Origin of the sequence: Phaeocystidibacter marisrubri, assembly GCF_008933165.1 — a bacterium.
Classification (GTDB): domain Bacteria; phylum Bacteroidota; class Bacteroidia; order Flavobacteriales; family Schleiferiaceae; genus Phaeocystidibacter; species Phaeocystidibacter marisrubri.
In genome coordinates this window covers 57,672-114,849 of the sequence record NZ_WBVQ01000002.1, presented here as the reverse complement: position 1 = coordinate 114,849, position 57,178 = coordinate 57,672, and the positions used below count along the sequence as shown (strand labels likewise).

57 protein-coding genes, 1 tRNA gene and 1 pseudogene (2 of these 59 only partly in view) are annotated in these 57,178 nt (G+C 43.2%); 16 read left to right on the top strand and 43 right to left on the bottom strand.

The features are described from left to right. Together F8C82_RS07875 and F8C82_RS07870 are read left to right on the top strand one after the other, a co-directional pair. On the top strand, positions 1-365 hold the 3' portion of the coding sequence (locus tag F8C82_RS07875; RefSeq protein ID WP_151693044.1) for an NAD(P)H-dependent oxidoreductase. It extends 214 nt beyond the left edge of the window; the window shows 365 of its 579 coding nt (coding positions 215-579); its start codon lies beyond the left edge, outside the window; the stop codon is at positions 363-365. Positions 366-613: 248 nt separating this feature from the next. Continuing rightward, entirely contained in the window at positions 614-1,264 is a 651-nt protein-coding gene (locus tag F8C82_RS07870) for a hypothetical protein (protein ID WP_151693043.1), read from the top strand. An 867-nt stretch (positions 1,265-2,131) separates the two neighbouring features. Here the strand turns inward: F8C82_RS07870 and F8C82_RS07865 are convergent. From F8C82_RS07865 to F8C82_RS07835, 7 genes and pseudogenes are all read right to left on the bottom strand, one after another. Continuing rightward, positions 2,132-3,046, bottom strand: a complete 915-nt coding sequence (locus F8C82_RS07865; RefSeq protein ID WP_170266192.1) for a restriction endonuclease — start codon at positions 3,044-3,046, stop codon at positions 2,132-2,134. A 156-nt stretch (positions 3,047-3,202) separates the two neighbouring features. Further along, positions 3,203-3,796, bottom strand: a complete 594-nt coding sequence (locus F8C82_RS07860; RefSeq protein ID WP_151693041.1) for a hypothetical protein — start codon at positions 3,794-3,796, stop codon at positions 3,203-3,205. 85 nt (positions 3,797-3,881) lie between these two features. Continuing rightward, a complete protein-coding gene (locus F8C82_RS07855) occupies positions 3,882-4,469 on the bottom strand; it encodes a hypothetical protein (RefSeq protein ID WP_151693040.1) in 588 nt (195 codons plus the stop codon). A gap of 12 nt (positions 4,470-4,481) precedes the next feature. After that, entirely contained in the window at positions 4,482-5,576 is a 1,095-nt protein-coding gene (locus F8C82_RS07850) for a PIN domain-containing protein (protein ID WP_151693039.1), read from the bottom strand. A 452-nt stretch (positions 5,577-6,028) separates the two neighbouring features. After that, positions 6,029-6,754, bottom strand: coding sequence for an HNH endonuclease (locus F8C82_RS07845; protein ID WP_151693038.1), 726 nt, complete (start codon positions 6,752-6,754; stop codon positions 6,029-6,031). Positions 6,755-6,757: 3 nt separating this feature from the next. Continuing rightward, positions 6,758-7,741, bottom strand: a complete 984-nt coding sequence (locus tag F8C82_RS07840; protein WP_151693037.1) for a hypothetical protein — start codon at positions 7,739-7,741, stop codon at positions 6,758-6,760. A 134-nt stretch (positions 7,742-7,875) separates the two neighbouring features. After that, positions 7,876-8,117 (bottom strand): annotated as a pseudogene (locus tag F8C82_RS07835) (tyrosine-type recombinase/integrase); the annotation flags it as partial. A 1,181-nt stretch (positions 8,118-9,298) separates the two neighbouring features. On the opposite strand from F8C82_RS07835, the gene F8C82_RS07830 reads away from it, so the two are divergent. The 4 genes from F8C82_RS07830 to F8C82_RS07820 are packed head-to-tail and all read left to right on the top strand — an operon-like array spanning position 9,299 to position 13,270. Beyond that, positions 9,299-9,601: a helix-turn-helix domain-containing protein gene (locus F8C82_RS07830; RefSeq protein ID WP_151693035.1), complete on the top strand. Its 303-nt coding sequence runs from the start codon at positions 9,299-9,301 to the stop codon at positions 9,599-9,601. Next, positions 9,594-10,463: a DNA adenine methylase gene (locus F8C82_RS14895; protein ID WP_223279518.1), complete on the top strand. Its 870-nt coding sequence runs from the start codon at positions 9,594-9,596 to the stop codon at positions 10,461-10,463. The genes F8C82_RS07830 and F8C82_RS14895 overlap by 8 nt, the downstream gene beginning before the upstream one ends. After that, the gene (locus tag F8C82_RS14890) at positions 10,456-11,508 is read left to right on the top strand and encodes a DNA adenine methylase (protein ID WP_223279516.1); all 1,053 of its coding nucleotides are present in this window, start codon (positions 10,456-10,458) and stop codon (positions 11,506-11,508) included. The genes F8C82_RS14895 and F8C82_RS14890 overlap by 8 nt, the downstream gene beginning before the upstream one ends. Before the next feature lie 10 nt (positions 11,509-11,518). Next, entirely contained in the window at positions 11,519-13,270 is a 1,752-nt protein-coding gene (locus F8C82_RS07820) for an AlwI family type II restriction endonuclease (RefSeq protein ID WP_151693034.1), read from the top strand. Positions 13,271-13,283: 13 nt separating this feature from the next. On the opposite strand, the gene F8C82_RS07815 is transcribed toward F8C82_RS07820, so the two are convergent. Genes F8C82_RS07815 through F8C82_RS07800 form a run of 4 tightly spaced genes read right to left on the bottom strand, consistent with a single transcriptional unit; the run spans position 13,284 to position 17,152 of the window. Next, complete coding sequence (locus tag F8C82_RS07815) at positions 13,284-13,745, bottom strand: Mov34/MPN/PAD-1 family protein (RefSeq protein ID WP_151693033.1); 462 nt, start codon at positions 13,743-13,745, stop codon at positions 13,284-13,286. Further along, on the bottom strand, positions 13,738-15,480 hold the full coding sequence (locus F8C82_RS07810; protein WP_151693032.1) for an E2/UBC family protein: 1,743 nt from the start codon (positions 15,478-15,480) through the stop codon (positions 13,738-13,740). Before F8C82_RS07810 ends, F8C82_RS07815 begins: the two co-directional genes overlap by 8 nt. Continuing rightward, positions 15,480-16,565, bottom strand: coding sequence for a cyclic GMP-AMP synthase DncV-like nucleotidyltransferase (locus tag F8C82_RS07805; RefSeq protein WP_151693031.1), 1,086 nt, complete (start codon positions 16,563-16,565; stop codon positions 15,480-15,482). Before F8C82_RS07805 ends, F8C82_RS07810 begins: the two co-directional genes overlap by 1 nt. Positions 16,566-16,567: 2 nt before the next feature. After that, a complete protein-coding gene (locus tag F8C82_RS07800; RefSeq protein ID WP_170266191.1) occupies positions 16,568-17,152 on the bottom strand; it encodes a Cap15 family cyclic dinucleotide receptor domain-containing protein in 585 nt (194 codons plus the stop codon). A gap of 702 nt (positions 17,153-17,854) precedes the next feature. Here F8C82_RS07800 and F8C82_RS07795 point away from each other — a divergent pair. The 3 genes from F8C82_RS07795 to F8C82_RS07785 all read left to right on the top strand — a co-directional run bounded on the left by F8C82_RS07795 (position 17,855) and on the right by F8C82_RS07785 (position 19,817). Further along, entirely contained in the window at positions 17,855-18,571 is a 717-nt protein-coding gene (locus F8C82_RS07795) for a hypothetical protein (RefSeq protein ID WP_151693029.1), read from the top strand. Positions 18,572-18,690: 119 nt separating this feature from the next. After that, positions 18,691-19,473 carry an RteC domain-containing protein gene (locus tag F8C82_RS07790; protein ID WP_151693028.1) on the top strand — a complete coding sequence of 261 codons (783 nt, stop codon included), beginning with the start codon at positions 18,691-18,693 and terminating at the stop codon, positions 19,471-19,473. 74 nt (positions 19,474-19,547) lie between these two features. Beyond that, positions 19,548-19,817: a helix-turn-helix domain-containing protein gene (locus F8C82_RS07785; protein ID WP_151693027.1), complete on the top strand. Its 270-nt coding sequence runs from the start codon at positions 19,548-19,550 to the stop codon at positions 19,815-19,817. Position 19,818: 1 nt separating this feature from the next. Here the strand turns inward: F8C82_RS07785 and F8C82_RS07780 are convergent, their stop codons facing one another. The 16 genes from F8C82_RS07780 to F8C82_RS07705 form a co-directional block, all read right to left on the bottom strand. Next, positions 19,819-22,050, bottom strand: coding sequence for a KAP family P-loop NTPase fold protein (locus tag F8C82_RS07780; RefSeq protein ID WP_151693026.1), 2,232 nt, complete (start codon positions 22,048-22,050; stop codon positions 19,819-19,821). A gap of 50 nt (positions 22,051-22,100) precedes the next feature. Beyond that, entirely contained in the window at positions 22,101-24,107 is a 2,007-nt protein-coding gene (locus F8C82_RS07775) for an ArdC family protein (protein ID WP_151693025.1), read from the bottom strand. A gap of 16 nt (positions 24,108-24,123) precedes the next feature. After that, positions 24,124-24,372, bottom strand: a complete 249-nt coding sequence (locus F8C82_RS07770; RefSeq protein WP_151693024.1) for a hypothetical protein — start codon at positions 24,370-24,372, stop codon at positions 24,124-24,126. A 10-nt stretch (positions 24,373-24,382) separates the two neighbouring features. Beyond that, on the bottom strand, positions 24,383-24,823 hold the full coding sequence (locus tag F8C82_RS07765) for a hypothetical protein (RefSeq protein ID WP_151693023.1): 441 nt from the start codon (positions 24,821-24,823) through the stop codon (positions 24,383-24,385). Then, on the bottom strand, positions 24,820-25,401 hold the full coding sequence (locus F8C82_RS07760; protein WP_151693022.1) for a hypothetical protein: 582 nt from the start codon (positions 25,399-25,401) through the stop codon (positions 24,820-24,822). The genes F8C82_RS07765 and F8C82_RS07760 overlap by 4 nt, the downstream gene beginning before the upstream one ends. Further along, a complete protein-coding gene (locus F8C82_RS07755) occupies positions 25,394-26,026 on the bottom strand; it encodes a glycoside hydrolase family 108 protein (RefSeq protein WP_151693021.1) in 633 nt (210 codons plus the stop codon). The genes F8C82_RS07760 and F8C82_RS07755 overlap by 8 nt, the downstream gene beginning before the upstream one ends. Further along, a complete protein-coding gene (locus F8C82_RS07750) occupies positions 26,026-26,559 on the bottom strand; it encodes a hypothetical protein (RefSeq protein ID WP_151693020.1) in 534 nt (177 codons plus the stop codon). Before F8C82_RS07750 ends, F8C82_RS07755 begins: the two co-directional genes overlap by 1 nt. 2 nt (positions 26,560-26,561) lie before the next feature. Then, entirely contained in the window at positions 26,562-26,765 is a 204-nt protein-coding gene (locus F8C82_RS07745; protein WP_151693019.1) for a hypothetical protein, read from the bottom strand. Positions 26,766-26,774: 9 nt separating this feature from the next. Next, positions 26,775-27,386 carry a hypothetical protein gene (locus tag F8C82_RS07740; RefSeq protein WP_151693018.1) on the bottom strand — a complete coding sequence of 204 codons (612 nt, stop codon included), beginning with the start codon at positions 27,384-27,386 and terminating at the stop codon, positions 26,775-26,777. 308 nt (positions 27,387-27,694) lie between these two features. Then, complete coding sequence (locus F8C82_RS07735) at positions 27,695-29,335, bottom strand: hypothetical protein (protein WP_151693017.1); 1,641 nt, start codon at positions 29,333-29,335, stop codon at positions 27,695-27,697. After that, positions 29,332-29,577 carry a hypothetical protein gene (locus F8C82_RS07730; protein WP_151693016.1) on the bottom strand — a complete coding sequence of 82 codons (246 nt, stop codon included), beginning with the start codon at positions 29,575-29,577 and terminating at the stop codon, positions 29,332-29,334. The genes F8C82_RS07735 and F8C82_RS07730 overlap by 4 nt, the downstream gene beginning before the upstream one ends. Then, positions 29,577-29,888 carry a hypothetical protein gene (locus F8C82_RS07725; protein WP_151693015.1) on the bottom strand — a complete coding sequence of 104 codons (312 nt, stop codon included), beginning with the start codon at positions 29,886-29,888 and terminating at the stop codon, positions 29,577-29,579. Before F8C82_RS07725 ends, F8C82_RS07730 begins: the two co-directional genes overlap by 1 nt. Then, positions 29,882-30,253 (bottom strand): hypothetical protein, encoded by a 372-nt coding sequence (locus tag F8C82_RS07720; protein ID WP_151693014.1) that lies wholly within the window; start codon positions 30,251-30,253, stop codon positions 29,882-29,884. The genes F8C82_RS07725 and F8C82_RS07720 overlap by 7 nt, the downstream gene beginning before the upstream one ends. Positions 30,254-30,339: 86 nt before the next feature. Beyond that, positions 30,340-30,951, bottom strand: coding sequence for a hypothetical protein (locus F8C82_RS07715; RefSeq protein WP_151693013.1), 612 nt, complete (start codon positions 30,949-30,951; stop codon positions 30,340-30,342). A 26-nt stretch (positions 30,952-30,977) separates the two neighbouring features. After that, entirely contained in the window at positions 30,978-31,499 is a 522-nt protein-coding gene (locus F8C82_RS07710; protein WP_151693012.1) for a hypothetical protein, read from the bottom strand. A gap of 26 nt (positions 31,500-31,525) precedes the next feature. Beyond that, on the bottom strand, positions 31,526-33,199 hold the full coding sequence (locus F8C82_RS07705) for a hypothetical protein (protein WP_151693011.1): 1,674 nt from the start codon (positions 33,197-33,199) through the stop codon (positions 31,526-31,528). Between the two features lie 183 nt (positions 33,200-33,382). On the opposite strand from F8C82_RS07705, the gene F8C82_RS07700 reads away from it, so the two are divergent. After that, a complete protein-coding gene (locus F8C82_RS07700; protein WP_151693010.1) occupies positions 33,383-33,607 on the top strand; it encodes a hypothetical protein in 225 nt (74 codons plus the stop codon). 93 nt (positions 33,608-33,700) lie between these two features. Here F8C82_RS07700 and F8C82_RS07695 read toward each other — a convergent pair whose 3' ends face one another. The 6 genes from F8C82_RS07695 to F8C82_RS07670 all read right to left on the bottom strand — a co-directional run bounded on the left by F8C82_RS07695 (position 33,701) and on the right by F8C82_RS07670 (position 39,271). After that, entirely contained in the window at positions 33,701-34,030 is a 330-nt protein-coding gene (locus F8C82_RS07695) for a hypothetical protein (protein ID WP_151693009.1), read from the bottom strand. Further along, on the bottom strand, positions 34,027-35,415 hold the full coding sequence (locus tag F8C82_RS07690) for a hypothetical protein (RefSeq protein ID WP_151693008.1): 1,389 nt from the start codon (positions 35,413-35,415) through the stop codon (positions 34,027-34,029). The genes F8C82_RS07695 and F8C82_RS07690 overlap by 4 nt, the downstream gene beginning before the upstream one ends. A 707-nt stretch (positions 35,416-36,122) precedes the next feature. Then, entirely contained in the window at positions 36,123-36,635 is a 513-nt protein-coding gene (locus tag F8C82_RS07685) for a GNAT family N-acetyltransferase (RefSeq protein WP_151693007.1), read from the bottom strand. Between the two features lie 152 nt (positions 36,636-36,787). Further along, the gene (locus F8C82_RS07680) at positions 36,788-38,017 is read right to left on the bottom strand and encodes a site-specific integrase (protein ID WP_151693006.1); all 1,230 of its coding nucleotides are present in this window, start codon (positions 38,015-38,017) and stop codon (positions 36,788-36,790) included. 299 nt (positions 38,018-38,316) lie between these two features. Continuing rightward, positions 38,317-38,401: transfer RNA gene (locus tag F8C82_RS07675), tRNA-Ser, on the bottom strand. Positions 38,402-38,479: 78 nt separating this feature from the next. Beyond that, a complete protein-coding gene (locus F8C82_RS07670) occupies positions 38,480-39,271 on the bottom strand; it encodes a hypothetical protein (protein ID WP_151693005.1) in 792 nt (263 codons plus the stop codon). A gap of 204 nt (positions 39,272-39,475) precedes the next feature. On the opposite strand from F8C82_RS07670, the gene F8C82_RS07665 reads away from it, so the two are divergent. Beyond that, positions 39,476-40,126, top strand: coding sequence for an HD domain-containing protein (locus F8C82_RS07665; RefSeq protein WP_151693004.1), 651 nt, complete (start codon positions 39,476-39,478; stop codon positions 40,124-40,126). On the opposite strand, the gene F8C82_RS07660 is transcribed toward F8C82_RS07665, so the two are convergent. From F8C82_RS07660 to mnmH, 4 genes are all read right to left on the bottom strand, one after another. Then, complete coding sequence (locus F8C82_RS07660) at positions 40,123-41,046, bottom strand: DUF4249 domain-containing protein (protein WP_151693003.1); 924 nt, start codon at positions 41,044-41,046, stop codon at positions 40,123-40,125. The two genes, F8C82_RS07665 and F8C82_RS07660, sit on opposite strands and share 4 nt — an antisense overlap. Before the next feature lie 2 nt (positions 41,047-41,048). Then, entirely contained in the window at positions 41,049-43,394 is a 2,346-nt protein-coding gene (locus F8C82_RS07655) for a TonB-dependent receptor (RefSeq protein ID WP_151693002.1), read from the bottom strand. 394 nt (positions 43,395-43,788) lie between these two features. Beyond that, complete coding sequence (selD, locus tag F8C82_RS07650) at positions 43,789-44,838, bottom strand: selenide, water dikinase SelD (RefSeq protein WP_151693001.1); 1,050 nt, start codon at positions 44,836-44,838, stop codon at positions 43,789-43,791. Between the two features lie 6 nt (positions 44,839-44,844). Then, a complete protein-coding gene (gene mnmH, locus F8C82_RS07645; protein ID WP_151693000.1) occupies positions 44,845-45,885 on the bottom strand; it encodes a tRNA 2-selenouridine(34) synthase MnmH in 1,041 nt (346 codons plus the stop codon). An 89-nt stretch (positions 45,886-45,974) separates the two neighbouring features. On the opposite strand from mnmH, the gene F8C82_RS07640 reads away from it, so the two are divergent. Continuing rightward, a complete protein-coding gene (locus F8C82_RS07640; protein WP_151692999.1) occupies positions 45,975-46,868 on the top strand; it encodes a hypothetical protein in 894 nt (297 codons plus the stop codon). Next, a complete protein-coding gene (locus tag F8C82_RS07635) occupies positions 46,865-47,722 on the top strand; it encodes an OmpA family protein (RefSeq protein ID WP_151692998.1) in 858 nt (285 codons plus the stop codon). Before F8C82_RS07640 ends, F8C82_RS07635 begins: the two co-directional genes overlap by 4 nt. A gap of 37 nt (positions 47,723-47,759) precedes the next feature. Here F8C82_RS07635 and F8C82_RS07630 read toward each other — a convergent pair whose 3' ends face one another. Continuing rightward, the gene (locus F8C82_RS07630) at positions 47,760-48,536 is read right to left on the bottom strand and encodes a C40 family peptidase (RefSeq protein WP_151692997.1); all 777 of its coding nucleotides are present in this window, start codon (positions 48,534-48,536) and stop codon (positions 47,760-47,762) included. A 59-nt stretch (positions 48,537-48,595) separates the two neighbouring features. Then, positions 48,596-49,774, bottom strand: a complete 1,179-nt coding sequence (locus F8C82_RS07625; protein ID WP_151692996.1) for an acetyl-CoA C-acyltransferase — start codon at positions 49,772-49,774, stop codon at positions 48,596-48,598. A 286-nt stretch (positions 49,775-50,060) separates the two neighbouring features. Here F8C82_RS07625 and F8C82_RS07620 point away from each other — a divergent pair, with 286 nt between their 5' ends. Continuing rightward, entirely contained in the window at positions 50,061-50,534 is a 474-nt protein-coding gene (locus tag F8C82_RS07620) for a hypothetical protein (protein ID WP_151692995.1), read from the top strand. Positions 50,535-50,577: 43 nt separating this feature from the next. Here F8C82_RS07620 and F8C82_RS07615 read toward each other — a convergent pair whose 3' ends face one another. Further along, positions 50,578-51,747, bottom strand: coding sequence for a T9SS type A sorting domain-containing protein (locus F8C82_RS07615; RefSeq protein ID WP_151692994.1), 1,170 nt, complete (start codon positions 51,745-51,747; stop codon positions 50,578-50,580). A gap of 993 nt (positions 51,748-52,740) precedes the next feature. On the opposite strand from F8C82_RS07615, the gene F8C82_RS07610 reads away from it, so the two are divergent. Together F8C82_RS07610 and F8C82_RS07605 are read left to right on the top strand one after the other, a co-directional pair. Next, positions 52,741-53,067: an ArsR/SmtB family transcription factor gene (locus F8C82_RS07610; RefSeq protein WP_151692993.1), complete on the top strand. Its 327-nt coding sequence runs from the start codon at positions 52,741-52,743 to the stop codon at positions 53,065-53,067. Between the two features lie 2 nt (positions 53,068-53,069). Beyond that, a complete protein-coding gene (locus F8C82_RS07605) occupies positions 53,070-53,960 on the top strand; it encodes an arsenite methyltransferase (RefSeq protein ID WP_151692992.1) in 891 nt (296 codons plus the stop codon). A gap of 48 nt (positions 53,961-54,008) precedes the next feature. On the opposite strand, the gene F8C82_RS07600 is transcribed toward F8C82_RS07605, so the two are convergent. The 3 genes from F8C82_RS07600 to F8C82_RS07590 all read right to left on the bottom strand — a co-directional run. Further along, positions 54,009-54,647, bottom strand: coding sequence for a DUF4386 domain-containing protein (locus tag F8C82_RS07600; RefSeq protein ID WP_151692991.1), 639 nt, complete (start codon positions 54,645-54,647; stop codon positions 54,009-54,011). Then, the gene (locus F8C82_RS07595; RefSeq protein WP_223279515.1) at positions 54,644-55,639 is read right to left on the bottom strand and encodes an NAD(P)-dependent alcohol dehydrogenase; all 996 of its coding nucleotides are present in this window, start codon (positions 55,637-55,639) and stop codon (positions 54,644-54,646) included. The genes F8C82_RS07600 and F8C82_RS07595 overlap by 4 nt, the downstream gene beginning before the upstream one ends. 101 nt (positions 55,640-55,740) lie before the next feature. Continuing rightward, positions 55,741-57,178, bottom strand: partial view of a helix-turn-helix domain-containing protein gene (locus F8C82_RS07590; RefSeq protein ID WP_151692990.1) — the 3' portion only. 344 nt of this gene lie beyond the right edge of the window; only the last 1,438 of its 1,782 coding nucleotides appear in the window; the start codon falls outside the window, past its right edge; it ends in the stop codon at positions 55,741-55,743.

The following is a 57,178-nucleotide window of genomic DNA, read 5'->3' as shown; positions in this document are numbered from 1 at the left end:
AGGCCGATCACATTGTGTGGATTTACCCCATGTGGTGGTACGGTTCTCCTGCATTGATGAAGGGGTTTATCGACCGGACCTTTCTTCCGGGGATTGCTTACAAGTATGTTGAAGGCAAGGCGTTTCCCAAAAAATTATTCAAGGGTAAGACTGCTCGTTTAATCATCACGGCAGATACTCCTAGGTGGTATGATTATCTCTTTATGAAGAGTCCTGCCATTAATCAACTCAAGAAAGGCACCTTACAATTCAGTGGAGTGAGTCCAGTCAAGGTCTCTTTTATCGCACCTATTATTAAATCGAAGGAAACGTTTCGAACCCAATGGCTGCAAAAAGTGACAGCATTGGGACGAGACTTGAAGTGAGAAAGGGGGGAGCTATCCATGTCATTTAGTGGGTAAGTATGGGACCTTTCAATTCACTTGAGAATACATGCAATAAAACCTTATTGCAGAGGGAATAATGTTTTTAAGATCTCCAACTTGGAAATTCGTATCTATGTAAAATCGAGCATTTTGCTACATCATTCTGAGTTGGAGTGCCTTTCTCATCTCTCAGTGAAATGAGACGAAATGAAGGTTGATGTGTTCCCTGCTTACTTATTTCTTCAGAGATGAAAACATGGTCTTATTTCTTGATTCTCAGTTTTCTGTATGCTTCCATTTCCTGCAAAACGGTCGTTCCAGAAGTCACGGCTCAGACCAATCTAGAAGTGAACTCCATGGTAAGTGGGAGTAGTGAGTTGGAGATTTGGATCAACAGAACCCTTGTGGTTGGAACCGTTATGCCCGGCATGGATAGCCTCTCTTGCCTCCTAGAAGAATTGGATTTGGAGGCAGATACCGATCGAGTAGTGCGCTATCGAATCGATGTACATCCTCAACCTTCCATAAGTTATTCGTTTTACAAAAGAAACGACCGTGCGCCTATCGACTCAAAGCATAGTCGGGCTCTTGCCGAACTAAGGTCCGCCTACTTCGATAATTTTGGTATGGGATTATACGACGAAAATGGAATTGCATATGGGGTCTTCTCCAACATCATCACCGTAGATTTTGCACCGAGAACACCGGTAGATAGGATTGATCAAATCCTAAATACGCATGAAGCCACCAGGTTCTTTCGATGGAGGGAGAACACCTATCACGTGGAATTTAGTAAGGGGATAGGATACGATATCCTAGAGGTTGCCAAGTCCCTGCTCAACTACGACGAGGTTACGGGTGTAAATCACCGAATTCGAGTGATTAATAGTCCAACGTAGGGTTGGGTGGAGGTAAACCTCACATGGGTTGTATTGATATCGCCAATTTCCTTATTTCATCTGCAATCTCGAGATCTACATTCCTGTAATAATGCTGAGTCGTTTTCAAATGGGTATGACTGAGTATTGTGATCATTGCTATGCTGGAATCATGATTCCTTCGGGTGGGCTACACTTTATGAAACCACAGCTGCTTTTGCAATATATCTTAGAGTTGTAGTACCCAAACCTACGTCAATCTCGCTGTAGTTGCTTAACTCACTTTGGAGCAGCAAAGAAAACCGAAGCGTCGTGCGTTCGGGGGTAGTAAAGCGGAGAGGTTTAATTCGCCATCCCTCGAGGCTATATTATCTTTCCATACTACTCACTCGTCAACATCAATTGACTAGAGCAATATTAGAATGGGAGGGGCTTAAAGCAAAGCGCAAAATCGTGCAGAAGTGAGCAAATACGGGAAGTTTAGGAGCGTATGCATCTTTTTAGGATCTTGGTGAGCAGGTGATGCAATTATGGAAACATGAATCAACTGTAACTTCGCAATTTTGCGAAGTGGAACCTCGGAATCGACAGAGGTGCGGGAGTTAGTTTTTTGGCAAATGGGTTGGCTTCAAGCTCTAAAAGTATCAGTTCTGCACTGTTGTTCCCAATGTGCTTTGAAAAGCTAATATTAGTTAAGTCAAACCGTTTTGTTGAGATATCAAGACAGAGTCTAGGCTGTGGCTGATTCAGTTGAACAACGGTCTCGTGTATGGATAGTTGCGGATTTCAACCCGCTAAACTGCTAGATAGCGCTGACCTTTGATTTATAGTCTTGTATGTCAACATAGTACAGAATGCACTATTTCTCATACACAATGTTGGTTGCCGTTATTTTTTTATAATTTCTCCGGTAGTCCCTTCAATTTCAAATCGTTCAATGTCCTGGTCAAAAATGATAACATCTTCATTTTGAAATCCTGTAACTATCAATTCTGCTACCTTATCTGAGACAATTTCTTGAATTTCAATGTCATGAATTACTTCAAATCGCAAAATCAAACCCAAAATAGGAACACCACCACGATTAGCTACTTCAATCGTTGTGTCTTCTAGTTTGTGCTTTAATACTACAGGACCTTCAGTATCTCTTGGGTATTCATTCCATATTTTCTCAACATATGCATTGAATTGAAACCTTCCATTAGGTGTGTTTAGATAGAGAGGTTGTTCTTTTCCAAGATATGTCATGCTCAATTGCTCAGCTTCTAAATCTTGTTTAATTTTTGGGTTATGAGTTTCTTCGATTGCGGTTTCAACATTCGGTGTTGTAGCATCAAGAATGTGAAAACGAAGATTGATCTTTTGGATTCTTCCTTCCATGTCTTCGTCCCGAAATTCTCTTAATATGGCTAATTTTATTCCTTTATGTTTCGCGAACTTATTTGCATCTCTAGTGAAGTCATTGCACGTAAAAACAAAAGCTTCATCGGGTTGAATATCGTCTACCACAGCACTAAAGTCTCTGATTATTCCAAGTCCAACAGAGTCTTCTGATATATCAAAATCTTTACATTCAATTAAAATGCGTCTGTTAGTGCCGTTGTCTTCAAAATATACATCAATTTGATGCTTCACAGTGCTCTCTCCGATAAGCTTAATATCGTGTATTACTTTTCCGGCATCGATGAGATGTTTGAGAACCATAGCTGCAAGAATCTCATATTTCGTTCCCGCTTTAATGATGTCTTTGTCAAAGTATTTATCAAAAAGCTTGTCGTATGTAGAAAGTCGTTTAGTACTCATGGTTATTTTTTTATGGCTGCCATCGGCCATGGCTAAGACAAGTGCGGGATTTTGAAACCGATTTATTGTTCGCTAGACCGATTGTCCTTTAGTTGTAAAATTTTCATTCTAAGGCAGTCAACCCGCATTTGCTATAGCCTATGTTGGCACCAGTTTTTACTTCATCCATGCAATCATGAAAGACAATACCGAAAATATTAGCACAACCATTTGATAGTAAAAGTATTTCCATGAAAGTCTCCCGAGCAATAAAGTTCTTTCCCGAAGTTCTTTGAATTTGCATTTTATGGTTTCGTCATCCTTGATCTCAGAGTCTTTAATGTAATAGTGTCGTGAAGATAATGTGTCAAAGAATGTTGAGTGCAATGGCATTCCTTCGATAGAGATGTAATCATCATCTAGTCTCTTGTAGCCATACTTTTCATCAAATGCTTTAATTCGGACAGTGTTGCTATGTCGAGTCAATCTGAGATCAAATAATCTTGATAGCATGGTGACAGTTCCGCAACAAATTGAAGCAAAGGCGAATAGTGCTGAAAGTCTTGATAATGTGATTTTCCAGTCGATATTCTGTAGTGTGAAATCAATTTGAGTGTCAGTTTCAATTTCTTTCAAAATGAAACCCAAGATTCCAATTGCCACAAGAAGAAAGAAATTATTAGCAAATCCAAATTGGGTCAAAGTCTTATCTGCCCAGAATCGATGCCGTTCACGGTACTCTTTCTCCGTATATTTTTGGTCTTCTGTCATTTTTTAAATTGGTGCCAACGGTTCGGCTATGAGCAGTAGCGTCCCGCAGGGCGCTATTGCTTATAGATTTTGTTGGCGGTAGTTTTTATTTACTGTACAGTTTTTTGATCATTTGAATTTGATTTATCTCATCCTCGGGCAATTCATACTCAATATTATACTCTTGAATTTTCCTAAATAGCGTGTCACCAACCCCGTGGATTAAGGCTATCCTTTCGTGTACAATTTTTCCGGTTTTTTGAATTAATTCATTGTCAATATTGTCTAATTGTTTTTGAACTTCCTGTTCATCATTTGTATCAGGATGCCTGATATTTCTTAAAACGTGAATTAGTTCACGAAATTTAGAATAGTCGTCTTTTCCACCTCCATTTCTCCATTCATTGAGTGCATAGTCTGAATCATAATTACCTTCGATATCCATTGCTTCTGCAATCACCCCTGCATAAAGGACTTGAACCCTTCGTTCCAGATAGTTTTCAATATCTTCGGTTGAATTAATAGAAGGTGTCCATGGCTCACATCCAGATGAACCAGAATGTCCTTGAGGAAAATTAAATTTAGCTGAAATTCCATGAGTTTTAAACTTCATTTCACGAGCAAGAATATAGTGACCTGCCTCATGGTTACAAACCTTTCTAATTCTAATTGAATCATGTTGATGAATTCTCATTCTTAATTTTAATTATGCGATTAAATCTTCCTTCAAATCGTAAACTAGTAAAAACGGGTCTTGATCGTGAATAATTTGTATTTGTGTTTGGCACTCTGGACAAGAAAGCTTTTCCGTTTCATCCTCAACACTAATCAATTCATCACAATCGGGGCAAAGAAGATGAGTTGTGGAACAAATGACACATTCACTAATTCCTATTTTCTTGCTTTCTTTTGGTTGCCTTGGCAATTCTGGAAATAAGTCTAATTGGTCTGGGTCAATAGTTTCATTTGATTCGTACTTTACTTCTAATTCTTTATCTAGATATCCCCATGGAGTGAAACTCTCCGAATGAACACAAAGGTTGGAGATGCAGCTAAAAGAAACGGATTCCAACCATGCTTCATGCTTTCTATGTTCTTCAATTTGGAGAAGAATTGTTTCGCTCAATTCTAAGGCAGATGGGAGTACTCTTTGATATTGTATGTTTTTATTTCCTAGTTCCTTTTGGATGTCGGGATGAAACTCATCCTTATTCTTTCCGTCTGTAAAGTCCTCGGTATTATTTGAGACGAAGATTACTTGGTTGTCTCCGGAATATGTGAGTCCTTCCAAATAATTGACTATTGAAAACAAAATTGAAGCATCTGCGATATTGTTCTTTTTATTGTGGAAAGGGGCTTTTCCAGAAATTGAGAGGTTGAAAACCTTAATTTTTAGTTCATCTCTGACTGGAATAATTTGACATTCCTCCTTTAAGAACGTTTCCACTTTAACTATGTGTTCTTCATTTAGCTCAATGTCCCTCACTAGCCCAGCAATAAATTCTTTTTCAATTTCATCAACGTTCCTGGAGACATACCTTTTTATTTCGGCAAAAGCCTGTTTGGGATTTTCTGCTTTCCGTTTAAGTTTCTCTATTCGATGTTTAGCATGTTCCTTATTTCTCTCCCACTCCGATATAATTACCTCATTAACGAGAATTGTAATTTCTGCTCGCTGAACAAAATCGCGTAGTCTGTCAATTAACTCGAAATGAAGGTTACCGTGATCCTTGTTTGAAATAGGGTCTAGTCCATTGGCTAAGTAGAGCCAAATATTCGTATCGAGAGCAAGATATATCAATGTCGTTCTTCTAGTTTTAAATTACCGCCAACGCCCAGGCTATGAAAACGGACTGCCACTAAGAACACATGGTTGGAGAGAGCAGAGTTGAAATAGCCGCAGCTTGAGTTTAAATACGCTTGAAGATACGAAAGCGGCGGCAAAAAGAGTACTGTACCGAAGCCATGTGGCCGTTTGTTTTATAGCCATTGTTAGGCAACGGCTTTAGAAAGCGCCCACCGGACTGATCCTAAAAACCCAAACCCACGAACGCTGCGTTTTCCCTACGAGGTACCATGGTTCCCAAATATCCAAACAGTGGTGGCGCTTATTGAAAGCCCAAACCTTTGGTGAAGACAATGACCTCCCTAAAAAACACAAAAGCCCGGCGAAATGCCTGGCTTAGATTACTTGCTGTTGCCTAACGTCTCGTATAAACATCTGTGCGAAGCATGGGGTTTATACATTGTTAGCTACCGCTTTATTTTATTTTTTAATTCTTCAACCGAGAGAGTATCTAAAACTCTATGCAACATTCGGTGGCAATTAGCACAGACTAAAGCCAAGTCCTTTAGAGATGTTTCGGTTTCTTCCTTTATTTCATGAAGTGGTCTTCGATGATGGCACTCCATAAACCCCATTCCTAGTTCACCATATTTTTCATAAAAGTCAAAACCGCAAACTTCGCAGTCGAGCTTTCCATGTTTCTTTAGATAACTTTCTTTTTTCTTTTTATTGATTTTCGGGTTACGCTCAATGTGTTTGTGAAGTTTATAAATGACTTTGCCTTCTTTGACTTTGAAAGATTCTTCATCTTCATCATCTTCAATCTTGTATAGTTTGATTCCAAGTTTTGAATTAATAGAGGTCTGTTTGATTTTTAATGCTATTGCATGCAGCTCATCTTTATCGTTTAAAAATTCTTCAAAAACTTCTTTATCCAACTTACTATAGGATTCCATTCCTTTTCCGTTATAGTCCGGATCAATTGCGAGAAAATTGCTCAGTTTTAGTCCAACACCATTTGGGTTTCTAAACTTAACTTGGTCAGGTCGTTCCTCATGAATTGGAAGTTTATTTAAAATTTCAGAAAGCTCAATTACTTCAGGATTTCTGGCATGGATTTGACCTGGTTCGGTTCTAAAATACAAGTCAAGGGCTAGAATTATTTCATCTCTATGCCATTTGGGATTTCTCATAGATTAGATGTAAAGGTTTAAAGTAGGACTGATAACAATTTTTTCACGTTCTTTTATTTTATTCAATTCTGAATCTTTTGTGACGGGATAAAAAGTATTTAGTCTGCGATAAGTGACATTACCAGTTCCTTTTACTTGTTTAGTCTTTGTGCCTGTCCAAATTGAATAATAGACTTCATTTAATTCGAATGTAATCCAATCTATACTTTTTACGTCATTACAAACCGTAGAATATTGATCGAATACTTCTTGAATTTTTAAGTCAAGCTGTCTTGGGTAAAAGTCTTCATTATGATATGATTTTCCCGTTTCGTATTGCTTAGTGATTTTCGAATAATGTCTATTTAGGATATGAATAATTGAGTATTCATTCATTTCAATATCTTGGTTACATAGAGTAAAGTTGACAAAACTAGAACCGCTCTTTTCTAATATTTCTTCCGCGATGTGAAAGAGGTGTTTAGATTGTAATAGAATCGCCCATTTTTTATATCTGTAGTAAAATCTACCTTTTGCAAAAAGGTCATTCTTTATTTCTGGAAGATCATCAAGACTTTGGATGTCTTCTCTGCATTGTTTTGAGCACTGCTGCAATAATTGGTTTGAATGGTTGGTTTTCTGAATTACTTCATACCATTTGTCAGCTTCTCTGATTAAATATGCCAAGTCTTTACGAGCCTCTTCTGGCGAAATTTGTACTACTTCTGTTTTATGAGGTTTATAATACTTAGAACCCCCTGTTATATCATGAAAGTAACTTAAGTAGTAGGATTTGAACTTAGCATCATTAAGAAAATCAAGCGTATCGGGATCTTCAGTGTGTACTAATGAAATCTTTAGGCAAGAATAAACATAGTTTCTCTCATGTGCGGAGATAGGTTTTCCTTCCTTGGCCATTTTAAATAAATCTTCAAATATGGCCCTAGTTCTGAATTGCTCCTCTTGGGAGTCATTTTTCATTTGTAGATCTTCAATTTGGTATTTCATGTAGATGGTAGCTAACTCCTTGATATGTTCAGGTTTGTGTTCCTTAATATCTGAAATGACTTTGATATGAATAGGTTTGAGAGATCAAGAATCAGGTTAAATCTAAAAAAAGAAAAGGGCCTCTCGGCCCTTCTTCACGCTAATTGAAACTTCCCTGACATGGTCAGCTGCCGCATATCATCTGCAATCTTCTGATCTACTATCCTAGCATAGTGCTGAGTGGTCTTCAAATTGGTATGTCCGAGCATCCTGCTTACCGACTCAATTGATACCCCGTTTTGTAGAGTTACTGTAGTAGCAAACGTGTGTCGTGCTACATGAAAAGTGATTTGCTTTTTAATCCCATAATCTCTTTGAGGTAGGCATTGAGTTTTTTTCTCTGAAAATCGAGAGTAGGAGGCTACACAGGATATTTTGCTTCTCATCCCTTTCCTTTCAAAGCAGAGCTAGACTCTCGGTCGGGATTACTCCTTTCGCTTTGCTTCAGTCGTGATCCTTGGGAGGGAGCCTTACAAAACTTGAAAACCACGGCTACTCCTGCGTCGCATCCTAGTTTTTTAATGCCCAAACCTTCACTCAAATTTGCTGCGGTCGCTTGGATACTGTTTAGTCTTGATTGGATAATTTCTGTCGGGATTCCGCTGCGCTTCCTATCGTCAGCTTGCGGCATCCTAGAGAAGAAGTCCTGCACTTAATTAAACCACGCCGCTTCGTTCCTCAGCGTCTCGTTTTTTAACACACAAACTTTCGCTCAAACTCCCTTCGGTCGCTTGGATACGGATGTCTCCTGTCCTCGTTTCTCTGTCCCCAAGGGATTACTCACTCCACTTCGCTTCGTTCGTGATCCCTTGGAGGGAGCCTACAAAACTTGAAAACCACGGCTGCTCCTGCGTCGCATCCTAGTTTTTTAATGCACAAACCTTTCCTCAATCTCCCTTCAGTCGCTTGGATTCGGCTGTCTCCTGTCCTCGTTTCTCTGTCCCCAAGGGATTACTCACTCCACTTCGCTTCGTTCGTGATCCCTGGGAGGGAGCCCTACAAAACTTGAAAACCACGGCTGCTCCTGCGTCGCATCCTAGTTTTTTAATGCACAAACCTTCACTCAAATTTGCTGCGGTCGCTTGGATACTGTTTAGTCTTGATTGGATAATTTCTGTCGGGATTCCGCTGCGCTTCCTATCGTCAGCTTGCGGCATCCTAGAGAAGAAGTCCTGCACTTAATTAAACCACGCCGCTTCGTTCCTCAGCGTCTCGTTTTTTAACACACAAACTTTCGCTCAAACTCCCTTCAGTCGCTTGGACTCAGTTATGTGTATTAAAAAACCCTGAGCGCTTGCGCGTCAGGGTTTAATTAAGTGCGGAGAGGGAGGGAACTGAACCTCTCGTATATCGTCCTGAAAATCAGTATTTCAGAGCCTTGCTTCTCAGAAGGGTTACGATTTGAAAACTTCTCAGTGCAGAGGGCTTCTCGCTCAGAAGTTCTCAGATTGCAACGTGTTAAATATAGAATGAATACTTATATTGGTCAAATATTGACAAGTCATAATTTAACAGGTCATGCAATTTGGTGAACGAATAAAAGAGCTGCGTGAGAGTAAAGAACTTTTGCAACGGCAACTAGCCGCCAGTCTTGAAATAGACACTCCGATGTTTAGTAAAATAGAACGGGGCGAAAGGCGTGCTAAACGTGAACAAGTCATTTTATTAGCTGAATTGCTTAATGCAGACGTTAATGAACTACTCACCATATGGCTAGCTGAAAGGGTCTATGACATTGTTAAAGATGAGGATATTGCAGAAGGAGCTTTGAAAGTAGCCAAGAGTACTTTAAAGTCCTCAAAAAACGTAAAGCATGTATAGGGATTATCAAAACATAGAAACGTTAGTCGAAGAGCCACTTGGCTTTTTTCCCAACGACGTAGGTATAAAACCGTTTCTCAAATGGGCAGGTGGTAAAACTCAGTTACTATCTCACTTACACCAATATGCTCCAAAAAATTTCAATAAATACATAGAGCCATTTATCGGGGGTGGTGCTATGTACTTTAGCCTGAACGCAGAGCGCTCATTAATTGCAGACTCTAATGAAGAACTAATTAACACGTATCTTCAACTAAAACATGATGTAGATTCTGTAATTGACCACCTAAGGAATTTCCAGCACAATGAAGATTTCTATTATAAGATTCGTGCCCAAAACCCAACGGAACTTGCAGATAGTTTTCGTGCAGCCAGGTTGATTTATCTTAATAAGACATGCTTTAATGGATTATACAGAGTAAATAAAAAGGGACAGTTCAATGTACCTTATGGTAAAGGCAACAATAATTTTCTTAATGAAGAGTCTTTGAGAAACTCGAGTGAGTTTCTTCAAAATGCAAGAATAGAGTTAGGTGATTATTTATCTATTCTGCAAGAACACGCTGAGCCAAATGATTTTATTTTCCTTGACCCACCTTACTACCCAGTAGGCAAACACTCTGACTTTAAAAGGTACACCAAAGAGTTCTTTTATCATGAAGATCAGATTAAACTCAAAGAAGAGTTTGATAGACTCGTTTCTTTAGGTTGTCATGTATTACTAACCAACTCTGATCATGAAGTAATACTTGATCTTTATTCAAATTATGAAATTAAAATCATTGAGACTAGGAGAATGATTAGCTCAAACGCAAAAACTAGAAAAGGTAAGGACATAATTGTACTAGGCTCTCATGGTTGAAAAGAGAACAGAAATAGAACTCATTAATGAACAATTCAAACTTTTCCCAGGGACAAGGTATATGGGGAGCAAGAATAAGATCATTGAAGCCATTGGTGGTCTATTGCTGGACTATGAGTTCAATTCAATTTATGATGCCTTTTCGGGAAGTAATGTGGTAGGCTACTTCTTTAAATCTCATGGTAAAAAAGTTATTTCCAATGACTTTATGGCTTTAAGCTATGTGATGTCAAAAGCTATTATTGAGAATTCAAAGGAAATATTAACAGAATCAGATTTAGAGATTTTATTAAAGAACCCCACGACACAAAACTTCATTTCTACACAATTTAAAGGCCTTTACTTTGATGATATTGATAATGAGTTCCTTGATCAGGTAAGGGCTAACGTGGAGTTGTTGAGTTCAGAATACAAAAAGGCCATTGCCCTTTCTGCGCTATCCAGATCTTGCATGAAAAAGAGAGCAAGAGGGATTTTTACGTTTGTTGGCCACAGGTATGATGATGGTCGGCAGGACATGAAATTATCCTTAAAAGAACACTTTCTTCTAAACGTTGAAATCTTTAACAATGCCGTTTTTGATAATGAGCAATCCAGTCATGCTTACAATGAAAAAACGGAAGTGCAAAAAGTAGAGGCTGACTTGATTTATCTCGATCCTCCTTATTTTACTCAAAACTCGGATAATGACTATGTAAGGAGATACCATTTTGTGGAAGGACTAGTGCGTAATTGGAAAGGTGTTGAGATTCAAAATCATACAAAAACTAAAAAATTTAAAAGTTACTACTCCCCATTCTCTAAAAAACAAGAAGCTTATGATGCTTTTGAAAAGCTAATCAAGAACTACAGAGAGTCAATAATAGCTATATCTTATAGTTCTAATTCACAGCCAACCAAAGAAGAATTAGTAGCACTTCTCTCAACTTACAAAAAGAATGTAGTAGTTCACGAAATTGATCACGTATACTCATTTGGCAACCAAAACCACAAAATCGGTAACAGCGCTAATAGAGTTAAGGAGTATTTATTTATCGCAAGTTAACAATCTGAATATGCCTAACGTTTGGAATATTGGAAACACCACGGTAAGGAATCCAAAAAGAATTGAAAATGCACTCAGGGTATTTGTTGATGAAGGGTTTTCAGGAAATGCCAAAGGTTCAGAAAGGGAAGCTAGATTACATTCAAAGCTAAAAGAAAGAGAAGTCTTAGAGTTTGATGGGGTTGCTTCTGATTGGAATGGAAGAAAATGGAGAGCTGCCTTTTATCAATTGGGATTTGTAAGCTATGAAAGGTATCGTATAGGCGAGGACAGGTTAACAACATCTGAACTTTTCACTCGCATTGGGTTACCTGCTATCTCTACAGGTTATGAACTAACTCCAGCCGGTCAAAAGCTAATTGAAGCGACAACCGTCCCAGAGATTGAGGAGATTTATACTAGGCAATTTGTTTGCTATGAGCTTCCAAATAGCTTGGAAGGTAGTTTTCCTGAAGGCAAAATGAAGCCTTTTATTCTATTACTTCAAGTACTTAATTTATTAAGTGCTGGTAGTCATGAAGGCTTGGACAAGTTTGAAACAGGGTTATTCCTTCAAAAATTCCAAGACCATACAGATGAACTTCCGCAGGAAATTGTAAACCAAGTTCTTAAATATAGACAAGAGCTTGCAGCCTGTACAAGTGCTAAGCAAACCCGAGAGTTAAAGAATAGGTATAAAGAAGCGTTAGGTGAAGACATTGGCATTAACCCAAATTCCGTAGTGAGCGATTATTCAGACACTACATTTAGGTATTTTTCACTTTCTGGCCTATTTACTCGCATAGGTCGAACTATAGTTATTCGACCAAACAAGCAAGGTTTTGTTAATCGTCTTTTAGAGTCCGAACCTTCATTTTTGTTTGAGGCTAATTCTCAAGCCTATTTAGAATCATTTTACAAAAACACATACTCTCTGCCAACAGACAACAGAGAATTTGCCTTGCAGGAGATCGATATTCTAAAAGCAGGAATTAGAGATCGCGGTAATGCTTTATTAGCGAAGGCCAATGCAATAAACGGAACAAGCACTATAGATGAAATTCAGGCTATAAGGTTTCAACTTATTGAATACAACAATTGGGAACGTGAAGAAGACTTTGCTAACGAGCAACAACAGCCGGAAGCAATCCGAGACATTATAAATTATTTGAGGGTATTAAATGGTGAGAATATTCCTGATGGTCCTGAAATAGACGATCGACCTGCTTATTTGGAATGGGCAGTATGGAGAAGTTTCCTAGCTATTGATGACCTTGTTTCCCCTGCTTACCAAACAAGACGTTTTCCCGTAGATCAGGATTTCCACCCGAGAAATACAGCACCAGGTGGTGGCGCTGATTTATTATTTGAGTTTGAAACCTATGTTCTTGTTGTTGAAGTGACACTTACAACTTCACATAGACAAATGGCTGTAGAGAGCGAACCCGTTAGAAGACACACCGTGCAGTACAAGGAGCAATTTCCTGATAAGGATGTTTATTGTTTGTTCATTGCACCAACAGTTGATAATAACGTTGCAGAGACATTCCGGATTGGTGTATGGTATAAGCAAGATGACGAAGAGTTTGTAAACATTGTTCCCATGAATCTTACTGACTTCATCAATGCTATGGAGGTCCTTTCTGCTGTTAAATATTCAAATGGGGACTTCAAGAATCTTATCGAAAGATGTTTAGTTTATAGAAATGTTAGGGCACCCCAATGGAAAACGTACATATCAAATGAAGTAAGTGTTTGGAGCAATAGGATAGTATCTCAATAAGGCTTTGTTTGATTTACTCATTTATCAACATACCTTTAATTTTTCCATTGCTTTTTAGGCCAATATAAATCCCTTTAGTGCCTTTTATTAAAAGAATGACAAAGTTTTCATTAAGACGATTTTTATCATATTGATCGGTTATCATACGCAAATCAACCTGAGATGGACATGGGTATGGCTCAGAGTGCGTGTGCCATTCTCCGAGATATATGGTTTGCCCTCCACTGCTTACATGTTCATAATCTATGATATACTGGGCCTTCTTTTTGCTTCTGACGAACCCTGTTCTTGAAGCCTGATCTGCACTACAGGGTGCGGAAGCTTTAAGGATGAAGATACCGTCCTCTGAGACTTGCCCGAGAAGGATACCACCAGCCTCATTGTCTTTCTTTCCTATTTGTTTATACCGTTCCAGAATTTCCAAAAGCCGATCGCTCAGTACTATTCGTTTTTTGCTTAGTTCAACCTCAACCATGGTTTTCTATTACTGTTCCGGCAGGAATGCCACGTACATGATCAGATAATTCAATTCTTTCGGCATTTGCGATTTGCTTATTTCCAACGAAGGTGTAGCTTACCATTTCTGAACTTGGATTCTTAATAAGATCGGAAATTTTTGTTAACATACAGCCTAAGAACCAGTGGATATCATGCACTGAGTATGGCGTGTATAAAGCTTGACATCCAGCCTCTTGTTTTGATATCACAGGACTTGTATAGCCCTTTTTATTTATGACGTTACCAATAAAAGAACCTTCCTCGTCAAAAAGGTTTGAGTATTTAACATCTTCTGGGGGTAGGTATATGAGATGGCCTCCAAGGAGGAACGGCTCAACCCAAAGAAACAACATTGGTTTTGTAATTTTCCCTTCTGCAAGTTTCTCGACTAACCAGCCTTCAATAGTAGGTTCTCCTATTGCTACTACGATCATATCCGCCTCATTGAGATACTTTGGATCATCCTGAACGACCTTAAATACAGAGGATTGTCTTATAGTAATGGGTTGCACTGGAGCAAGATCCTTTAGGTGATGCCTCAGAGCCTCAACTTTCGGGTGTCCCACATATTTTGCACCCAAAAGATGTCGTCCGATATTTTCAAGTGCTAAAATATCAGGATCTATCAACCTGAACTCCACGCTGTGCTTGTCATTTAGATAAGGTAAAAGGTGTGATCCAATACTACCCAAGCCAATGAAGGCATAGCGAGGACTCAATGCTCCCTCAATTCCTGCGGTTCGGTTTTGCAACCTTTTCAGTGCATAGGATTCCGGCCACAGGCGCATTACAGTTTTATTTGCCTGTACTGTCATTATTGACTGGAAAGGTTTGGTGACATGCCTTAAGGAACCTTTTAACCTTACATCGGTATTTGTATGCCTCCAGCCAAAGTACTTATGTTCTTGATTTATGGTTTTCTCAAATAACACATAAGAACTTTCCGCATTCCGGTTTATGAATCCTTCATACTTCTGAACCTCTTCAGGTTTCTCTTTCTCGAGCAATTTCAGCACCTCTCTATTGGTCATGTTAAAGGGAGGTTCCTTAAGACACTGGAGACTACCAATGCACATTCCATCAAACTCTTTAAATTTCAAATTGCGCTCGTGCAAAAAGCTCTTTAATTCCAGAGCTGAAGAATTATTATCGTGGAGAACTACTTTTCGTCCGGCCAAAAGGAAATCTTCTAGTTCAATTACTTTGAAGTCGCTGTCTAAGCGGGCTTGGAACAGCGTCAGAACCCTGAGAACTGAGTCTTTTGTTGAATATTGATTTGCCCAATAGGCTTCAAACTCCTCTTCAAAGTCAGAGAAATTCTCATTTTGAATTCCATCTTCAATAATTCGTTTAGCTCTACTGAGCACCTCTACTGCCATTTCAGCAGGACGCTCAGAGTTTGCATAGGACTTATTGTCGAAGGTGCAAATCAGTTGGTTTGTGTCTAAATGGGGAATGTATTTTATGGCTTCATAAGTCTTCTTACCGGCATAGGCAGTTGGAATAGATAAGGGAAAGTCTTCTGAAAATTTGAGATAGAGCCTTATGGGTAAAGGGTCAAAGTTTCGGTCGCAAATCTCCGTTTCTACCTTCAACACGGCATCCTCAGTACTAAACCCTGCATATTGTTTTTCGGAGGAACTGAGTACGTGAACCTGCTCTATTTCCCTCAACCGAGCCAGAGACTTTTCCAGTGCTTCCGTGAAATTCATTAAGCACTGCGTGAATTGTTGCTTCCAATTACAGCGGGCGCATCATAAGTTTTAGCACCTTCAACATAATCCTTTGCTAAATGACATGGAAATCGATCGCCCAAGTGTTTTCGCCATTTGGGGCAGGCGTCTTTTTGATTAGGTGTCGCCAAGGCTTGGTTGGCACTCTCAATAAACCTATCAAGCTCTTGTTTAAATGAAGCCTTACGCTCAGGTGAATAGCTTTTAAATAAATCCTCTCCGGCTGGTGTTGTTGGCCTAGGACACCTGAAACCATTGCTAATCAGCCAGTCTTTGATATTGACCAATGTGTCTCTTAACGCAACATCATCCCGCTCATTTACCGAGTAGTTATTGTCAGATGCCGCCAAAATAGTCATCACGACTCCTGGAGGCATCTCACCTCGGCAATGATCTCCCCAAGCCTTAAGGTACCTGACTATTCTCCTCAATTGATGATCTTTTTTTCTCACATCATTCAACCACTTGTCGTACTCATCAGAATACAAGCGACTTTCAAGAATGAACTCAGATTTGAAGCCGGACTGAATTTTTTCCTCAAACCACACTATAAATTCAACAGGGCTGCTTATGTGCCAACCTTCTTTTTTATCCGCTAGATCTGGCTCCCGGACATCAATAGCGTAGTAAATTGGAAGATCCACGTGATAATTAAAATCACCGTTTTGGCCTTTGTACTTTACTCTTACACACGTATCCTTATCCACAATCTCTTCGATTGTGTTGGGCGATTGGCCTTTCTCAATGGCTGCAATGATAAATTCATGAAAATCCGCAGGAGTTGGACGATCATGTCTGTCGTGCGTTCCTAAAAAGTATATTCCATCATCAAGATCGTATTCATCTTCCTTTCGGCTGGGATTGATTATGGTATCCATCACATATGAACCTTGGCTTTGAAATTCTATCTCCTCAACTACGTACTGATGCTCCTGAACCACGCCATACCCGCCTTCAATTCGCTTTCTCAATTCATTACGCTTCTCCCTTAAAAGGACTCTTCTGTCATCATCCAAGCGGATCTCTCGGTTGAACTCTTTGAATATAGGGTTACAGTTTGCCATGGTTAAAATTCACGTTTTAGTTCATTACCTTCAAATTCAGCTTCAATTTCACCTTTCGTCTGTGTTTGGCGATTGGTGAAATAATGACCCTTCAGCTTAGCGAGCCTGTTATGACGATTGTTAGCTGGAATAAATTTTAAAAAATTCGCCCCTTCGTGAGAATCAAGCTGATTACTTTCTTTTGTACCACCATTCTGATAGAAGAAGTATATTGAATAGAAATCGCTCTCGTCCTTTACTATACTCTCGGCAACACTAGTGGATTCGGTTACTGTTCCCAAGTGATTTTTTGTATACGTGCAAATTTTTATTTTGCTTGCTGTTTGAACAATCTCAATAGTACATTCAGGTGAACCGGGCTTGCCATTAAAAGTGTAATTGAGGTTCCCCTTGTATCGTCCATTCATGTTAGGTACATCTACCATATATTGGAAGAGTGGCAACTTCCATAAAAACCGATCGTACAAACCAAGAATAACTAGTAATAATGCTGTAGTCGCCGGAGGCGTGGCTGACACTGAGTTTTGTTCTAAAAAAGAAATTCCCCAGTCGACAAGCCAGCCTACAAGCCATGCTGTGAATATCACGAAGGCTATGAAAGGGCGCGTTTTGTAGTAACGAAAATTTATCATTAGAAGGGCTGGTTAAACTTGCAGTAAGAGAGTTATTTCTCTTTTCTAACTCCTTTAAAAGGTTTACTATCTTGTTTGACGTCCATAAACCTCCCGGTCTCAGCATCTCGCTTTACCCAGTTACCGGAACCTGTTTGTGTTTGTGATCGCTTTCTTACAGCTCCATGTCTCCGGTTATCACCGCTTTTTCCATTCGTTGCCATTGCTTAATCTCTTAGGTATTAATGAATTATCCCACTTGTCACGGAGTAGGGTTGTAACCGAAAAGATTTAGAAATTTCAGAAGAAGAGATTGCTCATGTTACATTCATGCGTTACATTCGCCAAAACTTTCAAACGCAGGCTTTGCCTGATAAAATCGCACCGCTCTTTTGGGCGGTAAATACAAAAAGAGTCTCCCATGAGTCAGATGGGATCCTTTCCTTTTACAAATATTGCAAGATTTCTAGGGCTAGGAAAGACGTGTTGATAACGATTGAAAACTTTTAGCCACCATTACCATCAAAAGTTTTCTTTTCCTGTGCTTTAGGTGTGTCTATTTAGGCCAAGCCATATGAGTGAACAATATAGTTAGTTCACCTTTTCATCAAGTTCATACCCATAATAGTCCGCCCTAGGTAGCTATACATCTGAGTTGGCAAGGTAAAAACTACTGGTATGGAGGAAGATAAAGTTTATGCAGAACTCAAGAAGCTACGCTCTTTATTGGCCAAAGTGGTAGGCACGCAAGATCTACCCAAACGTGCGCAATTCTCTAGGGAGGCTATTAAAAAGGCGGCATCAGAATTTCGGAAGCTTCAGACAGAAAGAGGCGAATGGATTTCAGAGTCTGACATTTCAAAGGTGATTCGATCAGCTGGTTACAGACCTGGGAAGTTTATCATTGAAAAGTTTGGGTTCACCAATTATTTCAAGCGAGGAAAGCAGTACTTCTTTAACCGGAAAGACTTGGTAGCACTGAACAAGGAGCTCAAGACACGGAAAATCAATTTGGAAACCTACATGAAACTGGAGGTAGACCAGGAGAAGTTTCAGAAATACTTGCGGGAGTTGAAACAAGGAAAAAAGAAGCGTCCAAGATTCAAGCTCCCCGAGAACCTAGAAAACATAGAAAGTCAGCCTTACAATCATTCACCAAAAGAGAAAATCCTACAACATATAGATGACCTGATGCGTGAATATGAGAAGGATAAGCTAGTCGAGTTTATCGATATTTTCAGGGGGTCTCACGCAATGATGAAGAGCATTTACTACTTCGATAGATACCTTGAACCTGCTAAAAGAAAGCAGTGCGACAAATGGTGCTTCGAATTCAATTATGCCCAGGAAGCACTCGCTGAGATCAAGAAAATTCGCAGTGAGATAATTTACTGAAATGACGAAATAGTGTATCCATGCTTGACTGTAGTTAAACCTCCGTTAAAACACTTTCCTCAAAACTATTTCAGTAGGAAATTCGCCTCACCTAAGAAAAACTACTGAAGAAACATCTAATGGAGAACAGCAACTTGAATGCAATATTCGAGGAGCTGCGTCGGTCAGAAGTCTCTTTTGTGGAAGATAGAGACTCGTTAGATTCTGGAGTTTACCAGTTGTTTGAGGCCGATACTCGAGGCGTTTCATTTAATGGATTCGACTCTCTCTCGGAGTACTTTCAGCACCTGTTGAACTTGTACTCTCAGTTTAAGGCAGCTCTCTCGGATGTGCTCGATTCTGGCGTGAAAAAAGCGAAGAATACGCTTCGCTATATCAAAGGTCTTATTGGTGAGATTCAAATCTTATTGAATCCTAGGAACGAAGATTTACTCTTGGCAAGGGTAGATATTAAATCAACATCGAAAATTGCCACCAGACCAAGAGGTTTACTGGCTGGAATTTTGAGGTTCATTGATGCTCAACGCGAAGCGCTCCGTTTGGTGAAGTCTTGTGTCAAATCTATCAAGGATACCAAGTGGCCATACGTTTCCGTGATGCCGCCAGATGGTCAGTATTCTGGCTTGAATGATTCATCTTTACTCAACTGGAAAGGGAAGCAATCCGAGCTTATCGAACTGATAGCTGCTCTTCATGAGCTTAGACTTTTTGGAGAGGATGTTTCTAGAAAACAGCTTTGGGAATTCTTTTCATCGGTCTTTGGTGTGGCCCTTCATAATGCGGAGAAGAGTCTACATCAGATGAAGTATCGAAAACTCGGAAATGCGAAGTTTCTGAGCAGATTGGTGCAGAAGTTCGATGAAATGATGGATCCCAACTCGGATTTGCATAAATCTGACTAGAGTCTATATAGAGTCCATAGTTCCGCCTTTTCAACCGGGATAATCTTGCGGTGTAAACCTAAAAACACAAAGCAATGGAAGTTATCACAATCGAAAAGGAAGCGTTTCAACGTCTACTCAAGAAACTAGACTCTATAGAAGAGGGCTTGGAGGAATTGAGAAACCCAGTTTCACGCATGCAAGCTGAATGGGTGGATACCTATGATGTGATGAAGATATTGAAGGTAAGTAGGAGGACCTTGACTCAATATGTGAGTGAGGGGAAGTTGAAATGTTCAAGGGTGAAGAATAAGAACTATTTCAAACTGTCCGATATCGAAGAATTCCTAAACACCTCTAGTTAAGTCAGTCAATATGCTCCACTAGTGAATCATACCAATAGACAAACTGGTTGATCATATTCTGCAAATCTTGATCCTTTGAATCATCTGTTTCAGTATTGAGGAACTTGACAACCTCGATCTTGAAATTTTCAGCTAAAGAATCTTTCCTGATTTGGCTCCAGAATAGTCGGATATCCAGGGTGCTTTGAATCCATAGAAAGACTTCTTTGGTCAAATCTCCTTTGAATTGGTGCGGCGCTTTTGTACTAAAAATGGTTGGCACTAGATGACTCAAAAGTATTAGGCTGTTTCCCTCTTTTTGCAAGAAAGATTTGATGAATTCATTGAAATCACTCCTGTTGCATTCAGACCATGCACCGAGTAGAAATCTAATTTTTTCTAATGAAGCTTTCGGTAATTCTAGGATGGCGTCGGTTCGATCTAGTCCGGCTTTCTTCCTCAGGTTATCGAATTGGCTCACTAGAAAGTTGTAAGAGTAAGGTGAGTCTTGTTCTTTCTTTTTCGCTTTAATGAATAAGTCAATATAATGAGCCAGAGTAAATTTCAAAGAAGTGGAATTCCTGAACAGTTCACTAAACAGTTTCTCACGTTTATCTACGTCGATAATCGCCATTAGTCGCATGATGAAACGAGATAACTGATCTTCTGGAGAATCTATGAAATAGTGATCTTTACTTTCAAAGAGCTCTGAAGCCCGATACAGTTTTTTGATCAGGACAATCGCTTTCTGTTCAGTAATATTCTTTTCAAAGGACCTGAATTTAAGAAGTACACTAAATGTGTCAGTCTTCTCTAGATATCCTTTTAACGTACTAATAAAATCATCGTCACCAATTGATTCGATGTTGTTCGTGAGATTAGCTACTTCATACTCTGAGATGTCAGATTCATCAACCTGATATGTGAAATAGCGGTCAAAATGCCGAGGCGAACTTATTCTCATCGAGCTAGCTCTTGAGTATAGTTCTTCATTTAAGGGAGATTGATGGTGTCTAGTGTCTGGGAACAACGAATGGATAATCTTAAGTGCATTTTCATGCTCCTGGCCATTATGGGACTTTGCTAGAATTTCCGTCTCCTTCCTGTAAAGTAAAATTTTGCCTTCATCTTTTCCGCCATGATTACTCCAACTTTCGTTGAAGAAAAAGCTGTGGTTTATAATGAATTGATAATAATTGGGGTGAAAAAAATGCAACGTCTGGAGTAAAATGAAATCTGAGATATAAACATGGTCCTTGACCATCGGAAGATGAAACCTAAGGCTATTCACGAATCTAAGAATAGACCTAGGAGTGGTATTTCCAGTGAAAACGGCCTCCCAAAACACATCGCTACGAACTCGAAATTGGCTCCATTCTTGCTCCAAGTCAAGATCGGTAATCGCTTTTTCCAGTTTAGCTTTTGTAAAGGCCCTCAATTGTGACTTGGTCAGAGTAGGCAACTCTAACGGAACTTGAATTATCTTTTCTAAGAAGCTCTCGCCCGAGTATTCTTCACTGCCGTATTTTTCACGAATAGCATCCGCAACGACTTGCTTATCAAACGAGAGTAAGTAAGTAATGCGATCTAACGAGATACTTTGCTTCACAAGCTTCAACAAAATGTGAATTTCGTCTTTATCAAGTCTATCTATGTCATCTATAATTATAACCAGTCGCTTATCGAGTTTCTGGAGCAATTTCTGTAGCCGGTCTTTTATTTGTTCAAGATTAGGAGATTCGCCAAACACATCGAATATCTTATCTGAAAGCGAACTATTCAAAACTCCTAAAAAAGGAGCTGTATACTTCTTCAGTTGTCTAATGTTTGCTTCGGATTGAGACTCTAATTGAGAGCTTCTCTTAAAGAAATTGTTCCACTTGTTCCTGGCTTTCGAGATTCTTGTTTCGACTTTCTCAGGCTCCTTTTCTGCTTTCTCACTATCTGATTCCAATACTTCAATCTCATTCGCAATAATTGAGAAAAATTGAAGCATTAAGCTGTTTTGATCGCCAATCTGCCAAGGGTTGTAGTCGAGTACGTGGGTATTCTCATGGTTTGTGTTCAACTCATTTCTTATGAGTTGAAGGATTGAACTCTTCCCTGTTCCCCAAGTGCCATAGAGGCCGAACGTTATACATTCGGTTCCCTGATTTCTGGAAATACTGGTGCAAATTCTTTTGGCAAATTCATGACGTTGAAAAAGATCTTCTTCAGCATCCTGAATTGAAGTATCGGGTGAGTAATCGTTCATTATCGAGAGATTTCGTGAAAAGATAAGAATCTCACCAGATACCTTGAGCTCTAATGAAGGCCGTATTGAATTCCTACTTTATTTCCTCTATTCTTCAACATCTCCGCATAGTTATTCTTGAAATCAGCATCAACTCGATGCACCTTAATGGCTACTGGAGCATCATAATCTGCTGTAACTCCTCCGCGAGTACCACCTTCACCATTCTGCTGGAAGATGACGATGAAAATGGTGTTTGGATACTCATTTCGAAGTTCATCAAATCGATGATTCGGAATGTCTAACTTCTGCCAGGAATCGATCGCCACAACATCAAAAGCCTTGGCCGCCTCTTTGACAGTTTCAAATCCATTTGGAGCCTCTCCCGTTACAAATAGACGGGAGAGGTTCTTCGTTTTGATATTCCGGCGGATGGAAGCTTCTGTGTCCTTGCTGGCCATACCGCCTTGCTCCAGATCAAAGAGGGCGCAAGTCCAATTCATTTCCAGGAATCCATCAATGAGCTGTTTGAGAAATTCACTTTTACCAGCATGAGGATCTCCTTTTAGAAGAATGGCCAGTTTGTAGCGTTGAAGGTCTTGCATGAACTCTCCAATCTTACCAGGCAATCTGAATGTATCTGGACGTTCAATCTTGTCAGCCCGATCTGCTGAAACAAAGAGATCTTTCAACTCGCCTGAGAGCTCTTTTATCAAGGAAATAGATTCTTTGACCTGTTTCGTATTATCGATTGTTTTTTGAACCAGGTTAGACTTCGGGCCAGAGAGCGCAAGTTCGAGTTGTTCCTCTTTGACCTTCTTTGTCATCTTCTTAAGGTACGCCGGAACACCATCCTTGTTTCGGTCGAGGATGAAGTCAGCGGCTTCTTGTGCTGAGCTACATGCTCTAAAGAAGAATCGATTGTCTTTGGACATCTCATCCTTAAGCTTCTTACTCCAGCCTTTTAGATAGGAAGCACTGTTCTTCATGGTGTAGTAAAGAATGCCTGCTTCTGCATTAAGGTAGTTGGCTCCCATTTCTGCTATGAGCTCTTCAAAGGCATACTCTTTTGTACCGAACTTGCCGGTCATGTTTCGTTCAAGACGAGTGTGATGACCTGTTGAGTGAATACACTCGTGGAAGAGCGTTGAATAATACTCTTGAGGTTTGTCGAAAGCTGCTTGCGGAGGCATCTGGATTCTATCCTGAGCAGGAGAGTAAAAAGCTCGATCTCCGCCGTGGCTAATCTGAGGACCTTTCGAGTAGGCCTTGATTATGGCCTCGGCTGTCTCAATCTTTTGAGCATCGTTCTTTGGCTCCACTTTTTGCAGTTCGAAGTCGATGCCTTCGATGTCATCTCCGTTAAAGACTTTGTAGTACTTCAGGAAAGGGATGCGCTCGAGATCTCTACATTTTTCAAACCACTCTTCAGTTCCTTGATTAGGAGCACTGTCACATTCCTTTCGTTTCTCCCAATATTCGCGCTCAGAGATTTTCTTTCCCTTGTATTTGTGAAGGATGGAGAAGTACACCACTAAGTACCCTTTGGAACCCTTCTTCAGTTTTCCTCCTTTCTCTTGAATCTGCTTAAAGGTTAGGAAGTACGGATTCTCCCAGTTTCGCTTTCTAAGGGCTGGAAGAATGAAGTTGAGTAGTACAGAATTGATACCTCGATAGGGTTTCTTGCTGATAAAGTTGGTCGCAGATAACCCATAGGTGTCAATGGATTTCCAACCTTGTCGCCAAGGGAGGTCGCCATACTTATCGATAGCCTCCAGAACGAGATCAGTCACCTTTTGGTAGATGTCTTCGGGCTTGATGGTTTTGCCTAGACCTATCTCTTCCTCATCAATAGGAGCATCGCTCTGTAAACCATACAATCCTTCCAATACCGGGTTTTCAATACGCAAGGTGAAGTCTTTGGCCTTTGGATGTGCTTTGAGCAATTGATCCAAGCGAACGGCTACATCTATGGCCATTGGATCCTTACTATTCCAGGCACTTTTTAAAAGGCTATGGAGATAAGCTCTCTGAACGGTTTCACCATGAAGGGCATTGAAAACACCGGTAACTGACATTGTGGAAGTACTTGGTTTATGGGTTTTGTAAGGCGTGAGCGCGTTTTAAGGCAGAAGACCAGCTTTCATCTTCTTTTCTAATTCGACTAGCCAAGAGGGATACTGGTAGCTTTGCAATGGAGTCAGCTGGTTCTCTTTTGACTCTCCATCCTTCTTGGCGTATACGTTTTTCTAGACGAGCTTTAGAACGAATGGTCTCGATTCGCTTGGTTCCAAGCCAGACTTCAATGTGAGGCGCTTCGCCTCGAAGGGATACTTGTTTCATGAGACTTGATTTATAATAGAGGTCCAGTGAATTCAGTTCGGATTCCTTCCACTTCTATCAGAGCACGGTAGGTTAGATTTCTGGCAACAGAAGGATCAAGGACTTTGTCAATACTGCTTGCCGGTACGTTCATGACGATGTTGTGAACTATCGTTCGCGAACCTGCTCCAACAGTGAATGGAATGATGCCTGGTTCGGAGTAAGCGATCTCTTCACCTTCGTGATAGATGCGAACAGAGATTACTGAGCCAGAAAAGGATTCATTTTCTGGATTGACGATGGGGAACTGCAATTTGAACTGAAGGTTCTGACCAAACAAGTTGAGATCACTTATCCGAGGCGATTCAATTTTGAGCAAGTTGGCCGTTGATTGCAATCGGTTCCATTTTCGAAGTGCCCAAGCCCCGCCAAGGCCAAGAGCTGCGAGAGATAAGATGGTTCTTGTTTTCATGGGAGATCAAAGAGTTTGAAGGCGGCATTGAGAGTAACAGAGCCTCCATTCGGCCAAGGCGCATAGCCCAACCCAAAGGAGTAGTCATTTCGGTATTTCACCTGGAGCATTGGAGCGACTTCAGTATGTTGAGGCGTCCATGTACTCGATAAGCCTCCGTAGACTTGCCACCGTGGAATGCGTCGCTGGTGTACTATTTGAGTTTGAAGCGGTCGAATTAGTTGATAGCGAACTCCAATAGAATCCAACACCCCAAGCTGCACAACAGGACGAAGTTCAAGGTTGATGGAACTGTCGCGATAGTTGGTGAGGTATTCATGCTTTTGGAGGTAACTATCAATGATAGCAGCCGTGTCAACGAGTGAGGTTGATTTTACATCGGCTACCTCGACCAAGCGAATGTGCTCTCTGGATATGCCGGTATCAACATAGACCGTGTCGAGCGTTACAGTCACAACCGTATCCACAACTTCTACTTCAGAGCTGATTTCCAATGGTCTACAACACCATTTGCAACCTATGAAGTAGCCAAGAAGCACAGAAACAAGAATTACCCATATGCTAGCTCCTCTACTCATCGAACTTTTGATCTTTTGATGAGCCAGAGGCTAAGTGCGGACAATGTGAGCAATACTCCTGTGGATCCGAGTGCAATTTTTTTTTGTGACGATCAGCGAAGTCCTGCAATCGGTTAAGCCATCCTTTAAGGAACCGCTCCTGCGAAGGGTCCATCTTGGCCAAGTCCCAGAAGAAACGTTCTCTTCGAGCAATCATTCGAGAGAGTAGTGTTGGAGGGTGAATCTGATTTGCTGCATTCACCGTTTTGGGACCAATGATTCCATCTACGGCTAAGTCTTCACCAAATTCATCGTTGAGAAGGCGTTGAAAGGTCATTAGGCCATACCTGCCAGAACCCCAATTCCATGAGGTAATAGCTTCAGCGATAGCTTGATCATGGATGCTATTATTATAGGTTGCCTTGTCCCAGTAATGCTTGATAAAGAGCTCGGCCTGAGCTTCGGTCATATTCTTAAAAGCCCAATCGGTAGGCTCGATGCCCAATACGGTATCAGCTAGCGCATTGAATGTGGCTCTGGTAATTCCTTTATTGGTTTCACCTCCACGATCAATAGGGTCATTTACATATCCACCTTCCCAGCGAAGGATGAACGGAACGAACAATCTATAATCTGGTCGCTTCATTAGATGAGTGCTTTAGCTACGGGTGAAACTTGGCCCAATTGTTCTCTGGATGGTTGCATTCCAGCCTTGGCCCAGATAGCAGACATCTGAGCGAGTTCCTCCTCGTCTAGTTCCATGCGGTACCATCCGAAGAGGTCCATGTTGTATCCTCCGGCCCAGCTCGGCCAGTATCCACCTCCCCAGCCAGGATGGAGTCCAAACTTTCGATACACCAATTGAAGCGCTTTACCATTTAGGCCTTGTAGAGTGTCGAAGAGCTCACTTTCATCGGTGCCAAATCCTTCCATGGCCATTAGCTGAGTTTGAGCAATACTGGAAGCCTCAGCTTCAGTAATGTTAGGCCTTGTTGAGCCGTCTGGAGCACTATTGTTCAGTACCTCGGCTACATCATTTTCATGCTCGAGTTCTTGCTCATCGGTGAATACTCTTTTGATGAGTCGATAAGCGGCATAGGTCACACCGGCTGCCGCGCCTATTCCTATGACATAGGGAAGTGCTGTCTTTACGGCTGCTGACTTTAGGAATGATGACATACTTAGAGAGATTTTAGCATTCCGCTGTACTTCTTAAGTAAGCTGTTGATGTTGGGCTTTTGGGCCAGCTCTGCTAGAATCTGAAGACTCTCTTCGTTGGCCTTGTTTCCGATTCTTTCAAGAGCAACAGCCTTAGACTTGGCGGCACCTAAGCTTGATGCGGAAATGCCTATTTCGATGTTATGTTTTGATTGTCCGAATCCCATGGTATTCGATTAATGCGTTGGTTGATTTTCTTGATATTGGGCAATGTGCTTTTGAATCACACCGCCTATTTCTTCGTTGAATGAAGCAGAATCGGAGTATTGGTCTCCAGCCAGGATCAGCACGTTCAGAATTCCTTGTGCTTCGTCTTCAGAGCATTCTTGGAGCCAGCCCTGTAAACGATTCTTAGCTTCGGATTGAAAACCACTGAGTCCTTTTGGGCTTCCATTGCCAGCGAGGAGTCCGAGGCCCATTTCTCTGATTTCTTTGTTCTTGAGGAGTTCACCAATTTCTTGAATGGTAGAACGCTTATTGGATTCATATTCTAGATCTCGTTTGTCTCGTTCGAGTTCTCGAACCTTATCTTGAAGTGAATCCCTTTCATCTCTGTATTTCTCTAATCGCTCATTCTCCTTTTTGAGTTGAGAGATTTGATGCTCGAGTATTCTTACTTCGGCTTTCTTACCAAATAGTTCACCTAGCGTATCTGGTGATTGAATCGATCCAAGTCCATTGGATTCTTCAGAAAGTCGACGACGCATATCGATGAAGCGTTCCTCGATGGCTTGAATCTGAGCATAGGCTTTTTGGTAGCCTTCTTCTTCAGGCTTCTTTCGAGCCATGACAGACCGGGCCGTGTTTAATGCACGAGCCAGAGCCATGGGATCATTTGATATGCGTATTTGTTCGACGTTCATGGATGAGGAAGAAGTCTAGAGCTTCTTTTTACTGATTAGGTTGAAGAAGAAATCTGTGATTCTTTGTGGGGCGATGACAAGGACGATTCCAAGGAGAAAGGCTATCCCAAGGATGTAGTCTTCTACCGGTCGTTTTAGTTCCACGAAGAAGCTGGCTGTCCAGATTATGACAGATAAGCTTGATAGAACGAGTCCTGGCCAAGTAGTGATTCGTTTATGTCTTTGCTCTGGTGTCATGGTGTTGGTGTAAGGGTGTCACGAGTTGTCCAACTTCCACTATTTCTCACCTGAACAATGAAGTTTCCAGTTCCACTTTCAATTCCCATTCTCCACGCTCCATCAGCATCTGGGTCACCGAAGTATTGCCAGGATCCTACGACACCGATTATGATATCTTGACTCACTTGAAACGGCCCAGCTACTTGCGTTTCCCCGATGAGATTGATAGCCTCAGCTTCAATATTGATTCGATTACCAGCTTCATTGATTTCGATGTAACTCTGATTTAAGTCTGAGTCAATGTCGGAGTAATCACCTAGGACGAAGCTGTTGTTTGTCTCGATGGCAATTGGATTGAGTATATAGGCGGAGCTTCCAGTATTTAGCGTTCGTTGAAGGTCGAGCGTATTGATTGTACTCCGAATAGCCGAAGCTGTGTCCCATAAAGCTGCATTGCTTGCCTTGAGAGCTAGGCTTGATGCTACAGCAAGTGTTGAAGGATATGTATTGGGACCAGGAGAGTTGAGATCATTCACTCTATTGGCAGTACTTTCAGCATTATTGATATCTCCCACATTCAAGGAGACTTCTCCGGTTTTACCTGCTACACTGGAGACAAAACCATTTTGTAGTTGATTGAATGCTGCATCCCATTGAGCTGATTTGTTTACTTCACCTAAGTAAAGCGACCAATCAGGGAAGTTGATGGTCTTTTCACCATTGGGTATGATGTTGTTACCGATAACAATGTTGCTATCTATGTTTTCGAGATCATCGGGTGGTACAATTGGATAGATGTAAGCCCCTTCTTCTCTGTCTGAAGTTCGGTGACCAATGTGAATGACATCGTTTCCTTGGAACCCTCCACTACCTGGTCTTCGGTACAGGGAATATGTGCCAATTCCGATGTTTCGATTACCAGTATTCGCCCATAGAGCGGACTCATAACCAATGGCGATTACGTTGCGTTGCTCGCCCTGAATTCCGTATCCAGAGTTTGACCCAAGGAGTACAGATGCAACGATAGATCGCGATGGATACCCACTACCAAAATTGGTTCCTGCATTTACACCAGCAATTACATTTCGATAAGAGTATGGAATTGCTCTTCCGGCACCTTCGCCAAGGAATAAGCTAGCATTCAACAACGGAATGTCCCTGCCTGCTGATCCGCCAAGAGCTGTAGAGCTACCACCTGCATCAGAAGCAGGTTGAGTTGGGTTGAAGAAACCAGCTTGGCCATTTGTATTACGCAATGAGCCTCCACCAAAAGCCGTAGAGTAAGTGCCTTGGAAGTCCTGCATCGCTGCATATCCAGCGCCTGTGTTTACAGAGTAAGTTGCATGCGATGCATCTTTGCCTGCATCTTGCCCCAGGTAAAAGCTGTAATCACCAGTATAGGTTCCTTCATCGTCTCCACCACCAGAATAGAAATTGGCCCCACCGAACAATAGGGTATCCCGGCGATTACCCCATGAAAGGGAGCGAATCACTTGAGAAGTAGAATCCCAAATGGCACTATTGCCCATTCCATCTACCTTGACGGTATCGCCGAAAATGGCACCCTTCTTCCAGTTGTAATACTGGGTGCTTGTGATCTGAGAGAGTCCTAGAAGCGGACTCAAAAGAATGAAGATGAATAATCGAGTTTTCATAGAATAAATCCTTTCAATCTTCCTGTTTGTGCGTCGCTAAAGGTGATTTGACCTTGACTAGAATTCAATTGTATGGCCCCAGGCAGAGAGGAGAAGATTTCAATGCCATTGAGAGTCAAGTGCAAGTCATCTTCTTCCTTTCCAACCAATCGAGGATCAGTGTAGGTCAATTGATTCTCTAGAAGGATGTCCACCTTCTGAGTGATGGTAGAAGCCGGGTGTTTTCCAAATGCGCCTCTCATCAGCAAATCTTTTCGCCGGATTCCTCTGTTTCGGGATGGAAGACTTCGAGGTATACGATCAAGTCTTTCGTTCCAACTTCTCCAAATCGAATGGCCTTGTGAATGGACTCGGTCAGGGTTGGATTTCCCAAGGTGAGCCCTTCGCGAGACTGAAGGTTAGTGAGCATTGGAGCTTGGTTCAAAGAGCCATCACCAATAAATACTTCAGCGGTTCCTTGATTGAAGAACTGGTACTGGAGAACAGCATCTAGCTTCAATTCGGAATCGGAAGTGATTCGGCGAGTAATGGTTCTTTTTCGACCCTTTAGCATTCTGCGTACTTGACAAGAATGAATACCACTTGATACTTCAAAGTTCCGGTTGGAGCCGAGCCAACTTGTGTGATGATGTCAGTCGAACTCTTTGGTGAAAAGTCCAAAGGCACAATACGGTCGTTCACACTTACACTGCGATCTATTTGAAGCGCTTTGGCATTGACAGGTTCCACAATGGTTCTACCTCCGGAGTCTAAGCCAATACTGTAATCCAAGACATCAGATCCATCAATCTCAGTGAAGATGGCTCCAATACAACGGTCGTAGCTCGTGTCAAGATTGACCTGATCCGTTGAGTTACCAGCACTGTCCTTGGAGACCGTGAAGGCTTGCATTTTTCTTTGTTGAATGGTCTTTTCCATTTGCTGTTGAGTGAGGTTGTCCCAGGGAAGGGCCGGTAATCAACGGACTACCGACCCCACGAGAAACACTGGGCACAATGGAAGAACTATGAACGAGTTCGCGTTTGGAATCCTTCGAATTCGATGCGGGCGAAGTTGTTGTTGGTCGCGCCTATCGCAGCACCCTCAGGCATCAATAGTTTGATGTCTGTTTCCGAGTCGCCAGCCAACAGGATCATTCCAGGCAATTGATACAAATCACCGCTTTGAGAATCGGCATTCACTTGAGTGAGCAAGCGAGATACAGGAATGCGAATTTTGCGCTTTCCGTCTTGATGAATCTCGAACATCGAATTCACCAATGCAGCTGGCAAGTTCTCGCGGTCACTGTCGTAGGCCACAGCGGCTGGATTGGTTCCCAAGGCATCAGCATAAGCAATACGGAGACCCGTCACAACAAATGCTTGATTGGCATCGAGCTTCTTGCCGTTGAAATCACTCTTTCCATTCGCACGATTGTTGGAAGAAATGAGGAGTTCAACGATGTTCCCCTCAGTAAATTGAGTGCAGTGGATGAGGCCTCCAGGCTGGAGCTCAATATTACCTTTCTGAAGATCAGAAATGATAGATGGAGCGAGGCCGCCATTGTTTCCTTTGGAAGCTTGAGCTGCTAGAAAATTCGCAGCTACCATGGCGGGCATGAAATTCTTTTGGTTCACTTGGTATTCAGTTTTGGGTATTGGACTTAGGCTACCAATTGGTCAGCCATTGAACTTTCAGGATAGGTGCCGAGCAATGTGCCGGAGTTCACTCCTGGCTCATCGTAATCAGCGATGGTGGATGACTCGAGGATGTTTCGAAGTGCGCTGCCGCCTTGAAGTCCTCTCATTGGGTGATGTTCACATAGGAAGGCTTTGGCTACTGCTGGAGCACGTAGACCATTTACACCACCAGATGTTGTAGTGCTTGGAATCTGCTGGCCAAACATATTGGCCAGCTTGCCTACGTTGTGAACAGCCACACCGGCGGATATGCCTTTAACGATGGTAGCTACATCGCTTGAACCTTTAACACTGGCATGAAGTGCTAATGATCCAAGGATTACGCCGGCTACAATAGCCTTATTGCGAACAGTAGGTGCACTGATATCCGGCAAGAAGTTGTGTCCGGCTCGAGAAATGAGGAAGCCTGCACCGGCAGATCCGCCAAAGATTCCGGTTTGTTTCAGGCTCGCTGCATTCGGTGCTTGGAGCTTCAATTTACTCATGACTTTGATTTTGGTATGGGTTTGGGTTATACGGTTGCCTTGACGGGCTTGTTATCGGGTTTGTCTGAGGAGCTGAGTGCTTTGTAAGCTCCAAAGGCGATACCTCCGACGGCTAACCATCCTAGAATGCTGGAGCCAAAGCTGGCCTTGACCGTTGTGGGAGTATTATTGGTTCCGACGTTGGGAAGGTTACCGCCACCTGGCAGCAAATTCGTTCCTACTTGAACTGAATCACCTCCGCTAGTGGTGCTCAATTGAGTGTCAAGATGGGTTGCAATCTCTCGCAAAGCTTCACTGTATACTAGGAGATAGCGATTCCACACTCGCTCTTCTCCACGAGAACTGTATTCACCTCGATCTATCCGTCCTTTCAGTCTTTCGATTCGAGCATTTGCCTCCGTCACGGCTGCCTGAAGGTCAGGGATGCCAGCTTGTCGAAAGTTCTTCCAACCGACTCCGTTGACATTTGGCCAGTTCTTGGAGTAAACCTGAGTTTTCAAACTCTCATAACGTTCTTGTTCACTTCCAGAGAATAGAGGTCCCAGCGCATTTGCAATTGCAGTAGTGGCTGCGATGATTGCGCTTACTGAAATAGGTTCACCTAAACCACTCAATTGACGAATAGCTTCTGGAGTGAAAGGGCAACCCAGCTGACAAACCTTTTGCAATTGCTTACCAGAGATCTCCGATTTCGAAATGACGTTTGAAGGTTGATCTTCTGAAGCAATCATGAGGACGAAACGGTCTTCTCCTGTTCTTTGAACTTCAGATATGATTGGTCGTTGAGGAAGGCTGCTTGTAGGAGTACTACATGCCAATCCCGAAGTAGGACCATTGAGAACGGCGTGCTTTAGCATAGGATAAAAGTTGATTTCGGTGTGAGGCGGGACGTGATCATAGGAAGGCACTCCATCAATCACCCAGTAGGAGTTGGGATTTGATTCCTCAATTGAGTTACCTCGCTTTGGGACTACCACAAACACATGCGACCATTGAGTGGCATAGTTTGGACCGTCAGAGGCCGCTCCTTGTTGTTTGATACGAGCGAAGTAGTGTGGGATGCCTAGTTCAAGCAGAATTTGAGAGGCAATGACAGAAAATGATTTACAATCAATTCCTTTCTCTCTGTCTGCCCAAGCTCTGGACAGCACACGGATCAATTGCCAGTCCGTGTCCGCCAGATACTGAAAGTGATTATAAAGGAAGTTCTTGATGTTCTTGACCGTCTCATAGCGGGTAGATCCTATGAGCTTCTTGGATAGCTCGGAGGCTTCGTGGGCATACTCTCGAGCTGCACGGTCCATGATCTTGAGGGTGGTATCCGTATTGCCGGTCTCCATCTGAATTCGGTTACCTTGAGGAGATGGAATCAATGGACTGTATTCAAGACCAACTGAGAGCGGACGATAGTGTGCACTAGAAATTGCAGTGCCTGGACCGTTTAGTTTCTCATTGTCGTTCTTCTTTTTGAACTTGAAGAAACGGTCGTAGAAGTCTTTTCCGAAGTTACCTAGAACACCGCCAGCGAAGGTGACCAGCACGAATACGAGAATACGGTAAGTCAGTGGCAATTGAGCGTCAAGAATGGACTCTGCTTCAACCGAAACGAAGTGAACAGCTCCGAAGAGACTTCCGCTGATAAAGCCAATGGCATTGAAACCGTGTTCGTGCATATTCCGCTTTGAAGTGGGGGTAAGCATGTACCGCCTGTTTGATGTTCACTTCAAAGAGAGTCAAGACTCAATTGAGTGGTCTCACATACCATCAAATAGCCTCGGATAAGATGTGATTCCCTTCGAAACCCTCAGATTTGCTCACTTCTGCGTGATTTTGCGCTGGCTTCTAAACGCTCATTTTGATATTCTTGAACAAATCAATTGAGCATGTCATTCATTCTACGACCATATGGAAAGCGAGAGCTCTACAATGAGCTCGTAAACCGGGGATACTCGATGAGTTATGGGTATTTCCGAGATCAATTGACAACGGCTTTGGAGTACAAAGGTGAGCGGCTGAAAGACCTGAAGCGAAGGAAGACGTTGAGTGCTTTCGAGGTGCAGCGGTATATCCAGGAATGTGGATTACCACGAGCGTTAAACGAGATGTAGAAAATCGAACTATATTTGAGTTCAACTGAAGGAGTTGAGAAGCCTTCTTTGAGAGATTTAGCAAGAGAAAGGAGAGAAAGAAAAAGGCACCCATTATGGGTGCCTTTTATCATTTTGAGGCTTCCAATGCCTTCTCACTTCTCTTCGCCAGTAGTCGAATGAGTCTCTAAAATCCCACATTCGAATGATCTTTTGCGGGAAGCTGCTCCGATTGTCATATGCAATCATCATTCGATCGCGTTGTAGCGGATACTTAATTACCAAGCGGTTGAACATGCTTTGTGCAATGATTTCGCAATTGTAGCGGAACTTCTTGTCCTCTCGATAGAAGGAGTAATAAACGTACTGAAGGTCTCCATCCTGGTAGATGCAAAACTTCACAGCAGCCTCGGCTTTCCAGTCTTTATAACGACCATTTTTCATCGCTCGCTGGATTTTGAGAGGTTCAACAAATCCTTGTTAGCTAGATAAATTGAGTATAACTCCATTCTGTGCTGCGGCCAGAGTTTGTGCACTTTCTTCTCTAGAGCCTTGAAGCGGCCCAATGTTGGATTATCGAGCCATTCATCGACCGCTTTTCTGAAGTACTTCTTATCCCTCCATTGCTTTTTCATCTTCCCTGAGATATGCTTCTTGCGCTCTTTCTCATAAGTCAGATTCCAGAGGCCCTTGAAGCCGGAATAGTCACCATCATCCAATTTCCGCTCCATGTCAAAGAACTGAACTGGGTACATCGTGAATCGATTTGGCTTTTCGGAAACATAATTGGCCTGTTGATTGATAATACGCTCCATGATGGAAAGCCGGTGTCGAACGCCTTGCATGGTTTTGCACTTGGTGAAATATCGTTCCAGGATGTATTCCATGGATCTTTGATATTCGGAGTCTTTGACATTCGAGCGCTTCCAAAGCTTGTTGTGTGCCATCCAAAGAAACTGCTGGACTAGAGGGCGGATTTGTTCCTCTAACGGGTGGCGCGGCACGCCCTCTGTTTGAAATTTTTCAAAAGGGCCCGGATGCTTAAGTGCCAGGTGTGGGCATAAAGCGTCCAGCCGCTCTTGTATGGTTTTGACTTCTCTTGGTGTGTTCTTTCTCTTTTCAATTGAGTTCGCGGATGAGCTTTGCTCAGACGCTCCATCTTGCTTTAATCTTTTATTTAAAGAAGTTAGAATATACTGGTATGGTTGTCGTTTTTTCCGAAACCCCTTCGGTAAAGCCCATTCCTTCGTTATCCCTCCAATATTCGACTTCGGTAATTTTTTCTCGTCAGAGAGGTCAAAAAAAAGTAGGAATTCAGGGTTAATATCGAGCTCGTAATCACTCTGAGTTCCATGATTACGTTTTTCTAGAATGAAGTTAAGATCTATCAAACGTTGGATATGATTCCATACCGTCTTATGAGAACAGTGATTAAGTCTTGAGGCTAGTTTTACGTTGTTTACCCATAGAGTGTAAGGCACATCGGGACTGAGTCTTACACCTCCCTCATAGGCCCATGTCTTATTCTCTTCTCGGAGCTGTTCAATGATGCATCGGGTTACTTCATGTATGAAATTCAGATGAACTGACTTGATCAATTGATACTTTGGCGGATATCCGAGCTTCTTACGCTCTTTGCGAATGCTTCTAATATTTGCATTGTACATTGCTATCCATTCTTCATACAATTGGCGCTGCGTGTGGAAATCTATGTATGGAAAGTAGATTACATCTGATTGTTTGTTACCCGCTCTATTGGTCTTAATGAGCGTCTTAAATTTTTCCTTGGCACCAGGTATTGCACCCAGTGCAGAAAGCATAGGATTCATGATGCTGAGTAATTCAGATTAAACAGAATGAAATAAGGAAGTCCGGCTCCAGACTGGACTAGTGAGTAGTGAGTGTCAATTGATTGCTGGAGCCGGGACTTCTCTCGGTGCATGATAAACTTCAAGACTTGGCAATTGTCTTGAAATTGTCTTGTTGAAGTGGGGCGATATTTACTTCCAATACTACTCACTAGTCAACATTAATTGACTAGAGCAATATTAGAATGAGTAGGGCTTAAAGCAAAGCGCAAAATCGTGCAGAAGTGAGCAATTACGGGAAGTGTAGGGCCATTTGCCTCATTTCAGGTTCCTGGTCAGCTGGTGAAGCAATTATGGTAATATGAACCAACTGTCACTACGCTATTTTGCGAAGTGTAACTTCGGAATCGACTGAGGTGCGGAAGTGGGGGTATTAAACGCCAATATCAATTGCTCTGAGATGAAGAGTATGATTAAGCCTTCAGTTCTGGTCTGTCATTCACAATGTGCGATGAAAAGCTAAGATTAGTTAAGTCAATCCGTTTCTGCTCAGAGCTCAAAACTGAGTCTAGGTCGAGGCTGATACCCCTGAGCAACGGTTAGTATATGAAAAGTAGACGATTTCGAAGCGCGAAACTTTCGGTTAAGCACAAACTTTGATACGAGCCAGAACTCTTGATTTTATTACTGCTTCGCCTATCTTTTATATACATTGTTAGCTGCTGGCTTTATTCTATTTTTAGTTTCATCATAATGTCGGTTTGTTCATCGCTTCCAAGTTTGAAAACGTGTTTGTCAAACGCTTTAAATCCATTTTTTTCATAAAATCGGATTGCTCTTGGGTTTTGTTCCCAAACTCCTAACCAAACATATTCCACGTTTTTATCTTTCGCCAATTCAATGGCTTTGTCATAAAGAAATTGTCCGACTTTTTTTCCGTGAAATTCTTTTAGCACGTAAATCCGTTCAATTTCGAGTGCGTTTTTGTCTTTAATTTCGGTTTGAGATTCTCCAATGTTTACTTTTAAATATCCGATTGTTTTTCCGTCAAGTTCCGCAAAGTAAAATTCAGCGTTTTGGTCGGTCAGTTCCGCAGTCAGTTTTTCCGTTGAAAATCCGTTTTCCAAATATTCTTTCATATTCTCCTCGCTGTTTTCCGAGGAAAAAGTTTCGGCAAAAGTCAGTTTTCCGATTTCTTTTAGTTTTTCAATATCTTGAATATTTACTTTTCTGATTTTCATTTTTTATTGTGCGTTTTTTCAGCTTGCAGCTAACTCGTTGATATAATCAGGATTGTAATTCTTTATCTCTGAAATGTCCTTGATATGAAGAGGTTTGAGAGATAAGGCGGCCAGATAAAACTACAAAAAGAAAAGGGCCTCTCGGCCCTTCCTCACGCTAATTGAAACTTTCCCGATGTCGTCAGCTGCCGCATATCATCGGCTATTTTCTGATCTACAATCCTCGCATAGTGTTGAGTTGTCTTCAAATTGGTGTGTCCAAGCATTCTACTGACAGACTCAATTGATACTCCGTTTTGAAGCGTTACGGTAGTGGCAAACGTATGCCTAGCCACGTGGAAGGTGAGCTTCTTTTCAATGCCGCATAAGTCGGCTATTTCCTTGAGGTAAGCATTGAGCTTTTGGTTGCTCAATACCTTGAAGATCGGCTCTTCAGCTTTCAAATATTCAAGTAAGCAATGTTTGTCAATGATTGCCTTTGCTCGAGCTAGCATAGGAACCTGACTTTTAGTTTTAGTCTTTTGTCTACGGGTTTTAATCCACCAAAGTCCATCTGGAGTCTGCTCAATCTCTGAACGTTTGAGCTTTTTGACATCGGAGTAGGAGAGTCCGGTATAGCAAGCAAAGATGAATAGGTCCTTTACCTGCTCGAGTCGGTTCACCTTGAAAGTATTTTCTTCAATGCGTTTCAGCTCAGCTTCGGTGAGATAGGCACGATCCGTTTCTTTCAGTCGAAGAGACATTCCCTCGAATGGATCTGTGGATAGCCAACCAGAACGAAGTGCACGGTTGATGATCTTCTTGAAGTTCTGAAGGAATTTGATGGCGGTGTTCTCCATTAGTCCTTTGTCGAAGCGAAGGAACTGGTGGAACTCACGAACTACATTATATCGCACTTGTCGGATGGGTAAGTCCTTCATGTTGTATTGAGCCTTTAGGAAGTCCTTAAAATGCTTCATGCAAGTTTGATGCTTTTGGTACAGGGTGTATGAGGTAGCCTTACCGATCATCTTGTGCAACTCTTCATTGTGTTCGGTCCAAATACCAATGATTGTCCGAATCTGATCACCATCTCGTCCTTGCATTCGATTCCGAACTTGTTCAGCTGTAATCTCTTCATGCTCGCGCATGAGTTCACCATACGCCTGGTAAGCCTTGGACTTGAGTGTTTCCATATGCATGGAGATCTCCATGAATTGGTTGCACTTGGGTTTGGGTTGACGATTTTTTACGTCCCATTCCTTTTCAGGGATACGCAGTCCAACATTCATGGAGGCGGTGGAGCCGTTTACTGTAAGGCGCAGAATGATAGGTGCACCTTGGTTGTTAGACTTAGACTTGTTGAGTAAGAATAGAAGTTTGAATGTGTTTCTCGTTGACATACTTCTTCCTTTTGTGCCAGTGAAATGTGCCAGATTCCACAAGCGGATTTCATGCCCTCACTTCAAAAACCAAAATTATAAGGGACGCTCGAAATTGCATTGCGCAATCTTCTGCATCCTTGAGCAAGCCTGCGAAGTAGCGTTTTGTAGGAAAATCGTAACCCCTGAAAGCATGGGGTTACGATTTGGACACCGTTTTTTTGCTCAAAACCGCATTTTCCTGCTCAGTACTGAAAAACAAAAAGTCCCGAAAATGCTAGGATTTTCGGGACTTTGCTCAGAATTGTAAAATTCCTCAGCGGAGAGGGAGGGATTCGAACCCCCGGAGGTGTGACCCTCAACGGTTTTCAAGACCGCCGCATTCGACCACTCTGCCACCTCTCCTAGTGGCTTAGCCGGGTGCAAATGTAATATAGAAATGTAAATTTCCCAGTGTTTCTGTGATAAAGAGCTAAAAAAAACTCAGAATTCCCAGAAGAAACCGAAGGTTAAGGGTGTAATTTCTTGACGTGTAGCGCTGTACGCTTGTGTGGCGAAAACACCGAATTTTTGAAATTGTAAAGCCAAAGTCATGTAAGTATGTCTCCTCGATTCTACTGGCGACAAAAATTTGCTGTCAAAATAGTCGGTTCCGATCTGACCATAGCCAATTCTGAGGTAGGATCTCCATGTCTGATTGATATCGTATCGCAGCTCGGTGAACATCCGAAGGGAGAGCATTTGCTTGGATCGTACATCGGTGAAGGCCGTTGAGTCGTTGTACGAGTTGCCGTCCGCGTCTTTAATGAGATTGTCGTAAGCCCCAAACCCGATGTCTATGTTTCCATTGATGGTAAAGGGAGAAAGGTACCAGCCTGGTGCAATTTCAACTGCACGCATTCCAACCCCAAGATGATAGCCTAGATTGTGATATGTAGCGACTCCCTCAGGGGCAAGTGCTGGCATTCTGAAGTTATAGGCTCCCGCTCCATATCTTGCTCCCATCTGCATGGAGGAAATTTCACCTTGTCGGGAATAGATGAATGAAACTGTTCCGTATTGAATATTCTGATCTGTGGGATACCACGTATTCGCTACGGGAGCTCGAGCATAGGAAAGAGAAATTCGATCGGTTTTGTCGTTGGTTATTGTAACGGGTTGAAAGGGATCTACAGGGGCGGTATAGGCCTTGCCATAAGGCAGTTCGTATTCGGGAGTATAGACTCCGCAAGAGTAGACCAGACAGGTCATGCTGAATAGTGCAATGATCTTCATAGCATAGGTTTTTATCGACTCTTTAAAGTCGGTTATGAAGGTGATTGGTGACACCTTCTAATGGTTTGGTATGTGGAAGATACACAATTCTCATTTCACTTGGATATATCGGTCTACTGATCAGTAGATTGTGGGTTTGTTGCCTTTTCCTTTATTCCTTGCGAAGAGTTGCAGACCTTTGACTTTCCAAAAGTTTACCGAAGCATGAATACGCTACAACTGATAGAAAAGACCGAAGCCCGAATGATGGAAATGTTTGCCAATGAGCACACAGGTCACGATTGGTTTCACATCGATAGGGTTCGGAGAATGGCCTTGGTTCTCGCCCATGAAGAGGGAGCTGATTCTCAGGTTGTAGAGCTAGCAGCGCTGCTTCACGACATTGACGATTGGAAGTTCAACGGTGGAGATGTTGATGGTGGCCCGAAGGCTGCACGAGCTTGGTTGGAGAGCTTAGATGGCCGTCCCGATGTGATTGATCGCGTTGTGAAAGTCGTGGAAGAGGTCACCTTTAAGGGAGCAGGTGTAGATACGCCAACGAGCTCTATTGAGGCAGCTGTAGTTCAAGATGCCGATCGATTGGATGCCATAGGAGCAATTGGAATCGGAAGGGCTTTTGCCTACGGAGGTGCGAATAAACGTCAGCTTTGGAATCCTGAGGAGGAGGTGGAATACCACGATACATTTGAAGCTTACAAGAAGAACAACAATTCTACGCTTGCACATTTTCACGAAAAACTACTTCTCCTCAAAGACAGAATGCAAACGGAGAGCGGAAAGAAAATGGCCGAGAAACGACACCAGTATATGGAGTCTTTCCTCGACCAATTTGAAAGTGAGTGGTGGGGAGATTAATCCTCTCTTTTATCCCGAAGACTGTATCCTCCGAGAAAGCCCAAGCCACCTTTTACATTGGTAAATACTTGAACGGGTTGGGAGAATAGATCTCCACTTCCGCCAAATTGCTGGTAGCGCTGGCGAGAAGTGTGGTATTTGTAGCCGCTTTCGTCAAGGGTTTTTACTGTTATGTAAAGAGAGATGTCATCCCCAGGATTGGGTTCCCATCCTTCGTTGTACAATTGAAGAGGTATGTTGACTTCTTTTCCTTCAAATCCCTCATTGGTTCCAAAGAGTTCATTGAGACGATAGTAGTAGTCTCCATCGGTAATGGGACGTGCATACGGACTTTTAGAAGTGAGTTGAACTTCATAGCCAGTAGAGCCTAGCGTGGTGTCATTGTAGCGGTATTCAGCCGTAATACAGAAGTATCGTCTACCGTTTCCAGGGTCTTGTAATTTCAAGTTGTACACCTTGTAGGCATCGTAGAAATTGAAAGTGTCTGGCGGGTACACTGTGCTCTCGTATTTAAAGCTGTTGATGGCAATAGGGAAGGGAACAGTACACTTTGCCGAAACATCGTCGTAGCCCGTTGCCGAAGCTTTTACTTCATAACTCTTGCCAGTTACAATTTGCAGCGCATTCGTAGAGTAGTAGCCCGATGCTCTTTCGATAACAGGAATCCACGCTCCTCCAACTTCGCGGATCTGAACATCCGCATTCTGAATTGGACCGGGAATTCCGATGTCGAGGATGTCAATGCTGTTGCTCAAGATGAATTGCACGGAGTCTTCAAATCGACTCAATCCAAATCCAGAGGAAACGGCATTGCTCGGTCCCAATACAATCATGGGTTCTGAAAGATCGCCATTGTAGTCGATGGTTTTCTCACATGCGATGAATGGCAGTGCTAGAAGTATATAGATGAACTTTTTCATGACTAGAATTTAAATGACCAAGAAACTGAAGGAAGAATAGGGAAGAGGCTTACTTGTGTGAGCTTTTTACCTGTATTCTCTGTACTGAAGTACAGGTAGAATGGATTCTTTCGGTTGTACACGTTGTACACCCCGAATTGCCAAATACTCTCACCCCAGCTGGTCTTTTTTGTGTGAGTGAAACTCAAGTCTAAACGATGGTACGCGGGAGCTCGATAGTTGTTGCGCTCGCTTACATGCTCGATTAACTCTCCCGTATATGGGTCGCGGTATTGTGCCGTTGGAAGTGTTACTGCGTTTCCAGTTCCATACACAAACACGGCTCCCATGGTCCAGGTGTCCGACAATTTGTGAGTCACTGCGATACTTAGATCGTGTCTTCTATCGTAGGTGTAAGGATACGGATTGCCAAAGTTCACTTCGTCGAATTGACGATTGGAACTGCTCCAGGTGTAGCCGATCCAGCCCGTTGTTGCGCCTACTTTCTTTTCCAACAAGAGTTCCAATCCGTAACTCCAACCTCTTCCGGTAGTTACTTTGTTTTGCCAATCTTGAGATCCGGCAAAGAAGCTTGAACCTTCCTTGTATTCAATCAAATTGGACATTTCCTTGTAATACACTTCACCACTCACTTGGTAGCTTTTACCGAAGCTTCGGGCGTATCCAGCTGCGAGTTGCCAGCTCTGTTGCGGAGCGACCTCTTCGGTGGCAGGAACCCATAAATCGGTTGGTAAGCCCAAGGATTGATTGGTCAACAAGTGAAGGTATTGCGTCATGGTGCTAAAGCTCGCTTTCACAGATGATTGATCATCAATTAAGAAACGGCCTGTAGCTCTAGGTTGTAGAGAGGTGTAGAATTTCTCACCAACAGCAAATGCCGAGGCGTGAAGACCAACGTTAAAGCGCCATCTTTCGCCAATGCTGAAGTCATCGCGGAAGTAGAGTTGGAACTCGTGAGCGAGCTGTTGCTGACTTCCGTATGTGGTATCAATCTCGGTAGAATCGTTAGAAAAGGAAGATGAATTGACACCGGGTGTAAAGGTGTGGTTGATGTATCCACCACCGAATTTCACTTCATGTCCCGCCGCTGGATACCAGTCGAAGTCCACTTTTGCTCCTAGGTCTTCAATAGAGCTAAGGTACTCGACAGATTGCTTGAGGAAGTCATTTACTCCAGGTCCCTTTTCAGACTCTTCTTCTGTGAAGCCTACATTGAAGTTGTACTTGGTGTAAGTGGCTGTTACGTTCATGAACAGGTCAGATTGGAGTCGGGAATTCCAGCGCAAACTCCCAATGGTATTCCCCCATGCAAGGGAAGATTCAAACTGATTTCTATAGGTGATTCCACTGGAAGTATAGGAATAGTCGTCAGATGCACTGGCTTTGTCGCGACCATTGTAAATGGAAAAATACAAGTGGTTGTTATCATTAATGCGGGTGTTCACCTTTCCGTTGATGTCGTAGAAGTAATACCCGGCAGATTCACCGTCGGTAGCCGTTTCAATAAAGGGTTTGGCTAGAACATCGATGTAGGTTCTTCTCGCACTAAAGAGAAAGGAGGATCGATCTTTGGCGATAGGGCCTTCAAAGGTGAACTTGGAAGAAATCAAGCCGATGGAGCCGCTACCGTGGTATTCATTCATGTTTCCTTCTTTCATACGGATGTCGAGAACCGAACTGAGTCGGCCGCCATATTCTGCTGGAAATCCTCCTTTAATCAACTCCACAGACTTGACTGCATCGCCGTTGAAAAGGGAAAAGAAACCAAAGAGGTGACTGACGTTGTAAACAGGAACACCATCCATGAGGACGAGGTTTTGGTCGGGTCCACCTCCGCGAACATAGAATCCACTGGTGCCTTCTGAACCACTTTGCACCCCCGGGAGGAGCTGAATGGTTTTGAGTAGGTCGGTTTCACCAAGTAAAACAGGGAGGTTTTTAACTTGGGCCATATCCAATCGAACGGTAGACATTTGTGCCTCTTGCTCAATGGGCTCGGCAGATTGGCTCACGATTTCTACTTCATTGAGCATGTTGTCGCCTACCAATTGAAAATCATATTGAACATCTTGAGTGTTCAGTGCAATCTTCACCTCTTGCATGTAATAGCCAACATAGCTAATGAGAAGGTGGGCACTATCGCCTTTGAGATTCAAACTGTAAAACCCGTAATCGTTGGTTCGGGTACTTTGGTTGGAGATTTTATCGTATACAAATACGTGTATGAGTTTTTCTCCACTCGCTTCATCCGTGACGTAACCGTTAAGTACGTGATTGGCGTTTGGATTGCTTTGACCCAATGCCCATGTCGAGGCAAAAGTGATCAGGCCGAAGAGCAGTTTCTTCATGTCTGTGGTGATAAGTTTAGGTGCAAGTAGTTATTAAGGTCGTGGTTATAACGAAAACCGTACCCAAAACGTGAGAGGAGGAAGAAGATTGCAGATTTTTTTTTCGCGCAAGTTGCGAACAATCAGAGGATTCTGTGTATGCCTAAAAAAAATGCCCACAAGGGGCATACTTAACGCGCGATTAACGCGAAAAAACAAAACGCCGACGTATCTTTGCCGGCGTAAGTTTCTTCATACTTATAGGCGAGTTTTTGTGTGGAAGGAGTGGTTGTGCGACCCACTCCTTTCTTTTTTTCTCTTACCTGTTCCCAAATATAGAAGAACTTGCGTTTGAAACAAATTCTCTCCTCATCTTTTTCTGTTTACAAGGCGGTAATTTAATGTTGCCCAATCATTAAGAATGATCTTCCACTCGGATAAGTGGTTCATTTTCAGGTAATGTTATCTTTCCAAAAGGAGTGAGTTCCAAGTCGAACTCGTTTTTGCATTTGCGTTCAAAATTTTCACGCTCTTCTGGGGCTACCACAACGAGTAATCCTCCACTGGTTTGCGGATCGCATAGTAGCGTTTTGGAAGCATCGCTCAGTGGGGCAATATGCTGACCATAAGATTTGAAATTTCGAGTTGTTCCTCCAGGGATGGATTTCTTTTCCATGTAATCCATCCAGATTGCCGGATCCAATTGAGGAACGTCATTGCGACGCACTACAGCAGTGGTTCCAGAAGAGGAGCAAATTTCATTTAAGTGCCCTAGAAGTCCGAAGCCCGTAACGTCCGTTAATGAATGCACTTCATCCCAGCTAGAGAAGCTAGCGCCAGGAGAGTTGAGACGCAACATGGTTTCTTTTGCCCACTTTACGTGTTCCGGTTTGGCAATGCCTTTCTTCTCGGCTGTGGTTACCATTCCTATTCCAAGAGGCTTGGTCAAGTAGAGCAAGTCGCCTTCTTGAGCACCTTTGTTTTTCTTTATTTTTTCTGTGGGTACAATTCCTGTAACCGCCAATCCAAAGATGGGTTCAGGACAATCAATGCTGTGACCTCCCGCCAGTGGAATCCCTGCGCGGTTGCACACATCTCTACCGCCGTTCACCACTCTTCCGGCAATTTCCTCACTCAACTTGTCGATTGGCCAACCGAGAATGGCAATGGCCATGATGGGTTTACCGCCCATGGCATAGATATCACTGATGGCGTTGGCAGCGGCAATTCGACCAAAATCTTCGGGATCATCCACAATGGGCATGAAGAAATCGGTCGTGCTGATAACACTGGTTCCATTGCCTAAATCGTAAACCGCTGCATCATCTTTGGTTTCATTTCCTACCAAGAGGTTCTTGAAATGAGGTTGATCTCCAGCGTGCTTTAAAATGGAGTCCAATACAGCAGGCGATATTTTACATCCACAACCTGCACCGTGACTATATTGTGTGAGTCGTACGTCCATACGGTATTATTCTTCTTTGTTGATCAGAAGTTCGGCAATCTCTTCCACCGATTTCCCCGAAACATCCACAAAGTTCTGTTCTTGTTTTTCTCGTTTTTTGTCCAACGCGTGGCGATACGCTTTGTCGTAGTACTTCAATGCAATTTCAGCGGCCTTTGATAGATTTCCATTTCGGACTTCTTCCAGTGCCAATTGTACTTCGGGGCCTCCCAATCGCTTCTTGATAAAGTTGAAGGATCGTTCAAATTCTTCGTATTCAGCCTCACCATAACACGAGGCTAAGAATGCCGCGCGCTCTGCAACCGTTTTCTCTATAACAGTGATGGGTGAAGTGAAGATGGCATTCATCAATTCGGGAGGCAGAACCACTTTGCCAATCAACCGACTCTCATCTTCAATCCAAATGGTTCTCTTCCAATCGAGCTGGACAAGTTCTTTAACCAATAGATTCATGAAGTGTTCGGTGCTCGGCTGTTTCTCTTCTAGAAAATGACCAAATGCCGAACCTTTGTGATGGGCGAGTCCTTCTAAGTCGATGACTTGTGCCCCTCGATCCTTCATTTGAAGTAGGATTTCCGTCTTTGCAGAACCCGTCATTCCCCCCAGTACGTGCCACTTGGCATTTTTTGAATACTGAAGAATCACTTCCCCCACCCAAGTGCGATAAGCCTTGTAACCTCCAGGGATCTTGTACACTTTGAACCCCGCAAATTCCAAGAGCCATTTCACAGCGCCACTCCGCATTCCTCCTCTCCAGCAGTAGATGTACACTTCTTTGTTCGGTGCCAATTCTTTGGCAGATTGGACTAGGCGGAGCATTTTTGGGCCAACAAATTCCAATCCTTTCTCAATAGCCGCATCCTGACTCTCCTGTTTATAAAGAGTGCCGATTTCCGCTCGCTCATCATCATCAAATAAGGGAAATGAAAGCGCGCCGGGGACGTGCCCCGATTCGAATTCAGAAGGAGAACGAACATCTAACACCGGAATCCCGTTAGATTGTATTATAGTAGTAAATGGAACCTGTTTCACTTCAGAAAGGTACATGTAAGTTGGAAATTGAGTGTCTTTACTTACAAGGAATATCCCTGCCGTTGTCGAGATTCGTATCTTACTGATGCACCAAAAGAGAATTTATGATGAAGAGATATGCATGGCTCTTGCCCCTTGTGTTATTGGCAACTTACGCTCAAGCACAATCGTCTTTCTACAAGTATTCGAAATCAACCCTGCGAATTGGAGATACGCTCACCGTGAATGCTTTTCAGTTCAAAATGAGTGTGGATGAATACGATAGATTTGAGGAGGAATGGGAAGAGGAAGTTGATGATGTGGCCGACGATTCCGAGATGAGAGGAGGTCTTTTAGTCGCCACAGAAATTGAGATTCCTGAAGATTCGGAGGAGTACTATGATGCGTACACCACCTGTGTTGATTTACACGATTCGGTGCAAGTGAAAGTCGCATTTAGAGATACATCGGGTTTCCTCCTGACAGAGCGAAATGAACAGTACACTCGTTTGGAAACGGCTTCCAAGCTGTTTATGGCTCGCATGTACCATGCCTATAGAATGGAGTACTTAGAAAGAGCTGAGGATGCGATGGAGGAAGCCGAGGAGAAGGTAGAAGATCTTCAAGATGATTTGGAAGAGGCCCGTGACGATGTTGTGAAGTTGCAGCGTGAGATTGCGAATACCCGAACCAAGATGGAAGAGAAGCGCGTGCGTCAAACATCCATTTCAAGTGAAATTGGTCAGCTACGCCAAACTATGGCACGGTCTACGGATAACGAAGAGCAAGAGCGCGCTAATAGAACCATTCGTCAACTAGAAAGTGAAAAGGAATCCATCTCGGATGATCTCGAGGAAGGAACCGAGAAGATTCAAGATGCTGAAAGAGAGATTAGCGATTTGGAAATCGAACAGATTCGACTTAATCGTAACTTGGAGCTCGCTAGAAACGAGTACATTAAAGCGAAGGCGAAGCACGACGAACTCAAATTAGAAATTCAATCGTATCGAGTAGAATGAGAAGGATAGCACGCACATTGGGGTTGGTAATTTTTGTGGGAGGATTGTCTTCCTGTGTCGCCAAGAAGGAATATGAAGCGGTTGTAGCAGATCGAGACAGATTGCGCAGCGATAGCACCAAATTGAGAACAGATCTTTCTGATTGTTTGCAACAACAAGAGGGATTGTTGGAGCAGAACAAAACCATTAGTCAACAATACCAAAACGAGCGTAACATCTGGGATACGGAGAAGGAAGTGCTACTCACCCAGTTGGATCAACAAGGAGTTGAGTTGGATGAAAAGAATGCTGCACTTCGCGAACGAGCGGAGCGTTTGCAGGAGCTCCAAAATCGATTGGATGAGCAAATGGAGGCTACTCGGGCTCTTCGAAGCGCGGTGGCCAATGCCTTGGTCAATTTCTCCAGTGACGAACTGCAGGTGAGTATTGAGAATGGCCGAGTGAAAGTTTCGCTTTCAGAGAATCTTCTCTTTCCATCTGCCAGTGTGGATTTAGATCCAAAAGGGGTTGAGGCCCTGGGCAAGTTGGCCGTAGTTCTCAAGAATAATCCAGATGTGGATATCATGATTGTGGGCTATACCGACAGCTTGGCAATTCGCACTGCACGATTCAGAAACAATTGGGATTTGTCGGTGATTCGCGCAACGACTATTTCATCCATCCTACAAGAAAAGTACGGCGTATCCGGAAGTCGCCTCACCGCAGCTGGACAATCGGAGTTTGTTCCCGTGGCTACTAATGACACAGAAGAAGGTCGGGCTTTAAATAGACGAACAGAGATTTTTCTGTCTCCAAAGCTGGATGTGCTGATGGAGGCTTTAGATGAAGAAGAGGAAGCCATTTTGGAGCCATAAGATGCGACGGAGGCATTGTCGCCTCACTGAGTGCGATCTAGAGGATTTTTTTGATAACGCGGAGTCTGTGTGTATGCGTGCGCAACTCCGCGTTGTGTATTCCGCTTTGGTCAAGGCGATCTAAGCGGACTTTCCCACTGGCGTGAATGATGTAATTGTCTTTCAGCAAAATTCCCACGTGGATGATTTTGCCATCTGAATTATCAAAGAAGGCTAGGTCGCCCGGTTCTGCTTCCTCAATAAAACTGAGGGCTTCACCACAATTGGCTTGCTCACTGGCATCTCGAGGGATAGAATGACCAATCATGCGATAGACGAGCTGGGTAAAGCCACTACAATCAATTCCAAATGGAGACCTGCCGCCCCACAAATAAGGGGTGTTGATGTAGGAGTATGCCCATTCTACCAAATCCGCTTTTGGACCTTTTTCTCGAATGATTTCATGGGGTGCAGAATACGTTCTCTCACCGATTTCAACATAATCCGTTTTGTTCAAACCGGGCAAAAAACTCCCTTGAACTACCATCAAGTGATCCAGGTGATTTTTACTCTGCAACATATCTACGGGAGCGCCTGCCAGAGGAAGGTGCGCTTTGGTCAGCGCGGTGTATTTTTCCTTGGTGATCAGTTCGGCTTGTTTCTTATCGATCCAGCCTTCGTAACCATCGTGGGCTAGGCGAATACGGTACCACAACTTGCGTTGATCCACTATTTTGAACGCTTCACCAAACAGGGCCTGATTCACCATCTCACTTAAGTCAGATGGCTCAGCTCTCATTGGTACAATACTAAGCGGACAAATTCCGTATTCCATAAAGACAAAAAAATCCCGACGTTCCGCAAAAGTGCGGAAGTCGGGATGAAAGTACCAAATTATACGCGTTCAATCACAACTGCAGAAGCACCACCGCCACCGTTACAGATGCCAGCTGCGCCATATTTAGCGTTGTTTTGTTCGAGTACATTGATGAGTGTCACCAAGATACGAGCTCCAGATGCGCCTAGTGGGTGTCCGATAGAAACTGCACCACCATTTACATTTGTTTGCTCTGGAGTGATACCCAGAAGCTTCATGTTTGCCAAACCTACTACAGAGAACGCTTCGTTCAATTCGTAGAATTGGATGTCTTCTTTGGTCAATCCTGCCTTTGCAATAGCTGCAGGAACGGCTTTTGCCGGAGCTGTTGTAAACCACTCTGGCTCGTGTGCCGCATCTGCATAACCACGAACAACAGCGATAGGCTTAAGTCCGAGGCTTTCTGCTTTTTCACGACTCATCAACACAAGTGCAGCAGCACCGTCGTTCAAGGTAGAAGCGTTAGCAGCGGTTACTGTACCGTCTTTAGAGAACACAGGACGAAGCGAAGCCACTTTGTCGGCACGAAGATTCTTGTACTCTTCATCTTCCGACATCACTACAGGCTCACCACGACGCTGCGGGATTTCAACTGGAACAACTTCATTGCTATAATTTCCAGCTTCCCAAGCGGCTGCAGATCTACGGTAAGATTCCAAGGCAAATGCATCTTGCTCTTCGCGAGTGAACTTCATGTCAGTTGCACAAAGATCAGCGCAAACGCCCATATGTGTTTGTTGATAAACGTCGGTCAAACCGTCTTTCACAAGACCATCTACCAATTGGATGTCGCCCAATTTCACACCGTTTCTTCCAGTAGGAAGGTAGTGAGGAACGGCTGACATGTTCTCCATACCACCTGCAATCACTACGTCGTTGTCGCCGGCCTTAATGGTTTGTGCGGCCAACATAACCGACTTCATACCTGAAGAACATACTTTGTTTACTGTAGTACATGGAACGTTGTTACCAATACCAGCGAAGATCGCGGCCTGACGAGCAGGAGCTTGACCTACATTGGCTTGGAGCACGTTGCCCATAAATACTTCTTGAACCTCTTTAGGGTCGAGGTTGATTTTATTGAGAGCTCCTTTAATTGCAGTGGCGCCGAGTTGTGCGGCATTCACTGAAGCGAGACTTCCACCAAAGCTTCCGATTGGAGTGCGAACGGCAGAAACGATTACGACTTCTTTCATGGGTAAAGTGAGTTTTGCTCGTTTTTTGAGTTTGACGCGAAGGTAAGGAAAAGCACCTGAAGGTTGGGGAAGGGTGGAGGAGAATGAGGGGGCTGACTATGGCTTTTGACATGGGCCTGGCAGGTATCTGGAGGTAGATACTATGTAGGTCGACTACCATAGTTCAGCTAACAACGACCAACGACCAAAAAACCAAAAACTATTTACCTTGTACCCTTGTTACACTACCACGAACAAAGACAAGCATTCCCTGATTTTGATAACCGATACTACAACACTTACTCCCTTGTCCATTTCTGCCTCGAAATGGCATATCGTTTCCTATGTTGTCTTGGCTCTTGCTGGCATTTTATTGGGTGCAGCCCTCGTGCCCAGCATCATATTGGCACCGTTTTCATTATCTATTATGATGAGTCCGAATTCGCCTTTCTTCGCGAGTAATCTGATTGCTCTTATAATTGGAGTAATTGGTATGATTATCTGGCTTCGCGTTCGCAGGGTATATACGGTGGCCATGGACGACGAGTTCATTTATTTCAGTAAGCTAGGTCCCGATCGTTTCAATTTTCACAAAGGAGATGCATTCCATTTAAGAACCGTTCGCAACACAATGATCAATCGTCCTATGGTTGAAATTCAAGTGTTGAATAATGTGGAACGCCTAGAGAAATATCACTTCATTTTAAAAGAAGGATTGACGGAGCGCGAACTATTGGAACACCTTCAAGTGTATAATATTGATCTACGCTGGGAAGAGTAGGAGCGCAGTCTACGGGTTTCAGACGCTCCGCTTCAGACCGACCTCACCTCACCTTTACCACTTTCGCTGAAAGTATTTCTTCACTCGTCCATACCTTAGCGATGTAAGTGCCCGTTCTCAATGGGCTGATGTCGAGCGAAACGACTTCATTTTCAACTTCTTTACTCAATACCGTTTGTCCAGTGATGGAGTACAGCTCCACTCGATTTATTGCCGAATGGGTTCGGATGTGGATGACCGAGCGACTTGGGTTGGGGAAAACCACTAAAGAGGATTTATTCAAAGGATTTACAGGCTCATTGTCCAGAATCCGTGCTATGGCATATAGGTGCCATGGTTGAAGGCGAGTGTGCTTGAAGTCGAGCAGGAGGGAGGTAACGCCGTATGCATACCATCCATCATCACGGTTGAAGAAGGTGCTCCCGCTTTCTCCTGGTATTCCTGTTGCACCCTTTATTTGTATGTAGTGAGGGCCAACCGAATCGATGATCCCATAGCTGAAGTAAAGCGTGTCACCATTGTACACGGTTGAATCTGCTACAGGAAAGTAGGTGCTGGGGTAAGACAATTTGTAGTAGAATTGATTCTCCAGTTCCTCTGGATTCTCAACAGATTTTAGTCCCAAATGTCCGGTGAGGTTTCCCAACGGTCGGTTGAGTTCCAATAGGGTAATGTCTGAAAAGTCGCTGTACCATTCGATGGGACTGGCAGCACTGACAACTAGCGCCCATTTGAAGTTGGGGTGAATGGTTCCATTGTTGAACTGTGGAGCCACCAAGAGGGAGTCAAAGCGAATTGAGTCGCTCGTGAAACTGACATAGCAATGTGCTGCTGATAATACATGATGGGGACCAATCATAGATCCACTGCACAAGATGCTGGTGTCTCCCTCCACAACTTGAAATATTGCCACCGCTGTGGTGTGCGGAAATTGAGAGGAATTGTACCACTCGGCACTCGGGCTTTTTACACTGTACCTCACCGTGCCATTGCGGGTGCTCGGCGTATCCAATGGTAGGTCCATCTCGCCTTGCGAAAGCAATCCCACTTTATGCGGAAGTTGCAAATCCGACAGTTCTGCCACCGGAAGAGAGGAGATGGTGTCCCAAGTTTCCTCGTTAAAATGATAACGAATAAATGACCTAGGCATCTGAGCTTCGGAAGTATATCCAAATACAAAGAGCGCTAGAAGAAGTAGAGTAGTTCTTTTCATGGGTAGGGGTGTAACGGATATTGCTGGAGCTTATTTTGGCGGGAAGCTAGTAGCCTCTGTCACCTATCACCCATCAACTCCCCCCTACGTCAGTTGACCGATGACAGGGTTCCAGTCCTATCATGCGAATCCTTTCGCGTGGGTATGGGGAGTATGTTATGGGTTTTAGAGGATTAAGGCGTTTTAGAGGTTGGATGACCGATGCTCGATGATCCTATCAGCGGGCTACCGCGTGAATCCTTTCGCGTGGGTATGGGGAGTATGTTATGGGTTTTAGAGGTTTAAGGTGTTTTAGAGGTTGGATGACAGATGCTCCTATCAACGGGCTACCGCGCGAATCCTTTCGTGTGGGTATGGGGAGTATGTTATGGGTTTTAGAGGTTTAAGGCGTTTTAGAGGTTGGATGACCGATGTTCGATGATCCTATCAGCGGGCTACCGCGCGAATCCTTACGCGTGGGTATGGGGAGTATGTTGTGGGTTTTAGAGGTTTAAGGCGTTTTAGAGGTTGGATGACAAATACTCGATGATTCCATCAACGGGCTACCGCGTGAATCCTTTCGTGTGGGTATGGGGGGTATGTTATGGGTTTTAGAGGTTTAAGGCGTTTTAGAGGTTGGATGACAGATGTTCGATGATCCCATCAACGGGCTACCGCGCGAATCCTTTCGCGTGGGTATGGGGGGTATGTTTTGGGTTTTAGAGGTTTAAGGCGTTTTAGAGGTTGGATGACAAATACTCGATGATTCCATCAACGGGCTACCGCGTGAATCCTTTCGCGTGGGTATGGGGAGTATGTTTTGGGTTTTAGAGGATTAAGGCGTTTTAGAGGTTGGATGACAGATGCTCGATGATCCCATCAACGGGCTACCGCGCGAATCCTTTCGTGTGGTAAAAGGGGTATCCGTCACCCATCATCCATCACCAACTTCCTCCCCTAAACATCCCAACTTTCCATCTTTAATCGTAATATTGCAATAAATAGTTTAAACCAATGGGAATAACGCGGACAGACCTGCATGAGGATATAGATTTGGAACTTTCTGGGATAGCGAAAGCCCTGGCTCATCCTGCTCGAATTGCCATCATCCGATGTTTGTTGCAAAGCAAATCGTGTATAACAGGCGATTTGACTGGGCAAATTGGACTTTCTCAACCGACGATCTCTCAGCATCTAAAAGAGTTGAAGGCTGTGGGCATCATTCAGGGTACCATTTCTGGAACCGCTGTGAAGTACTGTATCAATGGAGAGCGATGGCATGAAATTGCTCGTATGCTGGCTGATTTGTTTGCGGAATTCCCCAATGATAAATGTTGTTAATCATGAACAGCTCAGAAGAACTCAAAAACATCGTTCGCGAGAAATACGCGGAAATCGCCAATCAATCCAAAGAGGATAATGCCGCATCTTGTTGTGGATCAGGGCCAGTATCGAACAAGGTGTACAACATCATGATGGACGATTACTCACATCTAGAGGGGTATTCGGAAGATGCCGACCTCGGTTTGGGATGTGGGTTGCCAACGGAATTTGCCAATATCAACAAAGGGGATGTGGTTATCGACCTCGGTTCAGGGGCAGGAAACGACTGCTTTGTTGCGCGACATGAAACAGGGCCTGAAGGAAAGGTAATTGGTATTGACTTCACTCCAGAAATGATTGCCAAAGCGCGTGCAAATGCAGAGAAACTCGGCTATCACAACGTAGAATTTCGTCAGGGTGATATTGAGAATATGCCTGTAAATGATGCTATTGCCGATGTGGTGGTGAGCAATTGCGTTCTCAACCTTGTACCGAATAAGACAGGTGTTTTGAATGATACTTTCCGCGTACTTAAGCCGGGAGGTCATTTTAGTATTTCGGATGTGGTACTCGTAGGAGAACTTCCAAAGGAGTTGAAGAATCAAGCAGAACTCTATGCAGGGTGTGTTTCTGGAGCGATGCAGATGGAAGACTACCTCGGACAAATTGAGAAGTCGGGTTTCCAGAATGTGACGGTTCAGAAGAAGAAGACGATTCTGTTACCAGATGATATACTGGAAAAGTACCTCACACCAGAGCAAATTGCAGAATTCGCTTCACGTGAAATGGGAATCTTCAGCATTACGGTTTACGCGGAAAAACCGGGTGTGAAGACTTCGAAGCCAAAAGTGAAACTGTCTGAATTAAACGCAGATAGCAGCTGCTGTTCTCCGAGCTCAGGTTGTTGCTAAGGTTAGTGGCTACTAGCGGGTTGTCTTAATCCGCTAGTAGCCATTTGTTCACTTTTTCAGAATTAACCATACGGCCAAGGATAGCTCGGCGATCGCCATAGGAGCAGCAAGTATGGATTCTAAAAGGAGGAACAAGTTGGAATGATGAGGCATGAAGTTGAGTCCGAAGTGAACGAGTACATAACTGGCACCAGCCACGTACAACAGCACACGGAGCCACTTGGGCTTGCGCATTAGAGCTCCCAAAGAGAGGAGATGGAGTCCAAAGACGATGAGTCCTATAGACCAGTAGGTTTCGAAGGATGTTAGGGCTGACTGTAGGTCTACACTTCCATTCTCCAATTCTAAGGCAGGGAGTCCGTTGTACAGCTGAACAATTGCTATGAATAAGATGAAGGTATACGTCAATCGAAAAAGGGCAGATACCCGAGAGAGCGGTTGGCTCTGTTCAGCAAAATGGCGGTATAAGCCCCATGTTACAACCAAGTCGAGCACTCCGATCACAAACCACGCACCTACGGCTTGGAACATCCATAGGACATTTCGCTGTTGATCTTCCCACAACAAGGCCTGGTTCGAACTTCCGAATTGTGGCCAGACATATCCATATGCGAAGGCTGCGGCAACGGCTATGAGAAGTATGGCAACTCCCGCGAGTTTTCCGGGGTTTTTAAAGAACTTTTTCATGATTCCACGCGTAGAATGACATTTCCCTTCTTCTTTCCCGTAGACAGATAGCCGTGGGCTTCGGCCAGTTTCTCGAGCGGATATTGTCGATCGATGGGCAGGTGTAAAGCTCCCTTTTGTTGAATCTTGATCACTTCGGAAAGCATTTCATTCAACTCGTGATCTTTACGAAGTCCGGTTGCAGCAAAGGCAGCGCGCTTTGTACTCTGAGTGAGTGCAGTGATGAATGAATCCCAAAGGATGCTCGCCTTCAAAACTGTGGATAGATAGATGCCATTTGGGGTAAGAATGGATTTACACTTGGCATAAGAACTTTTTCCAACCGCGTCAAATACAACGTCGAATAGCTGATTGCTTTCCGTGAAATCCTGAGTTTGGTAATCTATACATGCATCCGCACCTAACTGAGTGAGTTTTCCATGATTGTGCGCGCTTGCAACAGCGGTAACATGGGCACCAAAGTGCTTGGCAATTTGAAGTCCCGCGGATCCCACAGCTCCTGCTGCTCCGTTTATCAGTACCCGCTGACCTGGTGTTAGATTGGCGATTTCTATCAGGAAGTTGTAAGCGGTCAATACACCATCTCCATAGGAAGCCGCTTCCTCATGCGGGAGGTTTTCTGGCTTGTGTTGAATGACGCCGTTTTCGGGTAGAAGAACGTATTCAGCATGGGTGCTGAACCCCAGAGTGGTTTCTCCAAAAACTTCATCTCCTTCCACAAATCGTGTAACATTTTCACCAACAGCCACAACCACCCCAGAGAAACCTGTACCTGGAATGGGGTGTTTGGGTTTTCGGATTCCGGTGAAGAGTCGACCGATATACGGCTTCCCCACACGCATCATGGTGTCGGCAGTAGTCAGAGAGGCAACATGAACCTTGACTAATACCTCATCTTTTTCAGGATGAGAAATGGGAACGTGGCGAAGTTGGAATACTTCAGGACCTCCGTATGAGGAGGCTACCATTGCTTTCATTGTCTTTACTTCCATAGGTCGTTTGATTTTCTGGAGCAAAGAGAAGGAGAACCGGATGTTCATCGGTTCGGAATGTCACGGATGAGGTTCGGAATTTCATATCCGAACGCATGGGGCTACTTCAAGCTGGAGATATACTGACTGGGAGTTTGGCCTTTCAATTTTTTGAAACTGGTATTGAAGACGGATTTGCTGTTGAAGCCACTTTCGTAAGCGAGCCCGATGAAGGATATGTGCGCATTGGACGTGTCGGTTGCCAATCGAATAAAATGCTCTATTCTGAACAGATTGATAAAGTCGTTGAAGTTCACTTGAAGTTCTTCATTCAACAACCAAGAGAGTTGATTGGGATGAATGTTCAGCGATGAAGCGAGACTTCTCAAATTGAGTTTTGGGTCGAGATAGATCTGTTCCACTTCCATCCATCTTTTCAATTGTGCCTTGATATCGTCAACATTGGTCAAGCTGAGATTTGATTTCTTAGCAGGCTTTGGCTCGCTTTCCAATTGAAAGATTCGTCGGTAGTATTCCGAGTGGCGAGGGTCGCTTTGTAATCCGCTGGCCAAAGGGTCAGAAAAATTGAGAAGTAGGATAGCGGATCGATGTGAGAAGAGTTTGTCGAGTACCGAAAAAGCCTCATCAGCAAGTCCTCTTCGAGCTGCGTTCAAGTAGAAGTAGGCATCCGCCTGAGGGGAGGAGTTGTTTTGAGATCGCAACTTTAATTCCGCATAGGATTGCTCACTCTCATCCCTATAATCAAGGGCGTGATAAACCATCGTTTCAAGACCTAGTTTTTCGTCGGGTAGGAGCAAACTATCACGAGCGTGCTTCAATTCCCTTAGCAATGGCTCTGCCTTCCCGCTGAGAATCATCCCATAGAATTTGACAATGAGTGCAGGCAGGTTTTGCGGGTTAGTGGCCAGCAATTCATCACAAATGGCAATACTGCGGAGGTAGTTGTGCAGTCGATATTGGTAATACGCTTCGTAGAAACGAGTTTCTGAATTGAGTGGGTCGATGGCGCGGGCATAACGAATATGATCTCCTGCTTTTTTCATGTCGCCTCTCAGCATGTTTAGAAAGGCCATAAACTGCTGACCTTCCGGATACCCTTCTCTAGATTGGATGGTGATCTTCGCATAGTGAAAGGCCTGAGTGTACGAAGCTTGTGTGAAGAATTCGTAGTTAGCCAACTGATAATTCAGACCTGCATGAAGTGGATCGCGTTCGTGAACAAAGTCCAATTCATCTTTCGCCTTTTTCCAGCAAGAAACAGGATCACCAAATCCAGTAGTGGCCAAAAATCCATAGGCATCCGCCAGTCCGATACGGGGATCGAGGTACTCCGGATCTAGCTCAATCGCCATTTTAAAGTAGTCGATAGCCGTGTGTACATCTTTCGGATTCCACTTGTTGAACTGTCTTCGTCCCTTCAGTTCCCATGTGAAGGCATCGATATTCCTCGTATGCATGTGAACCAAGTGATCAGAGATTTCGAGGTGACCAAAGTGCTCTCGCAGTTGGTCGGCAATCAACAGGCTAATCTCATCCTGA

Coding starts and splice junctions, on each gene's coding strand:
- F8C82_RS07655 (WP_151693002.1), bottom strand. CDS start 43,394: ATGAAGAAACTGCTCTTCGGCCTGATCACTTTTGCCTCGACATGGGCA.
- F8C82_RS07605 (WP_151692992.1), top strand. CDS start 53,070: ATGAACAGCTCAGAAGAACTCAAAAACATCGTTCGCGAGAAATACGCG.
- F8C82_RS07695 (WP_151693009.1), bottom strand. CDS start 34,030: ATGAAAAATGGTCGTTATAAAGACTGGAAAGCCGAGGCTGCTGTGAAG.
- F8C82_RS07765 (WP_151693023.1), bottom strand. CDS start 24,823: ATGAAAACAAGAACCATCTTATCTCTCGCAGCTCTTGGCCTTGGCGGG.
- F8C82_RS07660 (WP_151693003.1), bottom strand. CDS start 41,046: ATGAAAAAGTTCATCTATATACTTCTAGCACTGCCATTCATCGCATGT.
- F8C82_RS07770 (WP_151693024.1), bottom strand. CDS start 24,372: ATGAAACAAGTATCCCTTCGAGGCGAAGCGCCTCACATTGAAGTCTGG.
- F8C82_RS07750 (WP_151693020.1), bottom strand. CDS start 26,559: ATGTCATCATTCCTAAAGTCAGCAGCCGTAAAGACAGCACTTCCCTAT.
- F8C82_RS07725 (WP_151693015.1), bottom strand. CDS start 29,888: ATGCTAAAGGGTCGAAAAAGAACCATTACTCGCCGAATCACTTCCGAT.
- F8C82_RS07755 (WP_151693021.1), bottom strand. CDS start 26,026: ATGAAGCGACCAGATTATAGATTGTTCGTTCCGTTCATCCTTCGCTGG.
- F8C82_RS07820 (WP_151693034.1), top strand. CDS start 11,519: ATGCCTAACGTTTGGAATATTGGAAACACCACGGTAAGGAATCCAAAA.
- F8C82_RS07615 (WP_151692994.1), bottom strand. CDS start 51,747: ATGAAAAGAACTACTCTACTTCTTCTAGCGCTCTTTGTATTTGGATAT.
- F8C82_RS07730 (WP_151693016.1), bottom strand. CDS start 29,577: ATGAGAGGCGCATTTGGAAAACACCCGGCTTCTACCATCACTCAGAAG.
- F8C82_RS07740 (WP_151693018.1), bottom strand. CDS start 27,386: ATGGCTCGAAAGAAGCCTGAAGAAGAAGGCTACCAAAAAGCCTATGCT.
- F8C82_RS07670 (WP_151693005.1), bottom strand. CDS start 39,271: ATGAAGATCATTGCACTATTCAGCATGACCTGTCTGGTCTACTCTTGC.
- F8C82_RS07680 (WP_151693006.1), bottom strand. CDS start 38,017: ATGTCAACGAGAAACACATTCAAACTTCTATTCTTACTCAACAAGTCT.
- F8C82_RS07855 (WP_151693040.1), bottom strand. CDS start 4,469: ATGAGAATTCATCAACATGATTCAATTAGAATTAGAAAGGTTTGTAAC.
- F8C82_RS07795 (WP_151693029.1), top strand. CDS start 17,855: ATGGAGGAAGATAAAGTTTATGCAGAACTCAAGAAGCTACGCTCTTTA.
- F8C82_RS07790 (WP_151693028.1), top strand. CDS start 18,691: ATGGAGAACAGCAACTTGAATGCAATATTCGAGGAGCTGCGTCGGTCA.
- F8C82_RS07635 (WP_151692998.1), top strand. CDS start 46,865: ATGAGAAGGATAGCACGCACATTGGGGTTGGTAATTTTTGTGGGAGGA.
- F8C82_RS07610 (WP_151692993.1), top strand. CDS start 52,741: ATGGGAATAACGCGGACAGACCTGCATGAGGATATAGATTTGGAACTT.
- F8C82_RS07700 (WP_151693010.1), top strand. CDS start 33,383: ATGTCATTCATTCTACGACCATATGGAAAGCGAGAGCTCTACAATGAG.
- F8C82_RS07690 (WP_151693008.1), bottom strand. CDS start 35,415: ATGAATCCTATGCTTTCTGCACTGGGTGCAATACCTGGTGCCAAGGAA.
- F8C82_RS07595 (WP_223279515.1), bottom strand. CDS start 55,639: ATGGAAGTAAAGACAATGAAAGCAATGGTAGCCTCCTCATACGGAGGT.
- F8C82_RS07810 (WP_151693032.1), bottom strand. CDS start 15,480: ATGAATTTCACGGAAGCACTGGAAAAGTCTCTGGCTCGGTTGAGGGAA.
- F8C82_RS07630 (WP_151692997.1), bottom strand. CDS start 48,536: ATGGAATACGGAATTTGTCCGCTTAGTATTGTACCAATGAGAGCTGAG.
- F8C82_RS07720 (WP_151693014.1), bottom strand. CDS start 30,253: ATGGAAAAGACCATTCAACAAAGAAAAATGCAAGCCTTCACGGTCTCC.
- F8C82_RS14895 (WP_223279518.1), top strand. CDS start 9,594: ATGTATAGGGATTATCAAAACATAGAAACGTTAGTCGAAGAGCCACTT.
- F8C82_RS07865 (WP_170266192.1), bottom strand. CDS start 3,046: ATGAGTACTAAACGACTTTCTACATACGACAAGCTTTTTGATAAATAC.
- mnmH (WP_151693000.1), bottom strand. CDS start 45,885: ATGTACCTTTCTGAAGTGAAACAGGTTCCATTTACTACTATAATACAA.
- F8C82_RS07600 (WP_151692991.1), bottom strand. CDS start 54,647: ATGAAAAAGTTCTTTAAAAACCCCGGAAAACTCGCGGGAGTTGCCATA.
- F8C82_RS07710 (WP_151693012.1), bottom strand. CDS start 31,499: ATGAGTAAATTGAAGCTCCAAGCACCGAATGCAGCGAGCCTGAAACAA.
- F8C82_RS07845 (WP_151693038.1), bottom strand. CDS start 6,754: ATGAGAAATCCCAAATGGCATAGAGATGAAATAATTCTAGCCCTTGAC.
- F8C82_RS07745 (WP_151693019.1), bottom strand. CDS start 26,765: ATGGGATTCGGACAATCAAAACATAACATCGAAATAGGCATTTCCGCA.
- F8C82_RS07625 (WP_151692996.1), bottom strand. CDS start 49,774: ATGAAAGAAGTCGTAATCGTTTCTGCCGTTCGCACTCCAATCGGAAGC.
- F8C82_RS07640 (WP_151692999.1), top strand. CDS start 45,975: ATGATGAAGAGATATGCATGGCTCTTGCCCCTTGTGTTATTGGCAACT.
- F8C82_RS07665 (WP_151693004.1), top strand. CDS start 39,476: ATGAATACGCTACAACTGATAGAAAAGACCGAAGCCCGAATGATGGAA.
- F8C82_RS07860 (WP_151693041.1), bottom strand. CDS start 3,796: ATGACAGAAGACCAAAAATATACGGAGAAAGAGTACCGTGAACGGCAT.
- F8C82_RS07760 (WP_151693022.1), bottom strand. CDS start 25,401: ATGAGTAGAGGAGCTAGCATATGGGTAATTCTTGTTTCTGTGCTTCTT.
- F8C82_RS07705 (WP_151693011.1), bottom strand. CDS start 33,199: ATGCTTACCCCCACTTCAAAGCGGAATATGCACGAACACGGTTTCAAT.
- F8C82_RS07815 (WP_151693033.1), bottom strand. CDS start 13,745: ATGGTTGAGGTTGAACTAAGCAAAAAACGAATAGTACTGAGCGATCGG.
- F8C82_RS07780 (WP_151693026.1), bottom strand. CDS start 22,050: ATGAACGATTACTCACCCGATACTTCAATTCAGGATGCTGAAGAAGAT.
- F8C82_RS07870 (WP_151693043.1), top strand. CDS start 614: ATGAAAACATGGTCTTATTTCTTGATTCTCAGTTTTCTGTATGCTTCC.
- F8C82_RS07735 (WP_151693017.1), bottom strand. CDS start 29,335: ATGAAAACTCGATTATTCATCTTCATTCTTTTGAGTCCGCTTCTAGGA.
- F8C82_RS07805 (WP_151693031.1), bottom strand. CDS start 16,565: ATGGCAAACTGTAACCCTATATTCAAAGAGTTCAACCGAGAGATCCGC.
- F8C82_RS07685 (WP_151693007.1), bottom strand. CDS start 36,635: ATGAAAATCAGAAAAGTAAATATTCAAGATATTGAAAAACTAAAAGAA.
- F8C82_RS07775 (WP_151693025.1), bottom strand. CDS start 24,107: ATGTCAGTTACCGGTGTTTTCAATGCCCTTCATGGTGAAACCGTTCAG.
- F8C82_RS07840 (WP_151693037.1), bottom strand. CDS start 7,741: ATGAAATACCAAATTGAAGATCTACAAATGAAAAATGACTCCCAAGAG.
- F8C82_RS07830 (WP_151693035.1), top strand. CDS start 9,299: ATGCAATTTGGTGAACGAATAAAAGAGCTGCGTGAGAGTAAAGAACTT.
- F8C82_RS07785 (WP_151693027.1), top strand. CDS start 19,548: ATGGAAGTTATCACAATCGAAAAGGAAGCGTTTCAACGTCTACTCAAG.
- selD (WP_151693001.1), bottom strand. CDS start 44,838: ATGGACGTACGACTCACACAATATAGTCACGGTGCAGGTTGTGGATGT.
- F8C82_RS14890 (WP_223279516.1), top strand. CDS start 10,456: ATGGTTGAAAAGAGAACAGAAATAGAACTCATTAATGAACAATTCAAA.